The sequence below is a fragment of the Sporocytophaga sp. genome (genome assembly GCF_017745095.1).
Classification (GTDB): Bacteria; Bacteroidota; Bacteroidia; order Cytophagales; family Cytophagaceae; genus Sporocytophaga.
Window position 1 is genome coordinate 1 of record NZ_JAGHZZ010000024.1, and the last position, 57,671, is coordinate 57,671.

The 57,671-nt window shown below is 36.7% G+C and carries 40 protein-coding genes, 1 tRNA gene and 1 pseudogene; 22 read left to right on the top strand and 20 right to left on the bottom strand.

Annotated elements, in window-relative coordinates:
- A partial coding sequence (locus J7604_RS22790; RefSeq protein ID WP_293901417.1) for a hypothetical protein occupies window positions 1-2,067 on the bottom strand: 2,067 nt, incomplete at its 3' end.
- Between the two features lie 206 nt (window positions 2,068-2,273).
- Between J7604_RS22790 and J7604_RS22795 the strand changes: the two genes are divergently transcribed.
- Entirely contained in the window at window positions 2,274-2,603 is a 330-nt protein-coding gene (locus J7604_RS22795; RefSeq protein ID WP_293901592.1) for an ADP-ribosylglycohydrolase family protein, read from the top strand.
- A gap of 56 nt (window positions 2,604-2,659) precedes the next feature.
- Window positions 2,660-2,809 (top strand): annotated as a pseudogene (locus J7604_RS27095) (ADP-ribosylglycohydrolase family protein); the annotation flags it as partial.
- Window positions 2,810-2,930: 121 nt separating this feature from the next.
- Here the strand turns inward: J7604_RS27095 and J7604_RS22800 are convergent.
- Window positions 2,931-3,857, bottom strand: coding sequence for a TerC family protein (locus J7604_RS22800; RefSeq protein WP_293901420.1), 927 nt, complete (start codon window positions 3,855-3,857; stop codon window positions 2,931-2,933).
- Between the two features lie 327 nt (window positions 3,858-4,184).
- On the opposite strand from J7604_RS22800, the gene J7604_RS22805 reads away from it, so the two are divergent.
- The 5 genes from J7604_RS22805 (at window position 4,185) to J7604_RS22825 (ending at window position 13,265) form a co-directional block, all read left to right on the top strand.
- Window positions 4,185-6,308 (top strand): M43 family zinc metalloprotease, encoded by a 2,124-nt coding sequence (locus tag J7604_RS22805; RefSeq protein ID WP_293901423.1) that lies wholly within the window; start codon window positions 4,185-4,187, stop codon window positions 6,306-6,308.
- 279 nt (window positions 6,309-6,587) lie between these two features.
- Window positions 6,588-8,483, top strand: coding sequence for a hypothetical protein (locus J7604_RS22810; RefSeq protein WP_293901425.1), 1,896 nt, complete (start codon window positions 6,588-6,590; stop codon window positions 8,481-8,483).
- 28 nt (window positions 8,484-8,511) lie between these two features.
- Complete coding sequence (locus J7604_RS22815; protein ID WP_293901427.1) at window positions 8,512-10,368, top strand: PAS domain S-box protein; 1,857 nt, start codon at window positions 8,512-8,514, stop codon at window positions 10,366-10,368.
- A gap of 276 nt (window positions 10,369-10,644) precedes the next feature.
- On the top strand, window positions 10,645-13,053 hold the full coding sequence (gene ppsA, locus J7604_RS22820) for a phosphoenolpyruvate synthase (protein WP_293901430.1): 2,409 nt from the start codon (window positions 10,645-10,647) through the stop codon (window positions 13,051-13,053).
- 128 nt (window positions 13,054-13,181) lie between these two features.
- Window positions 13,182-13,265, top strand: a tRNA-Leu gene (locus J7604_RS22825).
- A 196-nt stretch (window positions 13,266-13,461) separates the two neighbouring features.
- On the opposite strand, the gene J7604_RS22830 is transcribed toward J7604_RS22825, so the two are convergent.
- The gene (locus J7604_RS22830; RefSeq protein ID WP_293901433.1) at window positions 13,462-14,616 is read right to left on the bottom strand and encodes an acyl-CoA desaturase; all 1,155 of its coding nucleotides are present in this window, start codon (window positions 14,614-14,616) and stop codon (window positions 13,462-13,464) included.
- A gap of 1,051 nt (window positions 14,617-15,667) precedes the next feature.
- On the opposite strand from J7604_RS22830, the gene J7604_RS22835 reads away from it, so the two are divergent.
- On the top strand, window positions 15,668-17,269 hold the full coding sequence (locus J7604_RS22835) for a T9SS type A sorting domain-containing protein (RefSeq protein WP_293901436.1): 1,602 nt from the start codon (window positions 15,668-15,670) through the stop codon (window positions 17,267-17,269).
- Window positions 17,270-17,437: 168 nt separating this feature from the next.
- Here the strand turns inward: J7604_RS22835 and J7604_RS22840 are convergent, their stop codons facing one another.
- The 3 genes from J7604_RS22840 to J7604_RS22850 all read right to left on the bottom strand — a co-directional run bounded on the left by J7604_RS22840 (window position 17,438) and on the right by J7604_RS22850 (window position 22,829).
- Window positions 17,438-17,752, bottom strand: a complete 315-nt coding sequence (locus J7604_RS22840) for a hypothetical protein (protein ID WP_293901439.1) — start codon at window positions 17,750-17,752, stop codon at window positions 17,438-17,440.
- A 130-nt stretch (window positions 17,753-17,882) separates the two neighbouring features.
- Window positions 17,883-21,566 (bottom strand): phosphoribosylformylglycinamidine synthase, encoded by a 3,684-nt coding sequence (gene purL / locus J7604_RS22845; RefSeq protein ID WP_293901442.1) that lies wholly within the window; start codon window positions 21,564-21,566, stop codon window positions 17,883-17,885.
- A gap of 486 nt (window positions 21,567-22,052) precedes the next feature.
- Window positions 22,053-22,829, bottom strand: coding sequence for an SAM-dependent chlorinase/fluorinase (locus tag J7604_RS22850; protein ID WP_293901445.1), 777 nt, complete (start codon window positions 22,827-22,829; stop codon window positions 22,053-22,055).
- A 158-nt stretch (window positions 22,830-22,987) separates the two neighbouring features.
- Between J7604_RS22850 and J7604_RS22855 the strand changes: the two genes are divergently transcribed.
- From J7604_RS22855 to J7604_RS22870, 4 genes are all read left to right on the top strand, one after another.
- Window positions 22,988-23,926, top strand: a complete 939-nt coding sequence (locus tag J7604_RS22855; RefSeq protein ID WP_293901448.1) for a PhoH family protein — start codon at window positions 22,988-22,990, stop codon at window positions 23,924-23,926.
- A 14-nt stretch (window positions 23,927-23,940) separates the two neighbouring features.
- Entirely contained in the window at window positions 23,941-25,728 is a 1,788-nt protein-coding gene (locus J7604_RS22860; RefSeq protein WP_293901451.1) for a M43 family zinc metalloprotease, read from the top strand.
- Between the two features lie 65 nt (window positions 25,729-25,793).
- Window positions 25,794-27,863: a ComEC/Rec2 family competence protein gene (locus J7604_RS22865; protein ID WP_293901454.1), complete on the top strand. Its 2,070-nt coding sequence runs from the start codon at window positions 25,794-25,796 to the stop codon at window positions 27,861-27,863.
- Window positions 27,864-27,866: 3 nt separating this feature from the next.
- Window positions 27,867-28,640 carry an enoyl-CoA hydratase-related protein gene (locus J7604_RS22870; RefSeq protein WP_293901457.1) on the top strand — a complete coding sequence of 258 codons (774 nt, stop codon included), beginning with the start codon at window positions 27,867-27,869 and terminating at the stop codon, window positions 28,638-28,640.
- Window positions 28,641-28,697: 57 nt separating this feature from the next.
- On the opposite strand, the gene J7604_RS22875 is transcribed toward J7604_RS22870, so the two are convergent.
- The 7 genes from J7604_RS22875 to sppA form a co-directional block, all read right to left on the bottom strand.
- Window positions 28,698-30,263, bottom strand: coding sequence for a hypothetical protein (locus tag J7604_RS22875; RefSeq protein ID WP_293901460.1), 1,566 nt, complete (start codon window positions 30,261-30,263; stop codon window positions 28,698-28,700).
- Window positions 30,264-30,352: 89 nt separating this feature from the next.
- Entirely contained in the window at window positions 30,353-31,627 is a 1,275-nt protein-coding gene (gene bioA, locus J7604_RS22880; RefSeq protein ID WP_293901463.1) for an adenosylmethionine--8-amino-7-oxononanoate transaminase, read from the bottom strand.
- Between the two features lie 2 nt (window positions 31,628-31,629).
- Complete coding sequence (gene bioD, locus J7604_RS22885; protein WP_293901466.1) at window positions 31,630-32,244, bottom strand: dethiobiotin synthase; 615 nt, start codon at window positions 32,242-32,244, stop codon at window positions 31,630-31,632.
- Entirely contained in the window at window positions 32,241-33,365 is a 1,125-nt protein-coding gene (locus J7604_RS22890; protein WP_293901469.1) for a pyridoxal phosphate-dependent aminotransferase family protein, read from the bottom strand. The genes bioD and J7604_RS22890 overlap by 4 nt, the downstream gene beginning before the upstream one ends.
- 80 nt (window positions 33,366-33,445) lie before the next feature.
- Window positions 33,446-33,874 carry a PRC-barrel domain-containing protein gene (locus J7604_RS22895; protein ID WP_293901472.1) on the bottom strand — a complete coding sequence of 143 codons (429 nt, stop codon included), beginning with the start codon at window positions 33,872-33,874 and terminating at the stop codon, window positions 33,446-33,448.
- 140 nt (window positions 33,875-34,014) lie between these two features.
- Entirely contained in the window at window positions 34,015-35,022 is a 1,008-nt protein-coding gene (gene bioB, locus J7604_RS22900) for a biotin synthase BioB (RefSeq protein WP_028981645.1), read from the bottom strand.
- A gap of 21 nt (window positions 35,023-35,043) precedes the next feature.
- Window positions 35,044-36,795, bottom strand: a complete 1,752-nt coding sequence (gene sppA / locus J7604_RS22905; RefSeq protein ID WP_293901478.1) for a signal peptide peptidase SppA — start codon at window positions 36,793-36,795, stop codon at window positions 35,044-35,046.
- An 85-nt stretch (window positions 36,796-36,880) separates the two neighbouring features.
- Between sppA and folK the strand changes: the two genes are divergently transcribed.
- Complete coding sequence (gene folK / locus J7604_RS22910) at window positions 36,881-37,366, top strand: 2-amino-4-hydroxy-6-hydroxymethyldihydropteridine diphosphokinase (RefSeq protein ID WP_293901481.1); 486 nt, start codon at window positions 36,881-36,883, stop codon at window positions 37,364-37,366.
- Between the two features lie 146 nt (window positions 37,367-37,512).
- Here folK and fabD read toward each other — a convergent pair whose 3' ends face one another.
- Both fabD and J7604_RS22920 read right to left on the bottom strand, forming a co-directional pair.
- Window positions 37,513-38,388, bottom strand: coding sequence for an ACP S-malonyltransferase (fabD, locus tag J7604_RS22915; RefSeq protein ID WP_293901484.1), 876 nt, complete (start codon window positions 38,386-38,388; stop codon window positions 37,513-37,515).
- Window positions 38,389-38,513: 125 nt separating this feature from the next.
- Window positions 38,514-41,090, bottom strand: a complete 2,577-nt coding sequence (locus tag J7604_RS22920; protein ID WP_293901488.1) for a gliding motility-associated C-terminal domain-containing protein — start codon at window positions 41,088-41,090, stop codon at window positions 38,514-38,516.
- 170 nt (window positions 41,091-41,260) lie between these two features.
- Between J7604_RS22920 and J7604_RS22925 the strand changes: the two genes are divergently transcribed.
- The 3 genes from J7604_RS22925 to J7604_RS22935 are packed head-to-tail and all read left to right on the top strand — an operon-like array spanning window position 41,261 to window position 44,609.
- Entirely contained in the window at window positions 41,261-41,914 is a 654-nt protein-coding gene (locus J7604_RS22925; RefSeq protein ID WP_293901491.1) for a succinate dehydrogenase cytochrome b subunit, read from the top strand.
- Between the two features lie 14 nt (window positions 41,915-41,928).
- Window positions 41,929-43,845 (top strand): fumarate reductase/succinate dehydrogenase flavoprotein subunit, encoded by a 1,917-nt coding sequence (locus tag J7604_RS22930; protein ID WP_293901494.1) that lies wholly within the window; start codon window positions 41,929-41,931, stop codon window positions 43,843-43,845.
- A gap of 11 nt (window positions 43,846-43,856) precedes the next feature.
- Complete coding sequence (locus J7604_RS22935) at window positions 43,857-44,609, top strand: succinate dehydrogenase/fumarate reductase iron-sulfur subunit (RefSeq protein ID WP_293901497.1); 753 nt, start codon at window positions 43,857-43,859, stop codon at window positions 44,607-44,609.
- Between the two features lie 85 nt (window positions 44,610-44,694).
- Here the strand turns inward: J7604_RS22935 and J7604_RS22940 are convergent, their stop codons facing one another.
- A complete protein-coding gene (locus J7604_RS22940) occupies window positions 44,695-45,003 on the bottom strand; it encodes a hypothetical protein (RefSeq protein ID WP_293901500.1) in 309 nt (102 codons plus the stop codon).
- Window positions 45,004-45,066: 63 nt separating this feature from the next.
- Window positions 45,067-45,513, bottom strand: coding sequence for a helix-turn-helix domain-containing protein (locus J7604_RS22945; protein WP_293901503.1), 447 nt, complete (start codon window positions 45,511-45,513; stop codon window positions 45,067-45,069).
- Between the two features lie 205 nt (window positions 45,514-45,718).
- Here J7604_RS22945 and J7604_RS22950 point away from each other — a divergent pair, with 205 nt between their 5' ends.
- Entirely contained in the window at window positions 45,719-46,276 is a 558-nt protein-coding gene (locus J7604_RS22950) for a sigma-70 family RNA polymerase sigma factor (RefSeq protein ID WP_293901506.1), read from the top strand.
- Between the two features lie 5 nt (window positions 46,277-46,281).
- On the opposite strand, the gene J7604_RS22955 is transcribed toward J7604_RS22950, so the two are convergent.
- Entirely contained in the window at window positions 46,282-47,466 is a 1,185-nt protein-coding gene (locus J7604_RS22955; protein WP_293901509.1) for a proline dehydrogenase family protein, read from the bottom strand.
- 63 nt (window positions 47,467-47,529) lie between these two features.
- On the opposite strand from J7604_RS22955, the gene J7604_RS22960 reads away from it, so the two are divergent.
- From J7604_RS22960 to aroA, 3 genes are all read left to right on the top strand, one after another.
- Window positions 47,530-48,636 (top strand): chorismate mutase, encoded by a 1,107-nt coding sequence (locus J7604_RS22960; RefSeq protein ID WP_028981634.1) that lies wholly within the window; start codon window positions 47,530-47,532, stop codon window positions 48,634-48,636.
- 258 nt (window positions 48,637-48,894) lie between these two features.
- A complete protein-coding gene (gene aroB, locus J7604_RS22965; protein WP_293901513.1) occupies window positions 48,895-49,932 on the top strand; it encodes a 3-dehydroquinate synthase in 1,038 nt (345 codons plus the stop codon).
- A 2-nt stretch (window positions 49,933-49,934) separates the two neighbouring features.
- The gene (aroA, locus tag J7604_RS27100; protein ID WP_367113601.1) at window positions 49,935-51,809 is read left to right on the top strand and encodes a 3-phosphoshikimate 1-carboxyvinyltransferase; all 1,875 of its coding nucleotides are present in this window, start codon (window positions 49,935-49,937) and stop codon (window positions 51,807-51,809) included.
- Window positions 51,810-51,825: 16 nt separating this feature from the next.
- Here aroA and J7604_RS22980 read toward each other — a convergent pair whose 3' ends face one another.
- Window positions 51,826-53,052: a tetratricopeptide repeat protein gene (locus J7604_RS22980; protein WP_293901516.1), complete on the bottom strand. Its 1,227-nt coding sequence runs from the start codon at window positions 53,050-53,052 to the stop codon at window positions 51,826-51,828.
- Window positions 53,053-53,060: 8 nt separating this feature from the next.
- Window positions 53,061-53,831, bottom strand: a complete 771-nt coding sequence (locus tag J7604_RS22985; RefSeq protein ID WP_293901519.1) for a helical backbone metal receptor — start codon at window positions 53,829-53,831, stop codon at window positions 53,061-53,063.
- Window positions 53,832-53,912: 81 nt separating this feature from the next.
- Here J7604_RS22985 and J7604_RS22990 point away from each other — a divergent pair, with 81 nt between their 5' ends.
- On the top strand, window positions 53,913-55,016 hold the full coding sequence (locus J7604_RS22990; RefSeq protein WP_293901522.1) for an AraC family transcriptional regulator: 1,104 nt from the start codon (window positions 53,913-53,915) through the stop codon (window positions 55,014-55,016).
- 99 nt (window positions 55,017-55,115) lie between these two features.
- Window positions 55,116-57,617 carry a glycoside hydrolase family 9 protein gene (locus tag J7604_RS22995; RefSeq protein ID WP_293901525.1) on the top strand — a complete coding sequence of 834 codons (2,502 nt, stop codon included), beginning with the start codon at window positions 55,116-55,118 and terminating at the stop codon, window positions 57,615-57,617.
- Window positions 57,618-57,671 lie beyond the last annotated feature (54 nt).

Below are 57,671 nucleotides of genomic sequence, written 5' to 3' on the forward strand. Positions count from 1 at the left end.
TGATACAAGACCAGAGGTAGAGAAAGAGTAGTTACCCATTTCATGAACAAATGCAAAATTGCTTTCGATAAAACCCTTCCAACGAAAGTCACTATTTTGGTTTGAGCTAATTGCAGCATTAAGATAAGTTCCTTGGGTTCCGTATACACGGTCCATTTTATATCTTGCTTTGTTAATTGTAAACTTTTTCTCAATTGGAAAGCCGCAATTATCACTTACCTTAACTTGATATTCTCCGTAAGCGAAGTCTTTATCCGGAGTGAAGTAAATAACTATTAAGCCTGATAAAACTCTTATGGAATCCGGAATAAACTCTGAATTGTTTTGAACATTTATAACTTTAAAAGTCTTGCCCCAATTATATTGGCAACTGGTAGGATCAAAGAAACTACTATTATTTATATGTAATGATACTTGTGCGGGGGATGATAAAGTTATAAAAACGGAATCTCTGTCTATCCTGGGGTTCGCTATATATATTGAGGAATTAGTAGATATCCAACCATTACAGGTTTTCGCTGCCATATCTATATTTAGATTATAGCTTCCACTTTTAATATTTGACGGTACCTTATAAAATATATCATAAACAGAAGTACCAGTAACGGATAGTTTTATAGAATCTATATTGATCTTATCTGTTCCATTGGAAAAATAAAAATTTTCCTTTTTTAAATTCAGACAGGTATCAGATATTGAATTTCCTACTAATCTGCCTGCTACTTTTTGATCGTTATAATATGAAGTTGTAGCAGGAGTTTTTCCCTCATAACCTAGATCATAAGAATTCATTTTTATTTTTGCTGCGATTTCTGAGTCGTAACAACCTAAGCTGTCTTTAATCATAAGATAAACCGAATCAGCTGCATACCTAGTAGGGATAAAAAAATATGCCCGAAAAACGTCCGAATCTATCTTTAATGAATCAGCTATAATTTTTCCTCCATTTTTCAATAACATTGAAAAATTTTCGCGTTTATTACTGATACAATTTTTTGAGATTTTAGAATCTCTGCTATCCCCTATATAAATAGTATTCGTGCGTGCAGGAAGTAAAGTTGCGTTAGAAGAAATTTGCGATTTACTTAAGTTCATGCCTTTAATAGGAGACAGACATGAGTTCTTGAAAACTATTTCATACTCTCCATATTCAGCATTATAGGGAATATCTAATTTTACATTTACTGACTTTGATGACGGATAATCGGTTGCTTGAGCAGGAATTTCTTTACCTGACTTTTTATGTTTCAAGACGCATTTATTTAAATCAATATTTTCACAAAACAAAGGAAATGATTGTGGACCGTAATAGTAAAAGTTAATCGATCTACCAGTACCTTTTATAAAATCATATTGATATGTATTTATCCAATTATCTCTGACAGTAAATTGTCTGACTTTTGCAACGCATGAAGTTCCAGACCAGAATATTAAATCATATTTTCCAATCGCTGCATCCTTTGGAATTTTATAATATAATACAACCTGCCCATTTGCAAAAGTCATTGAGTCTAAGCTGATAATTCGTCCACCTGTTGTTTGAGACAAGACTATATCGGATTTTGTAAGACTTTGGCAAAAACGTGAGTTAATCTTTTGACTAAAATTTATAGTGGTTCTGTATGAATTATTTCTGTAAAAATTGTCGATATCACCAATTGAATTATTGTAGGCGTAGGTATCTATATATGAAAAAGTTATAGGCTTCACCTGAAAAAAGTCCTCTACCAGAACTTTACAACCTGTTTCTTTCTGAAAACTTATTTCATATAAACCATCAACTCTTGGTACATCCCTGATAATCAGGTTTAATCTTTTTGTTGAAGAATTATAATAAATACTATCCGGTGCAAAAGAAAAACTCGTAGTTGTACTTTCGAACCGGACATGCTCCTTCTTGACAGGAGTATAACATTTGGTCGCATCAAAATTCAGGTTTATATCGACTATTGCCGAATCGCCCATAGAGGCTACTGTGCCAGAGTATATTCTGATCTGAGCATATAACCCGTTCACTGTGGATAGGATAAAAAATGCCAGCATTGGCAGGAATCTAAAATTTTTCATCAGTGGAAATTTATAGAACAAAAATACGCAAATTATTATACAAAGTTAAAGGTAGGAACTTTCAGGAAGTTCTTTAAAAATATTGGTTCTAACCTAAGGAGAGATGCGCAGATAAAACTTTACAAATAAACAATCTATATAACTAATAAAAATTCTCTCTCTCTCTAAAAATTTCTATTTGTGCGTGTGAGTTCTTTCATAAGGGCATCAAACGGGGAAAAGTAAAGGAAGTTTCTTTTTTAACGCATGCGCATATCAGATCCATAGGCGCTTGTTTTATTTATCTCGAATTTGCATTGGAACTACTTGTGGAAACAGATAAACTTAAAGCATTTCACAAATCACGCGAAAGGGTAAGAATTTATCTTGAACAAAACGCTATTCTCTCCGACTACGAAATATTCAGGTTTAACAGGACTTTATCCCAACCTGACAATTTCTATAATATCAGACCTATATATGAATATAAAGAGGAAGAGCTGAGTGCATCAGGCTATGTGCTTCATACTTTGGAATCTGCTCTTTGGTGTTTTTGAATACAGATTGTTATAGAGATGTAGTATTGAAAGCCGTTAACTGAGGCTTAGACACAGACACTACTGGATCAGTTACTGGTGGTTTAGCAGGATTATATTATGGGGACAATGCCATTCCTGATAAATGGATAAATGTTTTAGCGAGGAAAGAAGATATTGAAAAGTTAGCGATTAAGTTAGAAGTGAAGTATTTTTCCGGAGAGTAACATTTGCATAGTATACACTCCTTTATATTCTTGTTGCAATCGAATCAAACCCCGATCTTCAACAACTCTGCTGGTGCGTTTTTGTAAAGCATGACCCTATACTTAATCTAACTCACAATTGTCAGAATCTTTTCTGATCCTTATTCCGTTCAACTAATACAGACCCCACAATACTTACTATTAATATTCCAATCACCACAATCAGTGCGATCAATGTTGGTATTTTAAAGATATCTGTCAATATCATTTTTACACCTACAAAAACTAATATAGAAGCTAAGCCATAATGCAGATAACGGAACTTCTGCATAAGCCCCGCAAATGCAAAATAAAGGGATCTCAATCCCAGTATGGCAAACACATTGGAGGTATAAACAATAAACTTGTCTGTAGTAATGGCAAGAATAGCAGGAATAGAATCAACTGCGAAAATCAGATCAGTTGTTTCAATCATAATCAAACTAAAAAATAAAGGAGTCATGTGTCTTTTATGATCTATTCTAATAAAAAATTTATCGCTGTCATATTTTGGAGTTGCAGGGATAAATCTTTTAACCAGATTAATCATGATATTTTTTTTAGGTTCGACCTTCTTTTCCTTACGCACTGCCATTCTGATTCCTATAATAATCAGGAATGCTCCGAATATATAAACAAGCCAATGAAAACGTTCCAATAATTCTATTCCAAGAAATATAAAAATTGCTCTCATTACCAGAGCCCCAAGAATTCCCCAAAAGAGTACCCTGTGCTGGTATTGATCAGGGACCTGTACATATTTAAAAATTAACAGAATGACAAAAATATTATCAATGCTCAGCGATTTTTCAATAAGGTATCCCGTAAGAAAATCAAGTGCCTGATCAGGACCTTGCCATAGATAAATAATTAAATTAAAACTCAAGGCAAGAGATATCCAGAATACTGTCCATAGGATTGATTCTTTGAATGAAACTACATGGGCTTTTCTATGAAATACCCCTAAATCAAATGCCAGAATGATTAAGACAAAAACATTGAAAAATATCCAATAAAAAACATTAGGCATATAGTTTAATAAGAAACATACCGATAAATCCTCTAGGCTCTGAGTGCATATGCTGGTACGTCCATTTCCAGAATTTAAGCATATTAAGGATAACTAACGCACTTAATGATCAGAGAATTAGAACAACCTATTTCTTATTTTAAAGTTTATTCTAAGGCCAATTCTGCTATTGCTCCCTACTCTTGCTGCTCCGGCAATTGCAATAATACTGTAATTTATTGCATTATCGAATCTTTCTATCTGATCCAGAGTAAAATATTGAACTAAAAGGCTAACTTCCGCTAAAGTTTAAAATTTAACGCTACTAACAGAATACACACTAAGTACATGAAATACCTTCTACTTTTACTAAGCTTATTTACATCTTCGCTAACATATGGTCAAGATCGTTGCGGCACTATGCAGGTCCGACAAAATAACGTGACCAAAAATCCGGCACTGCTTGAAAACGTTTCCAGACAAGAGCTACAGACACAAAAATTTACTCGCCAAAATCAGGGATTAAGGAGAACAGCTGCAGCACCAGTAATTCCAGTTGTAGTACATGTGCTCTACAATACGGCTGCTCAAAATATCACAGATGCCATGATTCAGTCTCAAATTGACGTTCTCAATCATGACTATTCAGCCACCAATAGTGATATATCCAATGTATCTGCAGAATTTCAACCTGTGATTGGAAATCCGAATATGCAATTCGCACTCGCCATAAGAGACCCAAATGGCAAAACCACAAATGGAATTATTAGAAAACAAACAAATAAAACCTCTTTTTCTCAAACTCAGGAGGAAGCAAAATATAGTAGTAAAGGCGGAGATGACGCATGGCCATCAGGAAGTTACTTAAACATTTGGGTGGTACCGGAAATTGGAGCATCAGCAGGTACTGTTCTTGGTTATGCAACTTTTCCTGGCACCGCGCCCGAAGCGGAAGATGGAGTTGTAATAGCATACAAATACTTCGGCCTTAATATAATTTCTGCTGAAAACAACCTTGGCAGGACGGCAACGCACGAAGTAGCTCATTGGTTTAATTTATACCATACTTTTCAGGATGGTTGTGTCGGGACAAACAGCACAACCTGCGAGACCAGAGGTGATCTGGTTTGTGACACACCTCCATCAGTGGATGGTAGCTATGATTGCGCAACAAGGAACTCTTGTACAGAAAGTCCAGATCATAATGATATGGCTATGAATTATATGAATTATGCCGATGATGCTTGTCTTGTTATGTTTTCCGCTGGCCAGGCAACAAGAATGCAGGCAGCATTAAATGGCCCAAGAGCATCTCTGCTTACATCAAAAGGATTAACCCCTCCGATAGTAGCAGCTTTAAATGCTTCATTAGAAAACATATCTGGTGTTAGCGGTAACTTTTGTACAAACGCTGTTTATCCATCTCTAACTATCCGTAATGGAGGTACCACCAACACAATTACCAGCATTAATTATACTTATAAAGTTGATAATGGAACAGCGCAATCGCTTTCGTGGACAGGTAGCTTAGCAACAGGTTCTGCTACAACGATTAACCTACCCACTGTATCAGGCTTATCAAAAGGGAACCATACCTATGCAGTAAATATAACTCAGGTAAATGGAAAGACAGATGGAAATCCAGAAGATGACCTTTTGACGAAGAGCTTTACTGTTTTACCTGTTCAGGAGCTTCCATATTCTGAAAGCTTTGAAAATTCAGGTCAGCTTCCCAATGGCTGGAGCATTAATAATCCTGACAATAGCAAGACATGGGAACTAACTAGTGCAGCTGCAATTAATGGTACTTACTCCATAGTAGCCAATAATTTCGAATATGAGAATGGCCGGATTGATGACCTCCTCTCGCCACTTATTGCTATTGGTTCCAACGCTGAATTAAAATTTGATATTGCATACAAACTTTTTACAGAAGAAACTCAGGATGAAAACTATTCAGATACCTTAACAGTGCTGGCAAGTGCGGATTGCGGAATTACCTATGATGTTCTTTCTAAAGAATTCGGAACAAAACTGACTACTGGTGAGCCATATTTTACAAGTGATCAGTTTGTCCCAGCCGCAAATGAATGGAAAACCAAAACCATTGATTTAAGGAACTACGAAGGGAAAACTACCAGGATAATATTTAGAAATACTTCTGACAACGAGAACATGCTCTACCTGGACAATGTCCGATTTGAAGGCACACCTCTAGGAATAGATGATCCAGCTGCAAGTGCGGACCAAATAAAGTTATATCCGAATCCGACACAAGGTTCTTTTGTTATAAATGCTATCAGCAATATAGACTTTATTGCCATCTATGATCTTCTTGGCGGAGAAATTCAAAGTATAAATCCGGATGGAACAAACCAAACTGTGGATTTGAGTGCAAAACCAGCAGGCGTTTATATAGTAAAAATAAGCGCCGGAGGACGAACTAAAGTCACAAAAGTTATCCTAGACTAAAAAGCAAAAAGGCCGCTCCTATAAGCGGCCTTTTTGCTTTTAAAGCGCTCTGACGATAGCTGTCTTGAGTGCAATTTTAGCTTTATTGATTGTTGTCAAAAATGATCCAATAAAGTTATCTTCTTTCATCTTTTACTTTCCCTTATTTCACAGGTTGCTCTCCCTAACACATTTCATTTTATCAGGACAGTTTGTTCAATAAACGTATTTCCAACATTAGATTTTTTCTCTATTCAAACTATTCAAATTCCAGTCTGTTTATACCCCAAAGCACTTTAAATGACCCAGGTAGCTAACAAAAACGAAGTCACCGAAAGGATTCTTATGCTCTTTGGTATTTGTTTTTGTTTTCTGGGTACGATTATTCCTTTGCTGGTGCTTAGTTTAAGATTCGTTGACTATCCGCTGCTGTATACTATTACACCGGGTCATTTCATTATGAATCCCCTAACTTCCATCTGTTTTATAATTATCGGTATTGCTACATGGTTTTCAAGAAAGGAGGAAATAAAACAACAGCATTATTACCTTGTAACTTCCCTAAGTCTGCTTGTATTGGCCTATTGCAGCAGCATGTTATTATTTCTATCCCTTGGCTTAAGTTATCAGCCTGACAAAGTTATACTTGGTTTACTGGTTGGCGACCAGAAACAGCTGTCGACGACTTTGAGCTATAAGGGTATGGCAATAAATAATGCAATCGGTATAAGCTTGCTGGCGATATCCATACTCTTCATAGATAAAAAAAAGATATTGTTCTCTAATCCACAAAACATCAATTACTTTGTCATATTCTTATCGTTCCTAACTATTTATGGTTATGTATATTCTGTTGAGGAGTTATACACGCTTGGAGGAATACCAATGTCTTTTTTCAGCTCATTATCCATGTTGTTTCTTTCATCATCAGCACTTTTACTCAGACCATATAAAGGATCAATGAAATATTTGGTAGGACAAAATCCGGCAGAGGTTTTTATGATGCGTTTTCTTGCGTTCTTTGTCCCCTTGGTACTGGGCTATCTGAAAATAAGCGGAGAAGAAGCTCATCTCTATAGCAAAAACGTAGGTACTGCATTTATGGCAATTGCCACTTATTTCATTTCAATTATGCTGCTGGGATGGAAATCAACTATCCAATATAAACTTCAAGTGGCAAAACAGCAACAGTTAGAACTTATTAAAAAAGATAATAAAAGGATAGAAAGGATTCTAAACAACTCACAGACTTTCGTTCAGATTATTGATATCCAGAGAGACTTAATAGTATTTTCCAACGAATCAGGACAAGGCAAATTGCGCACAGGTAAGGAGATAGAAGGTAAGACAATGTCAGAAATTATAAAAGAAAGGATACATCCCGATGACTTCCTTGTTATTGAAGAGCGTAATATGATACTACCCGGACTCAATGATGGTGAATTTAATGATATTTCCTTCAGACTCTTAAACGAGTGGGGAGACAATACATGGCTGTTCTCCAGGGCAATTGTCTTTTCCCGAGATAAGAACGGGGCTGTAAAAGAGATTCTTTTCAACACCATCGATATTACAAACGAAAAGAAAAAAGAAGCAAAACTAAAAGAGCAAAAATTAAGTCTGGAACAGAAGCAACTGGAGTTGGAAAAAGCAAATCGCAAACTAGAAGAGGCTAACAATAACCTGGAAGAAGAAGCACGCAAAAGAGCCTCTGAGCTATATAAGAGTGAGAAAAGATACAAAGATTATATACATAACAGTTTTAGCGGAATCATAGAATTTATACATACATCCGATATAGACACCAAACTGACTGTAGAGGAACAGGTAGAAAAAATCAGAGAGGTCACTAGAATTAAACAAGTAAACCAAGTAGCTGCTGAACTACATGGATATAAAAATCCGGATACTTTGAAAGGTATGAAGCTATTGGAATTCGTGAATTTGCCTGAAGAGATCACCATGGCTTATATAGATGAGTTTGTCCGGTCAAATTATCGACTTGTAGGGAAAGAGCCGACTCAAATCACGAAAGAAGGCAAGTCAATAAAAGTATATTCGAACATGGTTGGTATAATAAGAAATCACTTTCTTGTAAAAGTCTGGGAGATACAAAGACCTATTAGAATGAAAGATAATTATAATAAAGAGGAAACAGAAGTAAATACGGAAGATAGTGAAATAAGAAGTATTTGATAGATTATACCTAACCAGAACAAAAACCATGTCAGTATCTATTGAAAATAAACAGACCGTAAACACCCTTATTACAATAGGAAAAACCTTTATATTAATAGCTTTTCTTATACCGATAATTGGATTGATATTACGTGCTATAAATTATGAGTGGTTTGAGTTATTTAGTTTTAAGCAGACAGTCTCTCAAAATCCACTTTCGGCCATTTGCTATGCCATGATTGCTATTGCAATTTGGATAATACGCAATGAAAATGCGAGCTTCAGAAGTAAGTTAATTTGCAATATTATTTGCTTCTTTGTTATGATTATTGCTGCAGGGAAGCTAATAACCTACTTCATGAATCGCCCTTTTTTATTAGAGGTGCTTTTATTCAAAGATCAAATCTATCATGTCAAAAGCAAGATAGGCAAAGAACTTAATGCTAATCTTCTATCTTTAATTTCATCGTTTTTTTTCATTACGCTTTGCTTATCCTTGTTACTTAATAATTATGGGAACAAGCAGATTTATAAAATCTCTCAGATCCTTAACTATATTACTGCCCTCTGTGCCATATTAGCCATATATTGTTACGTATATAAAATTGACGAGCTGATCGCTACTTCTTTTATCATACCTATCTCTCTTAATTCCGCCATTTGTGCACTTCTATTATCCTTAGGTATTTTGTTCTTAAGACCACATAAAGGATCTATGCAAACCCTTATTGGTCAAAACTCTACTCAAATAGTCTTATTGCGGTTTCTTGCCTTTTTCGTACCTCTACTTCTAGGCTGGCTGAAAATAAAAGGAGAAGATAATGGGGTATACAGTAAAAATATGGGCACTGCCCTTTATGCTTCTGCGACCTTTTGTATTTCCATGTTTTTGCTTGGCTGGAAATCAAAGATACAATCAAAGCTCAGAGAAGTAAGACAAAAAAATGAGGAGCAAATTGAAAAGGACAGAGATAAGCTAAAAAATATTCTGGAGTTATCACCCACTACAATAACCATTATCGATCTGAATACCCAAAAATACATATACACCAACAGGGCCTCCAGACAGCTTTTCCGATATAAAGGTAGTGACTTACGTAATAAAAAATATCAGGATGTCGTAAAAACGTTGGTAGCTGGAATAGATGAAGATAAAATTAGGAATAGATTAGATCTAATTAAAAAATTAAATGAAGATGAGTCAAATGAAATGACCTATGGTATTTATAATACAAAGGGGCTTGTAAGCTGGATAATTACCAAAGGTATTGGATTTGACTATAAAAATGGTAAAGCCCAGAAAGCGCTTATCAATGGCCTTGACATCTCTAAAGAAATGAAGCTTCAATTGGCTTTGGAAAGACAAACTGCAGAAATAGAACAAACCAACAAAAAGTTAAGGGAATCAAATGACAAACTCAGAGATATTCAACTTAATCTTGAGGAGAAGATAAAAGAACGTATATACGAAATAGAAGAAAGCAACCGCGCTTGTAAAGATTTCTTTGAAGAAAGTTTTGAAGGCATCTTGCGCTATGGACTGAAAGATATTGAAGGTGTAGATATAAACCTTCCAATAAAGCAACAGATAACCTTAATTCAGAAGCACGCTTATATTGCCGAAGCAAACAAAAAATTTATTCACGATCATGGCTACAAATCTAAAGATGAACTCGTTGGTACTCCGTTGATAGATTTTCTCGCAATGTCTGATAATGAAAAAATTAAACTAACCGTAGGCTTTATAAAGAATGGTTACAAAATGGAAAATGTCACCTCTGCACATCTCAACAAAGCTGGTGAAAAGGTAAAGTTTCTGGTCAATATGACAGGTGTAATAGACAATGGCCTTCTAATAAGTGCCTGGAGTACGGAAATGAAATTAGTAAATATAAATCAATGAATTTCCCAAGACATCTATTAGGCTTGCAGTAAGCTTAAAGATGTTTCAAAAATCTGCCTTTCACTTATCCTTGGAATATCCTACTTATGCTTCCCCTCTCCCTTATCTGTCTCTCTAGCCTTCTTATCAATTAAAATGCACTTCAAGAACCCTGCTTTATTCTCAACAAGTTTTTCAACACAAATGCCTTTCATCAGTTTATAAAATTGTTAGGGATAATTTCTTTCAAGACATTAATACCAGTAAGATTCAATTCTAAAATTCAACCTATAAATCATGCAAAAATATATACTAGCCTTTAATGAAATTCATTTAAATGATATTGCACAAGTAGGTGGAAAAAATTCTTCTCTGGGGGAAATGTTCAATATTCTATCCTCTAAAGGAATCAATATTCCTGACGGTTTTGCGACTACATCTTATGCCTATCAAGAATTTATTAAAAGCAATAAACTGAGCAATGACCTTAAGAATGCCTTAGATAAGTTAGATACTAAAACTTTTTCTAACCTTACAGAAGTTGGATCAATCTGCAGAAATCTGATATTAAAATCCACTATCCCCTTAGAGATAGAGACAGCTATTAAGAATGGCTACATAGAATTATGTAAAAAATACGGATTTCAAATACACGTTGCGGTGAGAAGCAGCGCAACCGCAGAAGATCTGCCTGATGCTAGTTTTGCTGGACAGCATGAATCATATCTGAATATCTGTTGCGGAGAAGAAAACCTGTTAAAAGCCTGCCTGAATTGTTTGGCATCATTGTTTACAGATAGAGCAATCAAGTACAGACATGATAATGGTTTCGATCATATGAAAGTTGCCCTGTCTATCGGAATTCAAAAAATGATTAGGTCTGACCTAGCATCTTCAGGAGTTTGTTTCACATTGGATCCTGATTCAGGATTTGAAGATATTATCCTGATTACAGGAAGCTGGGGATTGGGTGAAAATGTTGTTCAGGGTGCTGTTAACCCGGATGAGTTTTATGTCTTTAAGAAATCTTTGCAAAAGAATAAACAAGCCATATTAAATAAGAAAATCGGAAGCAAAGAGAAAACCATGATATATAATAATGATGCTTTCTCTGACAACACCATTAAAAATATTGAAACGCCTAAGGAAAAAAGAAATCTATTCATTCTAAATGATGAAGAAATACATTTACTGGCCAAATGGTCATTAATCATTGAAGAGCATTACCAAAAACCAATGGATATCGAATGGGCAAAAGATGGTGAAGAGAATAAAATTTACATAGTACAGGCAAGACCGGAAACTGTATACAGCAGAAAAAGAAAACAGGTTAAAATAACAGAGTATCGTCTTAAGGAAAAAGGTAATATTATTACCAGCGGCAAAGCTATTGGCAATCAAATTGCAACAGGAACCGTCCGCATCATTAACTCTCCAGAAGATTCCTACTTATTAAAGGAAGGGGAAATATTAGTAACAGATATTACAAATCCCGATTGGGATCCCATTCTGAAAAAAGCATCAGCCATTATTACCAATAAAGGAGGAAGAACCAGCCATGCGGCCATTATAGCCAGAGAGTTGGGAGCAGTGGCAATTGTAGGAACAGGCAATGCAACTTCAGTTATCAAAGACGGCGATACAGTGACGGTCTCTTGTGCAGAAGGAGAAACGGGAACAATATATGAGGGAAAGCTTTTATGGGAAGTCATAGAGACTAATTTGGAAGCTATTGAGAAGCCCAAGACAAAAGTCATGTTCATTCTTGGGAATCCCGAGAAAGCATTTCATTTGTCACGCATCCCTAACGATGGAGTAGGTTTGATGAGATTGGAATTTATTATTAACAATTCGATTAAAGTTCACCCAATGGCTTTGATAAAATTCGATTCTCTTAAAGACCAAGCTGCCAAATCTGAAATAGAAAATCTGACATCCAACTATTCCAATAAAGAATCTTACTTTATTGAAAATCTTTCGAGATCAGTAGCGACAATAGCTGCAGCATTTTATCCAAATGATGTAATTGTCAGAATGACTGATTTCAAAACCAATGAATATGCAAATCTGGTGGGCGGAAAAGAATTTGAACCTCTAGAAGCAAACCCAATGCTGGGTTTCCGTGGTGCTTCAAGGTATTATAACGATGCGTATAAAGAGGGCTTCGGACTTGAATGTAAAGCAATGAAAGTAGTTCGGGACGAAATGGGCCTAACAAATGTCAAATTAATGATTCCGTTTTGTAGAACTGTTGAAGAAGGAAAAAAAGTCATAGAAATTATGAATACATACGGACTGAGACAAGGAGAAAATGAACTGGAAATATATGTAATGGCTGAAATCCCTAGTAATGTAATCCTGGCTGATGAATTTGCCAGTATCTTTGATGGTTTCTCTATCGGGTCTAATGACCTTACCCAATTGACTTTGGGAATAGACAGGGACTCTTCTACTGTAAGCGAACTGTTCGATGAAAATAATGAAGCTCCCAAAAAAATGATTCGTTTGATGATTAATTCTGCCAAACAAGCAGGTAGGAAAATAGGCCTTTGTGGTCAAGCGCCAAGCGACTTTCCTGAATTTGCGCAATTCCTTGTTGAAAATAAAATTGATAGTATTTCTTTCAATCCTGATGCCATGATCAAGGGGATACAGAATATTAAAGAAGCAGAAGTCAAATTCCGGCATCAGAAAATAGAGCATTAATTGGATGCTTTTAAATCTGAGATTTACCCTGAAGGTCTCTTCTTTTGAAAGTTTTAGATTACAGTTAAGTAAAAAATTACAAAATCTTTTGGATTTAAATTAAGTTTCCCTACTTTTGGGACCCGTTTGCCCAGGTGGCGGAATTGGTAGACGCGCTGGTCTCAAACACCTGTGTCTTCACTGACATGCCGGTTCGACTCCGGCCCTGGGTACTAATAGAAAAACAAAGCTCTGTAATTGAAATAATTGCAGAGCTTTTGTATTTTTAGTCGAGTGATAAGTCGAGTTTTACTTACTTGAATACCACTCTTCGACTTAAAGACCTTTAAATTTTATAATAATTTGAATGACAAGCTTTAGCCTATTTTTGGAAATAGACTAAAGAACTTTGTATAAATTTTTAATTCTCTAAGCGATTTCAGCCACTAGTTTGCTTTCCTCAACTTCTTCTATACTTTCCGGAGCTAGGTCTAGGTCTGGTTCAGGGATTAAATTATTACCCAGCTTTTTAAGTAATGATAGGTGAGATTTAAGCGCATCAAAGAAGGTAGGGTAATCATTGTAAGGCACTCTATATTCCAAGGCTGTTTCTTTCACAATTTCGGAAATAGCAGGGTAATGGACATGGCAAATCTTAGGAAACAAATGGTGTTCAACCTGAAAGTTTAAGCCGCCTGTGAGAAAGCTGGTAATAAAACTTTTTCTTCCAAAATCAACAGTGGTACACAACTGATGTATAGCCCAATTATTCTCCATAATACCCTGCTCATCAGGCATTGAAAAATCTGCCTTTTCAACTACATGGGCTAACATAAAAATAATAGCTATCGCAAATCCTTCAAATAAATGCCCCAGAATAAATCCTCCGAACACAACATACCATGGCATGTCTATCATCATAATTGGCAAGGCAATGAAAAGAAAATAATAAAGAGCCTTAAAAAAGAATAAATTAAAATACTCAATTGACGGATGGTTTTTATTTTCATAATTACCAATAGTCTTTTGAAAGAATTTCTTATAATCTTTCCTAAAAACCCAAGAAAGTGTACCTAATGGATATAAAAAGAAAATCCAGATATGTTGATACCTTTGAATTGGCCTCCATTTTTGTGTAGGCGCTATTCTGGCAAAAGGTACCGATTCAATATCTTCATCTATACCATCAATATTAGTATAGGTATGGTGTACAATGTTGTGGGTAATACCCCATAAATATGAATTTGCACCTAATAGATTATAGGAATTGCTCATAAGGGTATTTATCCATCTTTTAGAGGAATAAGCGCCGTGAATGGCATCATGTCCGCAATTTACAGCAAGAAAAACTGAAGACAAGCCTAACACAACCCATAGCAAATTATTAATCCATAAACTGAAACCACCAAATAGTAGACTAAAATAAGAGGAAAGAATTAAGCTTAGAAAAAATAAAGTCTTGAAGTACATAAAAGCATTTGCTTTTTCACTAATTCCCTCTGACTTAAAATAATTTTCTACTCTCCTGACAAGTGTCTTATGAAATCCTTCACTATCCTTTTGAAATCTAATTTTTACGTTCATATTACAATAATTATCAATAAACTTGTTAATACCTAAAATTTATAATCCTTTTACTGTAGATCGTATCAATATACTTATTCTTTTGCTTTCAGAATGATAATCAACCAAATATATAAATCTTTTTTTGTCTCTACTAATTAATTCTAGGTACTAGTTTTAACAACTAATCATCAAGAATAAACTAATAACAAAGACCTATTCTTTCATTGAGAGTTCATGAATTATCTACAAAATTAATAATGTGTTAAGGTTCTTTACAAATCTATATTTTACTTTTTTTCTATCTTTTTAAATCCATTCATCCCGTTATAGATTGAAACACATCTCCTCTCCTTCTTGCTCATTCACATATACTAGTATATCTTTTTAAAGCCGTAGACAAAAAAATCAAAAGCCTATCAGATCAAAGTCATGCAAATGAAGAAAGGCTGCAAAACGCGAAGATTTTTTGTACTAGACTGAGTACATTTTTCATTGAATTTGGTCCTTATTTCACAAGATCCATTTTATAAATGGACAAAAATCTATTGATCCGCTTTTTTATTTCTCTATAATTATCATGTTGAATCATTAACCTAAATGAAATTCCGAATGAATCTCTCCAGGATAGAGTAGTACAAAGCAAGAATTATAAATTGAACAACCCACAGAAGTACATTGATAAAATATTTTTTATATCCGAAGATATTGATTTTTCGGGTCTCAAGCTGTTCCTGACTTTAGTTGCTATTAGCTTCAACTCAATTATTCTGCCCTAAGCTCCTTCACTAAACTATTTTTAAGAAAAACAGGACAAACACCCATAGAATACAGGCAAAGCTCATATTAATAAAACTATTGAAAATATCTTTCTGATATATAAAATTAGTTAGCAGACATCTCTAAATCCTTCATTGAAACTAATCCCTTAGGCAACAGAATTTCCTGTAACAATTTTAAACTGATGCGTCCTTTTTATGAACGATTACAGCAAAGGCCAACACATTGGTTGTTTAAGCCTCTGTCATCATTAAAAACCTTTGTTTATTCTTTTAACCTTTAGCTCAGAACTATGTATACACGTTATTTTTTATTTGCGCTCTTTTTGCTCAGTTCGCTTTCTACCCATGCCAAGAAAGTCCTGGTAGGAGGAAGTGGTGGGTATTTAAATTATTCAAATGCAACTAATACGCTTAGTCTGGCCCCGGGCGACACCATAGCAATTCAACCGGGAAAATACTCTGGTTTTACCTTTGGCAATATACGAGGAACAGCCTCAAAGAAGATCGTAATTATAAATAACAAAGGCTTGGTGGAGATTACCGGGTCAAATACTTCTAATCTAAACACCTGTAGCAATGTCGTGTTCACGGGCATGGGCGCAAATGGAATCAAGTACGGTTTTTATTTCCATGATATCAACGCAAGGGCTATACAGTTGGACAATACCGCCGATAGCATTACGATCAGTTATGCCATGTTTGAAAGGATTAGCGATTATACCATTCGCATAAATGCCGACAAGAAATATGATGGCTCGGAAACTACTCTGATCGAAAACATCCGCTTTCTGCATTTGTCATTTAAGAAAACAGGAACACCTATAGATTGGGGAAATTTTGCATACGGCTCAGACTTGATCGGTTGCGGCAGAAATGTGGAAGTTGCATATTGTACCATAGACAGCCTGAATGGTGGTGATGGAGTACGACTCAACAAAGTGTTTGATGTAAACATTCACCACAACAGTTTTACCAATACAGGTTTATCCACATTTACACACCCGGGTACTTTCTACTTGCGTGGAGATGGAACGATTCATCATAATTTTTTTCAGAACGTCTGGGGAAATGGGGTGCGAAGCGAGGGCATTGGCCTCAACGAATTGGGTGAATTGTTGATTTCAAACAATATCTTTCTTGGCTCTCGTAAATACTCTGCTATAGAAGTACAAACGCATCCCAGTGATGTGACCACGAGTGGAAGTCCTTCTACTAAATCCTGTCATTATAAAATATTCAACAACACCATGGGGAACCAAAGTGCCAGGGATTATTCAGCAGCAATGGTGGATGTGTATAGTTTGATTGACGGAAAATGTGAGATCCGCAACAATCTGGGATTCAATATTGAAAAGGATAAGGCACATGTACCCACCAGAAATTATATCTACAATAGACAATCGCCCATTGCAACGGATGTACCTGATACATCCAACAATATATATAGAAGATCTTTTGTACAACTTGGCCTTGTAGATACTTTAAATGTGTATCTTAAACCGAACTCTATCGCGATTGATAAGGGAATGACGTTGAACACGATTACGGATGATTTTGAAGGAATTGTAAGACCAAAGGGAATAAGATACGATATAGGAGCTAGAGAATTTGTACCACCGATGCAAGTCGTAACCTCATTGGAAGAAATCTACAATAGTTCAGAGCAAATTCTGATGTATCCAAATCCTTGTACGTCGCATGTTATTCTACGCTCTCCATCACCTTTACGCAGGGTCAGTCTCACCAATGTACATGGTCAGCTTATTTTTGAACAGCTTCTTTTGGGGGACCTTGAAACGCAATTGAATTTAGAAAGCGTTGAAAATGGAATTTACTTCATAAGGATGGAGACTGAGAATGGCAGCTTTACCAAATCACTTTTGAAACATTGAAAAGTGTATATAAGGATTGACACAAATCCTCTTTACTACAGTTTTCTGATAGAAAAATTAAGCCCTCTAGTTTTAAAAAATCAGAGGGCTTTTATATGAGATTGAGTTATATATTGCGCTAAATTTATCTTTTACTAAGATTTAATGATTTAAAATTAATTCTATTAATCACCCCATTAACAAGCTCTTATCAGAAAGGGTATCATTTTCAAACTTCCTTTTCCACTCATTTAACTGCATTGATGTTTCTTCCTTACCTTCATCAAATACTATCCAACTATTGCAAAGCGTAGAATAATGCCTCAATTCATGTATATCCTCCTCCCTAATAAAATCATAACCGTATTTCCGGGGGCCTGACATAACCGCGTTCCATAGGACATACTCCAGATTATTCATCCAGCCCGCTGTATAACAACGTTCGGAAATTCCACTCATAATATTCATAAGTTGTTGCTGAATAGGAGTCAAATCAGATAACATAATTAATTTATTCAAATAAGTTCCTTAGTCTTACATAGCTGATTTATATATTTAAAAGATATAGTCGATAATAAAAAAAACACTCCCTTCAAATCAGAGAGTGTTTCTATTTTAGAATTTAATCTTTTTATTACTTTCCATTCTCCTCCAACCATTTCCTCGCATTCACAAACGCTTCCATCCATGGAGAAACTTCATCGTGACGGCCTTTTGGATAGTTCGCCCACTGCCATTGTAATAACGAACGCTCAATATGCGGCATCATTACAAGGTGGCGGCCTGTGTCATCACACAACATCGCTGTATTGAAGTCAGAACCATTAGGACAATGCGGGTAAGTTTCATAAGCATACTTCGCAACTATCTGATATTTATCTTCTGTATGCGGACAGCTAAAACGACCTTCACCATGTGATACCCAAACACCAAGTGTGCTGCCTGCAAGGGAAGAAAGCATCACCGACTTGTTTTTATTTATGGTTAGAGAGGTAAAGATACTCTCGTGTTTTCCGCTTACGTTATGAAGCATTTTCGGCTTTACATCATGATCCAAATTAATAAGCCCTAACTCAACGAAAAGCTGACAACCATTGCAGATACCTACAGATAAAGTGTCTTCGCGCTTAAAGAAGTTTTCAAGAGCTGTCTTTGCTTTTTCATTGTACATAAATGCTCCAGCCCATCCTTTTGCAGAACCTAGTACGTCTGAATTAGAGAAACCTCCTACAGCACCTATGAAACGTATATCCTCCAGTGTTTCTCTTCCTGAGATTAAGTCAGTCATGTGAACGTCTTTCACATCAAAACCTGCAAGGTACATAGCATTGGCCATTTCACGCTCGGAATTACTTCCTTTCTCACGAATGATTGCAGCTTTTATTCTCGGCTTAGAATTATCAATAACCGGCTTCTTGCCGTCAAATCCTTCAGGAAACTTGTATTTCAGTTCATGAAATTTGTAATTATTATAACGCTCTTTTGCACTCACCGCACCACTTTGTTTTATGTCCAGCAGATAGGATGTTTTGTACCAGGTATCTCTTAGTTTTGCAACGTCAAAATTATATGAATCCGAGCCATTCTTTAACTCAAGGGTTGCAGAAGAAGTACTGGTTCCGATTTTAAAGAACGAGACATTATTCGCTTTTAAAGTAGCTTCCACCTCTGCTGAAGCTTGGAACACAACTCCTATGTTTTCAGCAAACAGCACTTTAATACTATCAGCTTCACCAAGAGATGTTAAATCAATGTTTGCACCAAGTCTGTTATCAGCAAAGCACATTTCAAGAAGAGTTGTTATAAGTCCGCCACTACCTATGTCGTGACCTGCTTCTATTTTACCTTCTTTAATTAATTGCTGCAAAGTATTAAATGCATTTCTAAACAAAGCAGCATCAGTAATATCAGGAGTTTCGTTTCCTATTTTATTTACAACCTGAGCAAAGGAAGATCCACCTAATTTAAATTGATCGTTTGAAAGATTAATGTAATAGATATTACCACCTTCTCTCTGTAGCACTGGTTCCACCACCTTTCTCACATCACTGCAGTTTCCTGCAGCAGATATGATCACGGTTCCCGGAGCTATTACTTCCTCATCTTTATACTTCTGTTTCATTGACAGGGAGTCTTTTCCTGTAGGTATATTAATACCAAGGGCAATAGCGAAATCAGAACAAGCTTCAACAGCTTTATATAAACGAGCATCTTCTCCTTCGTTCTTACAAGCCCACATCCAGTTTGCAGAAAGAGAAACGCTTTTTAAATTATCCTTTAAAGGAGCCCAGACTATGTTTGACAAAGCTTCAGCAATGGCATTACGACTACCTGCTGCAGGATCAATCAGAGCAGAAACCGGTGCATGACCAATCGAAATTGCAATACCTTCCTTACCCTGAAAATCCAGAGCCATTACCCCAACATTGTTCAGAGGTAATTGAAGAGGACCAGCACATTGCTGTTTCGCTACACGTCCACCAACGCAACGGTCAACTTTATTGGTAAGCCAGTCTTTGCAGGCAACAGCTTCCAGCTGTAACAGCTGCTCAAGGTAAGAATGAAGCTGTTTTTTATCATATGTTACAGGTTGATAAACTCTGTCCACCGCTTTATCTGTCATGACCATCTTCGGAGAGCTTCCGAACATGTCCTTCAACTCAAGGTCCATCGGTTTCTCTTTTGTTGATGCTGACTCAAATGTAAAACGATTATTACCGGTAACATCTCCGACAGTATACATTGGAGATCGTTCACGGTCAGCAATTTTCTGAAGGGTAGCTATGTCCTTCTCTCCTATCACCAGCCCCATTCTTTCCTGTGATTCGTTTCCTATGATTTCTTTTGCAGAAAGCGTTGGATCTCCTACCGGAAGTTTATCCAGATTTATTTTACCTCCTGTTTCTTCTACTAGTTCTGAAAGGCAGTTTAAGTGACCTCCTGCTCCATGGTCATGTATTGAAACGATCAGATTATTGTCGCTCTCTACCATCGCACGAATAGCATTGGCTGCTCTTTTTTGCATCTCAGGATTAGAACGCTGGATAGCATTTAATTCAATGCCAGAACCATGCTGTCCGGTATCTGCAGAAGACACTGCGGCACCACCCATTCCGATACGGTAATTTTCACCACCAAGAATTACAATTTTATCTCCTGGTTTTGGATGTTTTTTCTGAGCCTGATTGGCTTTTCCATAACCAATACCGCCGGCAAGCATTATTACTTTATCAAAACCTAGTTTTCTTGGTGACTTGAGACTATCTGATTTCTCGTCGTGCTCAAATGTTAGAACAGAACCAGTAATCAGTGGTTGACCAAATTTATTTCCAAAATCAGTAGCACCGTTTGAAGCTTTGATCAGAATATCCATTGGTGTCTGATACAACCATTTTCTCTCTTGGGTGGCCTTTTCCCAAGGACGATCTTTTTCAAGACGAGAAAAAGCAGTCATGTAAACAGCAGTTCCTGCAAGAGGAAGTGCACCTTGTCCGCCCGCCAGCCTGTCTCTGATCTCTCCACCAGATCCGGTAGCAGCTCCGTTAAATGGCTCTACTGTTGTCGGAAAGTTGTGTGTTTCGGCTTTAAGAGAGATAACAGATTCAAATTCACTTACCTTATAAAAGTCTGGTTCATCTGCGCGCTTAGGAGCAAACTGCTGAACTACCGGACCTTTAATAAAAGCAACGTTATCTTTATAAGCAGAAACTATATCGTTCGGATTTGCTTCAGATGTCTTGCGGATTAATTTGAATAATGAGGTAGGTTTCTCTTCCCCATCTATCACAAACTTCCCGTTAAAAATTTTATGACGGCAGTGCTCTGAATTAACCTGTGAAAATCCAAATACTTCAGAATCTGTTAGTGGTCTGCCAATTCTTTCAGCCAGTTTATTTAAATAATCAACTTCCTCATCACTCAGAGAAAGACCTTCCTGTTTATTATAGGCGGCAATATCCGTAATTGGTTTAACAGGTTCCGGTTTTATTCTGATAGTATATATATCCTGATTAAGACCATTATACTTATGAGAAAGCATTGGGTCAAAATCATTATAATCTTCTTTTACTTCTTTAAACTCTTCAATCCGGATAATTCCCTGAATGCCCATATTCAGAGTGATTTCTACGGCATTGGTACTCCATGGAGTAATCATGGCAGCACGTGGACCAACAAAGTATCCACTTAAAGTACTTTCCTGGTTTAATTTGGCAGCTCCAAAAAGCCATTCAAGTTTGGAAATATCTGTTATGCTCAGTTCGCGCTCAGTTTGTAAGGCGAAAACTTTGTCAGATTGACTGGAAAAGAAACGAATCATGATAATTTGAACAAGCTTCAAAGGTACGGTAATAATTTCAAAAACTGAAAAGATCTGGGGCTGGTTCCGGAGATTTAAGAAGTTATAGTGATGATAAATTTTCCATCTTTTTTTGACATGAAAACCATATCCCCTTTTTAAAACAATACCGTTTTCACAATCAACACATTATCTTAATAAAACATTCTTAGTGTATCGTTTCCGACCCTAATATTATTGAAGAAAATGGTGGAGGTTCGTCATTAATATTCTGAATACTTCTGTGAGGAGATTATTAATAACACAGAGTCTTGCCATTATTTAAGATTCCCCTCTAATATTCAAGCTTTTACCTGTATTTATGCCTATGAAGGGCTTCTTATTATCTTTATTACTTCAAAAAGTTAAAAAGATTCTAATTCAAAAGTTTAGAACACTACTAATCATAAATTTACGATCTATTTTTTGTGAGAAACATACGGCGAGTGATTTCAAGATTCTCAAACTCTAAACCTCTGAAAAATTGATCATTACAGGACTGTCAAATCCCATCCCCAACAATTCACTAGCGTTTCCCTGACTGATTGCTATTTCCATAAATCCATTGCTATTGAAAAGTACCAGACAATCGCCATGATCCATAGAATCATAAGAGTCTGCAACGAAATCAACGGTTTCACGAGCAAAATGCACTGTAAACGGACGATTGTTCTTTTGTCTGTAAAATAACTCCTCTGAAATATTGGTAACTAAATTTCCATATTGATCCACATGCACCACATGACCACCGATCTGGGACTTGGAAATTCTGACCTGTCGATTAAGCATGCTTCTAAGGGAACTAATTTGGGTACCAATATTGTAAATATTAGTGCCGCTGGCCAGAGAAACTGCAGCAGCGGCCAGAGCTGTTTTCTCAGGGAAGATCCGGTTATAAGAGGAATCTTTGATTAACTCTACAATGGCAGTCGGTGCTTTGTCACTTAGTAATGAGAACAAACCATTATCAATTCCGACAAAGTAGTGTTCCTCCAGTTTTACGGCAATAGCCCTTTCATCAGGGCCTGAAGGCGCGTTTACTGACACCAGGTGCACAGTCCCCTGCGGGAAATCCCTGAAGACAGATTTTAAAATGTAGGCACCGTGGGCGATATTGAAATTTTCAATGGAGTGGGTTATATCCACTACATTTATACTAGGATTGATAGAAAAAATCTTTGCTTTTACGGCAGCCACGTAATGGTCTCTATGTCCGAAATCTGACATAAATGTGATAATAGCCATAAATTGCGCAGAAAATGATTAATTTTGTTTGTCTCTACTCGTTCCGAAAATATCCGGTTTTCTAATGGAGATTTTTTAGAACAAGTGGCGCAAAATTAAATATTTTTTCAGCCAAATAACTGAAAGTTTAAAGTAAATAATTAAAAATAATAAAGCTGTTGGTAGAAAAGTCAATACACCTTGAAAATGTATCTCTTATAGATTTCCTCGGCGTGGAAAACAAGATAATAAAAGAATTGGGTTCTGCGTTTCCTAAAAGCCGTATTGTGTCCAGAGGAAATGAAATAAAGATCATTGGTAACAATCTGGAAATAATCCAGATTGAGCAGGTTATCAAAAGTCTGCTTGTTCATTACAATAAATATGGAAAAGTAGGTGAAAACGAAGTACAGTCATTGCTCCGTAAAGAAGAGATGGACGGCTGTGAAGAAGACGATGTAATTCTTTTTGGTGATAAAGGGGTGGTTATAAAACCCAAGACTGTAAATCAAAAGAAGCTCGTAGCCACCGCAAGAAAGAATGATCTTGTTTTCGCAATTGGACCTGCGGGAACAGGTAAAACCTATATTTCCGTAGCTTTGGCTGTCAGAGCACTGAAAAATAAAGAGGTTAAAAAGATCGTAATTACAAGACCTGCCGTAGAAGCAGGAGAAAACCTCGGCTTTCTTCCCGGAGATCTGAAAGAAAAAATCGATCCGTATCTAAGACCAATTTATGATGCACTAGATGATATGATTCCCGCTGAAAAGCTGAAATATTATTACGAAAATCATATTATAGAAGTGGCCCCTCTTGCATACATGAGAGGACGTACACTGAATAATGCATTCATACTTCTGGATGAAGCTCAGAATACCACCCCTATGCAGACCAAGATGTTTCTGACTCGTATGGGGCCAACTTCTAAAATGATCATCACAGGAGACAAATCACAAATAGACTTGCCGGGCAATCAGAAATCAGGTCTTGTAGAGGCATTGGCAATACTCAAAGACGTACAGGGAATTGGCTTTGTGGAACTGGACGGCAAAGATGTAATGAGACATAAACTCGTAGGCAAAATAATTGATGCCTATGCTAAAAAGGATAAATCATAAGATACTATACTAATATGAGATTTTTTTACGCATTGCTTTTTTTGGCATTTTGTATTTCAGAAACTATTGCACAAAGGCAATGTGCATCTACCTCATATCAGGAAAATAACAGGCCACTGCCTACTCAGGAGCAAATAGATCAGCAACTGAGAACCATCAAAAAAAGGAGAACAACACTGGACAACGATACCGCGGTATATGTGATTCCAGTAGTTGTTCACGTCATTCACAATACCAAAGGAAACCTAGTAGGCGGAGCCAATAATAGGAATATCACTGACGAGCAGATTCATTCACAGATTGCCGTTTTAAATGAAGACTACGGAAAGGTTCCTGGCACACGTGGCTATAACACCGATCCAGCTGGAGCTGACACCCGCATTCAGTTCTGTCTTGCCCAGTTTGATCCATATGGAAAATCTACTACCGGAATTATTAGAGTGTACAGCGATATAGCTTCTTTCGACTATAATGCTGATGATGATAAATTGAAAAAACTATCCTACTGGCCTAGTGATCAATACCTGAACATTTGGGTTACCAATATCACAGACCCTATCATAGGTTATGCACAATTTCCCGGAGGTTTCGGCCTTCCGGGTGCATCTGCCAGTGACGGGCCTGCCGCTACAGATGGTGTAGTAATAGACTATAAGACTTTTGGTACGCTTGGAACTGCTAGAAAGCCGTATCACCTAGGCAGAACAGCTACACATGAAATTGGCCACTGGCTGGGACTTATACACATTTGGGGTGATCAATACTGCGGAGATGATTATGTGAGTGACACTCCTACTCAAGAAGACAAAGACGAAGACACTCTTTGTAACGAAAGGTTCTCTTATTGCAACAATCAGAAAACACCAAGGATGTTTCAAAATTACCTTGACTATACAGGAGACAAGTGTATGAACATCTTTACTCAGGGACAAAAAGAACGGATGCGTTCCTTCATCAACGCTAATGATAAGGCTCGCAGAAAAAGTCTTCTTCTTAGTGGAGGTTGCTGCAACCTGCCTAGCTATCCATTTGCCCAGACTTTAGATTTCGAATCAGGAACATTACTTCCTGATGGATGGTCTATCTCCAATCCTGACCATTCTAATACTTGGACATTGAATTCACCTGGTGCTTATGAACAAAGCAGCGGATCTATATCAATCCAGAATAAATATGGGGCATCCGAGGTACAAACCTATGATGCCATCGTATCGCCCAGCCTTGACTTTACAGGGAATGACCATCCATATATTTTCTTCGATCTTGCGGGATCTGCAAATACATTGGATAAAACTGACAGCATTACTGTTGAAGTTTCTTTTGGTTGTCTGAATAAAAAATATCTGGTAAAAAAAATCTATGGAACAGAGTTGAATACCGCCAGAAAAAGTACTGCTATATTTGTGCCTGAACCTGACGACTGGACTTCATTTGATATCCCATTGGATGCTGCCGCTGGTCAAAAGAGAGTCACTGTGTATATTACAAGCTATGGAAAAGCAGGTACAACTATTTATCTTGACAATATAAAAATATACAAAGCTTCTCCTTCTCTTATTATCAATCCATATCCCAATCCTGCTACAGATGCATTTTCTGTTGATGTGATTATGGAAGGCGAAAGCAATGTAAAATTCGACCTATACAATACACTGGGACAAAAAATCTTCTCGGGAACAAAATATGAGAAGACCAGCTTTACCCATCAATTTGCTACTAGCTCACTGCAAAGCGGTATATACATCTTAACTGTGAGTACTGCCAATCAGATGGTATCGAAAAAGATTATTATTACGAGATAGTTTTAACGATAATAGTTGATCTTTAAAATCTTTATGCACACTTTTGGACTTTCAACCAAAAGCATATGGAACATTGGGTTAGCTATCCCTTTGTCCGGTTCCTGTTATTTTTCCTGAGTGGCATACTGGCTACCATTTTTATTGCAGGAGAATATCTGACTGGACTTTACATTGGATTAATTTCATGCACAGCAATATATTTGCTGCTTCTGATTTTTTACAATCCACAACTATTCTATTCAAAAAACATTCTATATTCTATACTTTGTTCTTTGACGCTTTTCTTTGCAGGAGCTATCATTACTAAACAGAAGGATAAAGAACCCGAAGCACATAAGCTGGAAACAGAACTCGAATCATGTCGCTACTTTAAGGCTAAAATTATAGGAGAAACTGAAAGAAAGGGAAATTTCTATAAAATTACAGCACGGGTAGAAAAGATTAAAACAGCTCAGTCATGGAAGACGGTAGACATTGATATTATATTATGGATTAAAAATGAGATTGTCAGCGATCCTTTTTATGGACAAACTTATTTGTTTAATGGAAACCTGACACGCATCTCAGGAGCCAATTATTACAAGTCTTTTGATCCACAAAAGTATTACAGATACAAAAACATATTTTATCAGTCTACTCCATTTAAGTTATTACCAATTGACACAAGCCCTGATTCCTATACCATTTATCATGCTCTAGTTTTAAAAGATTATTTTGCAAGACGATTTTCCCAGTTTATAAAAGATAAAGAAGCATTAGGCATTACAGAAGGTATCATTCTTGGTAAAAGAGATGGCATCAGCAGTGATGTTCGAGATATCTATTCAGGCACGGGTGCCATGCATCTATTGTCTGTTTCGGGACTTCATATCGGCCTGCTCTACCAACTACTGTTATTTTTACTTAATCCACTTGTGTACCTCCCAAGAGGAAAGTTCATTCGTTTTATTTCCATCTCATTACTGCTAATAGGATACGCCCTGCTTACCGGACTTGTACCTCCTGTGCTGCGTTCTACAATCATGTTTCTTATTTTTCTGATTGCAAAAACTATTTCCAAAAAACAAAACCCATACAATACACTTGCAATATCAGCATTGATCATATTAATATATGATCCTTTCACCATCGCCGACATAGGTTTTCAATTGACTTATCTTGCAATGGGTGGTTTGATTTTTCTCCAGCCTAAACTATCAGTATTTTATGAACCTAAACGCTGGTTGGACAAACAAGTATGGGGCATCACCACAGGAGGAATAGCTGCTACCATTATCACCTTTCCCATTTCATTGTATTATTTCCATTCGTTCCCTGTTTATTTCTCCTTAAGCAATTTAATAGTAGCCCCCCTGTCATATGTTATATTGTGGCTTGGTATTTTCGGACTTATTTTTTCCTGGACAGATGTTGTTTTAAAGCCGCTATGTTACTGCCTTGAAAAGAGCATCTGGTTTATGAATGAAGGTCTAAGATACATTCTTAAAATACCCAAATCTGTTATCAGAGATATTTATATAGATGCTCATCATATGCTGTTTCTGTACATTCTAATGATACTACTTATCCTTATTTTCTTCGGAAAGAAAATAAAACTGGTTATACCCTTGCTTATTCTCAGCCTCGTATTTTCAGGAATAGTTATTTATGAAAAGGTCAATATCCGCCAGCAGAGGGATGTCATTGCATTTTTTGTAAAAGGGAAAAAGGTATTTGCAGGAATAAATGGAAGAGTAGCGGAAATATATGCAGACAGCGCATTTAATGAGAATAAATTGAAATTTGAAATATATCCCGCTCTTTTAAACAGAGGAGTCAAAGCAATTAATTTTATCAAAACTACAAATTTTAGGGAGTTAAAATCCTTCAATATCATTCATTGCGGGAATAAAAATATTTTAACCGTTAAGGATAAAACAATCTTAGATTCAATTTCTTATTTATCCGGAATTGACTTGCTGATTTACGAACCTTCTTCTAGAGGAAATTTCGAAGAATCCGACCTTAAAGCAGAAAGTGTCGTAATAAACAAAAAATATAAAAAGGTGACTGTAGATAAGAATTTATCAAAAAATATAAATTTACACGTCACTGAACCTAATGAATATTTTTCTTTATCAATTGAAGGAGATTAATAAATGGAATTTGTAAGATACACTATTGAAAATAAAATCTGTTACATCACTATTAGCCGTCCGGAAAAAAGAAATGCATTGAACAGCCAGGTTGTAACTGAGCTGAAATCTGCCTTCAAAAATGCTGAAGCAGACGATCAGGTCAAAATAGTCATACTAACCGGAGAAGGTGATGTATTTTGTGCTGGCGCTGATCTGGAATACCTACAAACACTACAGAAAAATACCTATGAGGAAAATCTTGCTGACAGCAAAAACCTGATGGAACTATACTATCAGATTTATACACTTAAAAAAGTGGTAGTGGCACAGGTAAACGGACATGCTGTAGCAGGAGGCTGCGGACTGGTCTCCGTCTGTGATTTTGCCTATTCTGTGCGAGAAGCAAACTATGGATATACAGAAGTAAGAATAGGTTTTATTCCTGCCATTGTAAGTGTCTTTCTGGTAAAAAAAATAGGAGAAGCAAGATCAAGAGAGATGCTGCTTTCTGGAGAAATATATTCAAGCAAAACTGCACATCATTTTGGGCTTATCAATCATGTTGTGGAAGATGAAGATCTTTCTACAATAGTAAAAGAATTCTGCGAAAAGCTTATCGCAAACAACTCTACAAGTTCAATGGAACTTACTAAGAAAATTCTCGCTGATATTTTTGCAATGGATGTAAAAGAGGCATTGAACTATGCTGCCGAATCCAATGCCAAAGCCAGAAACACCGAAGACTGTAAAAAAGGTATAGCAGCCTTCCTGAAAAAAGAAAAGCCGATCTGGTAACAAATACCAGTCGGCTTTCAATTTCATTATTTTAAACTTTTAGCTTTTAACTTTCAGCTATATTTTATACATCACAATACTGCTTTTCTTTCCTAGCAAACCTTTCCTTCCTGCAATTGCGACCTTATCTTCAAACCACATCGTAAAATTTCTTAACATCGTTAGGCCTTCATCATTTGGCAATGCTAGCTCCTTTATTTTACTTCCTGTCAGTTCATCCCACTCTATGTAATTGATGCTGTTCAGAATTCCACTTGAATTAGAAGAAAATGCATAAGCCATTCTTATCTTTCCTTCATCTGAAATATGCATTGAATAAGATGAAGATAATAATCCTGCAGCCACATCTCCTACCTGCGATTTGATGTGCACATTTTCCCATAAGAGTTCATCCTCTTTATTAAAGCTAAAAATCATAAACCCTTCCGCATTGACTTTAGCGGGTTTAGTAGCTTTCCATTTTTCAATATCATTAATTTCGGACTGATTAAAATCATATGACATAGAAGTAATTTCTCTTTTTTCAAGAACTAGCACAACTTTTTCATATTCATTCAGGAAAAAATCAGTGATGTGATAACCTCTCCAGGTTTCTTCTCCCACAAGGCTTTTATTACTCTGACGCAGCAGTTTCATTGTCTGCTTCATATTATCAGAGATCTCATGATAGTTAATTTTTTCTACTAGTCTTGTAGAAAAATCAAATTTTGAATACATAACTCCCGTTACCCTTCCCCCATCTTTTGTGCAGGTATTGGCAACATAAATAACGTCGTCATTTAAAAATTCAAGTTTTAACCCTTCTCTTCTGGTAGATGTATATTGAATATCAAGCAGATCACTATTTTTGTTCTCCAGGTTATATTTCACCACAACCATTCTGCCCAGCCTATCAACATTCAGGATAAAGACATCCCCTTTATTATTCGGATAAATTCCATAATTAATAAAATTATTATCTACTGGAATTTTTGACTCCTGCAATTGATTTAGATTGTTATCCCAAAGTTTTGCAGAAGCAACAAGGGTTTGCTGACTATAATCAAAAATATAGGTAAGGATTTTTTTTCTGTCCTTTGAAAATCTTATATCATACTGATACTGAAGAGGAGTAACAAAATTTTTGGTGATGCTGGAACCAATGCAATTTTCAAAAGACTCTCGAACAGCTCCTTTGAACTTTAATGGTACCCAGTTATTTATTTTAAATTCCTGTAATGTTTTGTCCCACTTCTTACCTCCTGTCTTTGCATCAAACCCATAAGCTAGCAGCTTACTGGTTTGCTTCATATTTTCGTGGAGAATGGAGAATAGAATAATATCTGTTCCGTTGAAAAACAATTCTTTATAGTCTTCCTCTTCACCGGCTGTCAAGACTACTTTAAAAAGCGAATTCAGATCCTTGTCATATTTTTCAAGTGTAAATTCTGAGGCGCCAGCCTCCCCTCCTTTACTTTTTGACAATGTAACGAATTCACTTTCTGACAACTTCAAAGCTTCCCTGCGTCCATCAGGCTCAGGATAGGAGGAAGAAAATGAAAACGGTAAAGTTTTCACAACCACCTGAGCTACCAAACTACTGTGAATCAGGAAAATTAGAAAAAAGAAATTAAGATATTTCACTCTGATAACTGGTTTAAAATTTTCTTTAAAACGGGATTCAAAATACGTTTTTAGGAAATGATTGTAATCATATGGTACGCTATTTTTTTTCAAATGTTCCTCTCTGTTGATAAATACTCTAACAAGTCTTTAATAGCTCTGTACACCTCACCAAGCTGCTCATTTGTAATAACATAAGGTGGAATTATATATAATACATTCCCGAGAGGTCTTAGTAATATATTTTTCTCTAGAAAGAAATCATACAACTGGTTTCTTTTTGGATGCAAATATCCTTCTTCTTCTCCAAAATCAATGGCAAAGGATATTACAGTACCAACATGTGATATCCTAGATATAAAGGGAAAAGATCTCAATAGTGGTATAAACTCTTCATGTGCTTGTGTTATTCGAGCTATGCTACTTTGACATTCATCTGACAAGAATATATCAAGGCTTGCATTGGCTGCCGCACAGGCTAATGGATTGGCTGTAAAACTATGTCCATGATAGAATACATTATCTTTTATAGTATCAGCAATTTTAAGACTGCAAGTGGTTGCGCCCAGCGCCATAGTTCCTCCCGTTATTCCCTTGGAGAGACACATGATATCCGGGTAGGTTTTAAGATTTAAAGAAGCAAAATATCTCCCTGTCCTTCCAAAGCCTGTCATCACTTCATCAGCAATACAAATGACTTCATAATCACCGGCAATCTTAAGAAGCTGGTCCAGAACATATGGTGAATACGTCCGCATTCCTGCTGCCCCCTGCAAAAGCGGCTCATAGATAAAACAAGCCACATCTCCCTGTTTCACAATAGACTCAAATTGTTCAAGACAATCCATTTCCTTTTCTTCAGAAGGAAAATCTATGTACACCGTTTCAAACATCCATTCAGAGAACTCCTGATTAAAAATCCCGCGACCACTGACAGACATAGCACCAAAAGTATCACCATGAAAAGCACCTTTTATTGCTACTGCCTTTTTTTTTGCCTCACCCTTGCAGTGCCAGTATTGAAGAGACATTTTAATAGCAACTTCAACGGCAGTACTTCCATTGTCTGAGTAAAACATCTTCTTCTGATTGGAAGGAAGAATATCCAGAAGCCTTAGTGCCAGGCGAATAGCAGGATCATGAGTGAACCCGGAAAAGATCACATGTTCAAGCTTCAATGCTTGTTCATAAATCTTTTGAGCTATGTATTCATTGCTGTGCCCATGTAGATTGACCCACCAGGAAGATACAGCATCTAGAATTTTCCTACCTTCTGGAGCATGTAAATATACCCCCTTTGCTGAATCAACTTTGATATAATTACTTCCTGATGTAACCGCACTATATGGATACCAGATTGGTCCTGCATTGTCAACGTTTTTCATTACTATACTTCCCAGTTGTTAAACAATTCAATCGCATACTTATTTACAACAAACTGATCAACTTCTTTTTCCTGATCAATCTTTAGTAAGCACTTTAATCCGCTATGTTTTAAAATAAAATCTTCTGTAGACTCATTCCTGGGACCATTGAAGATAATGCCTTTTACATTTAGTCCCCTCCTCTTTATTTCATTAATGGTAAGCAAAGTGTGATTTATGCTTCCAAGATAATTATTGGAAACGAGAATGATCTCTGCATTGAATTTAGCAGCAAGATCAATTACAAAATGGTTATCATTCAATGGAACCAATACTCCTCCTGCTCCTTCTATCACAAGATTATTGTCTTTATTCCCTGGAATCAGAATCTTATCAATATCAATTGTTACATTTTCTACTTCCGCTGCAAAGTGTGGAGACGCAGGTGTTTGAAACCAGTAACTCTCGTTAAATATTAAAGAGTGATTATTATTGATCAAATCTTTGACTTTGTCTGCATCCCGTTCCAACCCACTTTGTATGGGTTTCCAGTAATCTGCCTGTAAGGCTTGCGTGAGTATTGCACTTACCAGAGTTTTTCCGCTATCTGTACTGATAGCTGTTACAAAGTAATTCATAAACTTTCAACCAATGTTTTTACCAGTCTTTCTATTTCTTCATCTGAATTAAAAATATGTAAGCATATTCTTAATCTTTCTTCTCCTTCTTTTACCGTCGGAGACAATATTGCTCTTACATCAAATCCTTTGCTTTGAAGTGTAAGGGCCGTTGATTTTGCTGTTTCATTACCAGATATTCTTAGCACCTGAATAGGGCTTGAACTCTTTTGTATCATCCCAGACAAACTTTCAGTTCCTTCAACCAATGTCCTGAATAGATGTATCTTCGATCTTATCTTTGATTGGAGCGATATTTCTCTTTCTAAATATTCAAAGGCTACTTTTAATGTAACCAGGCAATGCAATGGCAATGAAGTTGTATAAATAAAAGGCCTCGCAAAGTTTATAAGGAAATCAATAAGAAGCTCAGAGCCTGCAATGCATGCACCATGTGCTCCCATGCCTTTCCCAAAAGTATATATTCTTGCAAATATTTTTTCCTCTATTCCAAGATGACAACACATTCCATTACCTTTTTCACCCCAGACTCCTGTGCTATGTGCTTCATCCACTATTAAATGAGCATTATACCTAATGGTTAGTTCGAGGATTTCCATTAAAGGCGCAAAATCTCCATCCATAGAATAGACAGATTCCACAACAACATAAACTTCTCCTTTTGCTCTTTGAATTTTCGCTTCAAGATCTTTAAGGTCATTATGTTTAAAGGAAAATCTTTGAGCAAAACTTAGCCGTGCTCCATCTTTCAGGCTTGCGTGAATCAGTTCATCATATATGATAGTGTCCTCCTTTTGAGGTATTGCAGATAAGATGGAGAGATTGGCACTATAACCAGAATTAAAGAGCAAGGCTTTAGGACTTCTAAATAGCTTTGCAAAAAAAAGTTCCAAATCTTCTACGTAAGCCGAATTTCCTGATAACAGTCTTGATCCTGTTGCACCATTAATATTTCCAGGCTGAGTGCTTAACTCGCTTTCTATTAAGCTATAAAGTTCTCTGTTTCTTGCTAGTCCTAAATAATCGTTAGAGAAAAAATCCACCAGGTCTGGTCTAAGGATAAGTTTTCTCAAACTTCCCTCTTCCCGCCTATGTGCTAATTTGTCCGCGAGCTTTTTCATCGGAACAAATTTAAACCGTATTTTTCAATAGCCATAGCAATTGAATAATTTACACTCTAAGGAAAATAATAGTAATTGACCTAAAGGCAAAGCCCTGAAGGGATACGGAAATTATCATGGTCATATATTTCTGCAATTTCCTTATCGATCCCGAATACTCTGGCGAGTTCCATTTCAAATCCTGGCTGTATAGGCTCTCCCTTATAAATAGGACATTTGGAGATCCATTCAGGATCAATCCTTTTAACCTCCACTATCTCTTCTTCCTTTCTAAGTGTAACCAATCCTACTGGAAGAATAAAATGAGGCTGACGTTGTGAAACCGTGAGATCAGTGTTCGTTTTGCCGAGTATATAGCGGATTTTACCTGTTTTTAAATCCACTATTAAATCTTCTATCTTGCCTATCGTTTTTCCATTGGCATCCGTGACATCCCAATCCTTTATACTTTTATAATCAATAGAACTTAATTTATTCTTTGCAACCTCATATCGTTCAAGCACCTGCATAACTTCCCCCTCTCCGAATAAATCATTCTGCCATTGAATTTTCCCAATAACAGCAATTCCTTAATATTAAATATCTCTCTTTAAAAACAAAAAAATCCGGAAGTTACCTCCCGGATTTGTAATTCTTTTTAGAAGATTAATTATCCTCTCATTGGTATTTGCTCAAAATGCACATGAGGCTCCTGTCCGTCTTTATAAGCTTTTCTTGGCTTAAGGTTAAGTACCTGGAACAATTCTTTATCAGCATCTACTTCCGGATTCGGAGTTGTCAGTAACTTGTCTCCGGCGAATATTGAATTTGCCCCTGCCATAAAACAAAGGGCCTGCTCTTCCTGATTCATTCTCACTCTTCCCGCAGATAACCTTACCATTGCCTTTGGCATGATGATTCTTGCTGTTGCAATCATTCTGATCATTTCCCAAACAGAAACTCTCGGCTGATCTTCAAGAGGTGTACCTTCAACAGGTACAAGTGCATTAACAGGAACTGATTCTGGATGCTCTGGTAAAGTTGACAAAGTCAATAGCATTCCAATCCTGTCATTATGGGACTCTCCCATTCCAATGATACCACCGGAACAAACTGATATTTTGGACTTTCTCACATTTTCAAGAGTATCCAATCTGTCGTCATATGTTCTGGTAGAAATGATTTTATCATAATGCTCTTCACTGGTGTCAAGATTGTGATTATAAGCATAAAGACCAGCATCTTTGAGTTTCATAGCCTGCTCTTCAGTAAGCATTCCAAGCGTGCAGCAAACTTCAAGGCCCATTTGACTTACGCCTTTTACCATGTCCAGAACGCGATCAAAATCTTTATTATCTCTCACTTCTCTCCATGCAGCACCCATGCAAAATCTTGTACTTCCGGACTCTTTCGCATTTTTTGCGGCAAGAATAACTTCCTGTGTTTCCATTAATTTCTGCACCTTAACATCTGTATGATACCTTGCAGCCTGAGGACAGTAAGCACAATCTTCCGGGCATCCACCGGTTTTAACTGAAAGGAGGGTACAAACCTGAACTTCCTGTGCATCGTGGTTCGCTCTGTGGACTGTAGCTGCACGGTAAATTAGGTCAAGAATCGGACTGTTATAAATTTCAGTGATTTCTTCTCTCGTCCAGTTGTTTCTGATCTCGGTCATTTTAATGAATTGGATAGTAAATTATTTTATCTGAATCTCATAAGGCAATCTTGCCTGAATGCCTTCATAAGATTTTACTTCTTTTAACTTTTTCAAATAAGGATAAAGTGAACCAAATTCACTTTTCAATAAAGCAGATTCATCTTCATCTCCTCCCATTTGCAAAAGTACTTCTTTTAATAATGCTGTTTTAATTTCAGGTAAATAAACTACTTTATAATCTTTTCCCAACTTCGCTTTTTCAGATGCAATATTAACAGCATCGTCTAAGCCCCCGAACATATCAACCAATTTTATTTCTTTAGCCTGAGTACCAGACCATACCCTTCCTTTCGCTACTTCTTTTAGCTTATCTACAGAAATGTTTCTTCCTTTTGCAGCCTTCTGAGTAAATGACTCATAAATTCTATCTACCTCAGATTGAATAATTTGTCTTTCGGAACTGCTTACAGGTCTGGTGAAAGAGCCGATATCTGAATATTCTCCTGTTTTTACTCTGTCAGAAGTAATACCGATCTTTTCATTCAAGAATTTCTGCCCCTGAAAAAATAATCCGAATACGCCAATTGAACCGGTTATTGTGCTTGGCTCTGCAAGAATGGTATCACATGCCATAGAAATATAATATCCTCCCGAAGCTGCCATATCACCCATAGAAGCTATGATTGGCTTTTTACATAATTGAACTTCATTCCAGATAATATCAGAAGCAAGAGCACTTCCTCCCGGAGAATTTACTCTTAAAACTATTGCTTTAACATCATCATCTTCTCTGGCTTTACGAATCTCTTTCGCAAGACTTTCACCGCCTATTGTATTGTCAGTTCCCTGTCCATCTTCAATAGAACCATTTGCATAAATCACTGCTATCTTATTAGCACTGGTATTCTCACCTTCTTCCTCACTAAAGACAGACAGATAGTGGTTGTAACCTACATAGTTAATTTTTTCCTTAGATTGAATCAGTAGTTTCTTTCTGATAAAATCTTCTGCATCAGAAAAATAACCTATGTCTGTGATAAGCTTATATTGCAAGGCATCCTGAGCTTTTCTAACCTTCATCGAATCTGAAATCTCTTTAAGCTTAGCCTCTTCTATTTTTCTTGACTTAGCTACATTACTGATATATACTTTATAAAATGAATCAAGAAGTTCAGTAAGCTGTTTTCTATTTTCATCGCTCATATTCTCTCTTATAAAAGGCTCACTAGCGCTTTTATACTCTCCTACTTTAAATAACTCAGGCTGGATTTCAAGCTTGTCAAGGAGTTTCTTAAAGAACATGATTTCAACATCAAGACCATTTAGCTCTAAACCACCTTCTTCCGGAAGATAAATTTTGTCGGCAACAGAAGCAAGGAAATAGGCTCCTTCACTATATGAATCACCATAAGCAATGACAAACTTACCAGTTGATTTAAAATCTAAAAGGGCTTTACGAATTTCCTCAAGACTGGCATATCCAGCTTCAACACTACTCGTTTTTATAACAATGCCCTTTATGTTTGAATCGGATTTTGCATTTTTGATCGCCTTTTTAAGTTCCAGAAGTCCTATAGAACCTTCAGCATCACCGAAAGGCAGATTAAGCTGAGAAAAAAAATTATCTGTCTCTCGTTCAACAATTCTCTTGTTTAACTCCAGTTTTAAAACTGAATTTTCTTTAAGTTCTTCCTTTTTACCGGAAGCCAACAAAATAAGTCCAAAGCAAATAATAAGAAATAAAAAAATTCCTATTACTGTGCCAAAAACAATCTTAAAAAACTGCTTCATACCTGCTTATGATTTTTAAACAATTATACAAATTTAACTTAAAATGTAACAGCTTAATGATAATTTTGCCATTATTTTGAATAGCTTGGAATCCATCATTTTATTATTCGGAAGCAATATAGGAGACAAAACAGCCAATCTAACCAGAGCTGTAGAGTTATGTTCAGTACATATAGGCTCCATAAATAAAGCTTCGTCTCTGTACTCAACAGAACCATGGGGAAAGACAGATCAGGATATCTTTATTAATCAGGTCGTAAGCTTCAACACAAATTTGTCAGTTGAAGCCGCATTGACTGAAACTCAGAAAATAGAAATGCAATTAGGCAGGGTAAGAAAAGAAAAATGGGGAAGCAGGACTATAGATATTGATATCCTTTACTTCGGGAATCTGATCAAAAGAAGTAAAACGCTTTTTATTCCTCACCCTGAAATCGGAAACAGAAGGTTTACACTCGTTCCATTGGTTGAAATAGCTCCAGACTTTAAGCATCCTGTTTTGAATATTACAAATGAGGAAATGCTGAATCGATGCGAAGACAAGCTTGGAGTTGTAAAGCTGAAAGTTTAAAGTGAAAAGCTTAAAGTTTTGGGAATACCATAGATTATAGAGCCTCATTATAAGGCAATTTTAAAGAACTTCTTATATTCTAAAAATTAAGCTGAAAGTTTAAAATTATTTCAACTTTAAACTTTCAGCTTTTAGCTTACAACTTTTTAAATGCTCATTACTTCTGAAGCACTGTTAATCTTCTTTACAAGTCCCTGAAGTACTTTACCAGGACCACATTCTACAAATTCTGTTGCTCCATCGCTTACCATATTCTGTACGGACTGAGTCCATCTTACTGGCGCTGTTAACTGAGCAATTAGATTTTCTTTTATGATATTGATATCAGTTGCCGGCAGTGCATTTACATTCTGATATACAGGGCAAAGTGGGTTATTAAAATTAGTTGACTTTATTGCTTCTGCAAGTTCTTCTCTAGCAGGCTCCATCAAGGGAGAATGGAATGCTCCACCAACAGGAAGGGGTAAAGCTCTCTTTGCTCCTGCTTCTTTCATTTTCTGGCAGGCAATTTCAATACCTTTCATACTGCCGGAAATTACAAGTTGTCCAGGACAGTTATAATTAGCAGCAACCACAATTTCGTCTGAAATACTCTTGCAGATTTCTTCTACTTTGGCATCATCAAGACCAAGGATTGCCGCCATTGTGCTTGGGTTAATTTCACAAGCTCTTTGCATTGCCAAAGCTCTTTTAGAAACGAGCTTCAATCCATCTTCGAAAGAAAGTGTACCGTTAGCAACAAGTGCAGAAAACTCACCGAGTGAATGCCCTGCAACCATATCAGGATTAAAGTTTTCAGTGATTTTTGCTAATACTACTGAATGTATAAAAATTGCAGGCTGAGTTACCTTTGTTTGCTTAAGCTCTTCATCAGTACCTGTGAACATAACATTCGTGATGTCGAAACCAAGAATTTCGTTTGCTTTTTCAAATAATGACTTTGCCTTGTCTGAACGATCGTACAAATCTTTTCCCATTCCTGAGAATTGAGAACCCTGACCCGGAAATACGTAAGCTTTCATCTTTTTTTAGTTTTTTCGGCTCGCAATTTAAAGCTTAACAGAAACTTAACAAAAGTTTAAACCAACTCTCTTCCTTTACCTAAGGTAATTACCTGTGTTTCAACATTGACCAAAATAATTCTTGTTTACCTTAATATCTGTAGCCAGCTTTTAAAATTTTGTAATTCATCCTTCTTTCTCAATCGTCTAACATACTTTACTTCAGCCACATAATAGTATATTCCATCCTTATTTGTTCCTCCATTCCAATGGATAAAAATATCATCGTCCTGAGTATGAACTAGTGCTCCCCATCGATTGTAAACTGAAAACTTTACTTTTTCAACATACCTAGGTGTCCGTAACGGCACAACTTCTTCATTCCATTCGTCATTATTTGGAGTGATAAGATTTGGCAATTCATATTCAACGCAATTATCTACACAAACTCTGTTACTTTGCAGACCTTCAACGCCGAAAATATTGACAGCTGAAACTGTATAGCAACCTGATAATGAAATAGTATTGAAATCAATATAGGTTGTATCTGGTACTGATTTAAAGAATTCTAATTCATCATCCTCATACTGTGCAAAATAGATATTATAGTGATCAATATTATTGCAGAATGGATCCCCCACCCTTGTCCAGTTTAGAAGATTTCTGTTTAACAATACGGAATCTTGACAATTCTGGGTGGTAATTGTTAAAAATGGCGGTGGAGGAACCTGATCATCCATAGGAATCTCACATTTAGTTTCTGATGTACTAATCAGGGGTTTTGAATATAAGGCATTGCAATAGCTTCCATAAGATTCCAAGTAATAACAGAATGTATCACAATTAACAAGGTTTTCATCTGTGAAAGTCCCTGATATGCTTCCAGGCAATGTTTTATAAAAAGAAAACATTGCTTCATCATTCACTTTTCTATAAAGCTTCAGTGAATCAATATTCCAAGGAACATTCATTGTCCAGGTTACAGTAACTTTTCTGTCACCAGGAATAGTCTGCAAAAATAAGGTACTTGCAGGATCACTAGGTATTGTGTCCGAAAACAGCAGATCTACTCTATAATTATAAGAAGTGTCTGCAGTGTTAAGTGGCTGATCAACAAATACCGTATCAGAATCAAATGTTTGGCCTATCTCTATATAATCTGTTCCATTAATACCTGTTGCTCTGAAGATTTTAAATGAATATGGACCTACAGGAGCTTTCAAAGGCTTAAACCACTTAATGGTATTTACTCCAAGCAATGTATCAGTAACATCTACATTAACAGATGCTATGACTGCGGCATTGTCATCAAGGCTTCCACAGACTTCGTCCGAACCTTTACTTAAACCACCCTGAGGTAATTGAAAAGTTGCTACAATAACATAGCAATAAAAATTACCTCTTACTATTTTATCATTATCTAAATAAGTAGTCTGAGCTGCAGGCACCTCTGCCAAAAAAGTATATCCGGGAAAACCTTCTGCTCCAACCTGACAAGGATCCTGCTTATAATCAGTAAGATCACAACTTTTCCTATAAATACGAATTTTGCTAGCTGTAGAGCAATCATATTTATCCCATGTTAATCGCAATCCTTTTCCTTCCGGCACAACAGATTGTAATTTAGGAGGTTTGGCAATTACCTTTATTCGCAAAGTTTGATAATCTGCCAGTTGCAAAGTTGTATCAGAGGGATAATCAACCGCCTTAAATTCCACTTGATGAGGCTGATTTCTTGCATCCTCACAGCGAGTCAACCATCTGAAGGTACCTTTAGGATTTTTGCCATATGGAGGAGGATTAGTAAAAGTTGCACCCAATTGGTACACACCTGTAGGAGGATTATTTGTAGTAGTAATCTTTACATCATTATTATTTGGATCTGTAGCTTCAATTTCAAAAATCAAAGAATCTCCTGCTACTATACAAGTATCAAGGCCTCTGGAAAGTTCAGGAGGATCATTTTTAGAAGGTAGAACCTCAATTTGCATATCCCTTGTTATATACCCAATTCTAACTCCATTCCTCCATTCTTCTACATAAAATGCTACATTAAACAATCCTTCTTCCTGAGGCACATTCCAAACCAAATCTCCGGTAATACTGTTTAAAGTCATATTGTCAGGTGTAAAATATCCTGAGACATCTACCCCGGCAGCCTGTTTGGGAGTTACAAGTCTATATGAAATACTGTCACCTTCTATATCATAGGCGCCAGGGTTGTATACATAAAGCTTTCCCTTTTGTGCCTTATCCAAAGGGGGGATGGCCATTGTAGGAGAATAGTTTACAACCGACACACCGGAAACTACTGATACTAAAGATTCTATGTAAAATGGAGTATTTATAGAATTCCCAATATTCTTAATACTTCCATTTCTATTAGATTCTGTGTATCCAACCCTATAAGATCCCGTACCAGGATATGTATGTTCAAAATAATATATGTTTTCGTATGTGTCGTTCCGAATAAGTCTTTTAGAATCTCTTGGCTGCTCCAATGAAGTTCCGTCTCCAAAGTTTAATGTAGCAGTAGGATCATCCACCCCAGCATCAACTGCTGCTCGGTTGGTATAGACAATAAGTATAAATCTGTATCGAAGATCAGACAATCTTTGAGTAAGAATATTGCCCGCCCTGATGTGGGTAGCATGAGCTCGTTGTGCCAGGCAGAGCATAACGAATATTAAAAAATTTATATAACATGTTTTCAAAACCTTCATTGCAATCTCGCTGGGATTATGTTATACACGCGAATAATTATTACAACGGAAATCGAATAATGTTTGAAATATGACAAAAAATGCAAAAAATTGCATTGCATACTAAAATTCCCGAATGTAACTTTGGGCAAGTTAATATTAATTTAAAACTAAAAAAACACTATTAAATTATGGGCTGGTTAAGTAAGGCTTTGTCCGGAAACCTTGGTCAAAAACTGATAATGTCTTTAACAGGTCTTTTTCTGATCTCGTTCCTGTTAGAACATCTTCTCAGTAATCTGCTGCTCCTGAAAAGTGATGGAGCTGATTTTAACGCCTACGCGGAATTCATGAAAACTAATCCCGTGATACAGGCAGCAGAGTATGTCCTTTTCGGAGGCTTCATTGTACACATTATCTATGCAGCAATCATTACTGCAAAGAACAAAAAAGCCCGTCCTCACGGATATGCTTACAACAATCCTTCTGCAAACAGTAGCTGGTTTTCAAGAAATATGGGATTGTCAGGATCAATGGTTCTGATCTTTCTTATCGTACACCTGAAGTCATTTTTTGTGCCTCACAAAATTACCCATTCTGCAACTATGACCATCTATGATGATGCAATCATTACATTTGGTAATGTTCCATACACATTATTTTACGTGGCAGCAATGTGTCTTCTTGCATTCCACCTTAACCATGGTTTTCAAAGTGCATTCCAGACTTTGGGATTGAGACATCCTAAATATACTCCGTTCATCAAAAAATTGGGAACAGCATTCTCAATACTTGTTCCTGCGGGATTTGCAGCTATACCACTTTATATTTGTTTCATCAGATAGTCCACATAATTGATATGACGAAATTAGATTCTAAAATTCCTGAAGGACCTGTAGCAGAGAAATGGACCAAGCATAAATTCAATCTGAAGCTTGTAAACCCTGCTAATAAAAGAAAATATGATATTATAGTGGTCGGAACCGGTTTGGCCGGAGCTTCTGCCGCAGCTACTCTTGCGGAACTTGGTTATAATGTAAAAGCATTCTGTTTTCAGGATAGCCCTAGAAGAGCACACAGTATTGCAGCTCAGGGCGGTATCAATGCCGCAAAAAATTATCAAAATGATGGCGATAGTATTTTCAGATTATTCTATGATACTGTAAAAGGTGGAGACTATAGAGCTAGAGAAGGAAACGTTTACAGACTTGCAGAGGTCAGTGTAAATATAATTGATCAGTGCGTTGCTCAGGGAGTGCCTTTTGCAAGAGAATATGGAGGACTTCTGGATAACAGATCATTTGGAGGAGCTCAGGTTTCAAGAACCTTTTATGCAAGAGGACAAACTGGTCAGCAATTGCTTCTTGGAGCATACAGCGCATTATCAAGACAAATCGGTCTGGGTAAAGTTAAAATGTACTCCAGAACAGAAATGCTGGATCTGGTAATGATCGACGGAGCTGCAAAAGGTATAGTTACTAGAGACCTCGTAACGGGTGAGATCGCTTCACATGCAGGCCACGCAGTTCTTTTATGTACCGGTGGATATGGAAACGTATTCTACCTTTCAACAAATGCACAGGGCTCTAACGTTACTGCGGCATGGAGAGCTCACAAAAAAGGTGCATTCTTTGCCAACCCATGCTTTACTCAGATTCACCCTACATGTATTCCTGTTTCTGGAGATCATCAGTCAAAACTGACCTTGATGAGTGAAAGCTTAAGAAATGACGGAAGGGTTTGGGTTCCTAAAAAAGTAGGAGACAAAAGAAATCCTTCGGAAATACCTGAAGATGAAAGAGATTATTTCCTTGAAAGAAAATACCCATCTTTCGGAAACCTTGTTCCAAGAGACGTTGCTTCAAGAAATGCAAAAGAGCAGTGTGATGCCAACAAAGGCGTAGGTTCAAGCGGACTAGCTGTTTATCTTGATTTTGCCGACGCCATTAAGAGACTTGGTGAAAATTCAGTACGAGCAAAATATGGTAACTTGTTTGACATGTACGCTCAGATTACCGGTGAAAATCCTTACAAATCTCCAATGCGTATTTATCCTGCAGTTCACTATACAATGGGTGGGCTTTGGGTTGATTACAATCTAATGACAACAATCCCTGGACTTTATGCACTTGGAGAAGCTAACTTCTCTGACCACGGAGCTAACAGACTTGGAGCCAGCGCCCTGATGCAAGGACTTGCTGATGGATACTTTGTAATCCCTTATACTGTAGGAGATTATCTTGCAGGACTTGGTACTAAACCTGTTGATAAAAACCATCCGGCCTTTAAAGAAGCAGAAGACAAAGTTAAAGCACTAACGAAAAAATTCCTTTCTATAAAAGGAACTAAAAGCGTAACGCACTACCATAGAGAACTTGGTAGAATCATGTGGGACTATTGCGGAATGGCTAGAAATGCTGAAGGTCTTACAAAGGCAAAAGGATTAATAAAAGATTTAAAAGAAGATTTCTGGAAAAACGTTAAAGTTCTAGGGGAAGGCGAAGAACTCAATCAAAGTCTTGAAAAAGCTGGTAGAGTTGCTGACTTTATAGAACTAGGAGCTCTAATGGTGGAAGACGCCCTGAACAGAAACGAATCATGCGGAGGACACTTCAGAGAAGAATATCAGACTGAAGAAAACGAAGCAAAAAGAGATGATGAAAACTATGCCTATGTAGCAGCCTGGGAGTTTAAAGGAGAGGATAAGGCAGAAGAGCTTCACAAAGAAAACCTAAAGTTTGAAACTGTTAAATTAACCCAGAGAAGTTACAAATAATGAGCGGAACAATGAACTTAACTGTAAAAGTCTGGCGTCAGAAAAATTCCAAATCTGAAGGCAAGATGGTCTCTTACAATGTAAAAGATGTATCTCCAGACATGTCTTTCCTTGAAATGTTCGACGTTCTGAACGAGGACCTTATAAGCAAAGGAGATGAGCCTATCGCTTTTGACCATGACTGCCGCGAAGGTATCTGTGGTATGTGCAGTATGTATATTAATGGAAGAGCGCACGGACCCAAAACGGGTATCACTACCTGTCAGCTCCATATGCGCAGCTTCAAAGATGGGGACACAATCGTTGTTGAACCATGGAGAGCTTCTGCATTCCCGGTTGTAAAAGATCTTGTAGTTGACAGAGGTGCGTTTGACAGGATTATCAATGCTGGTGGATTTGTTTCTGTTAACACAGGAGGAGTTCCTGATGCCAATGCAATTCCAATTTCGAAAATAGATGCAGATGCTGCTTTTGATGCTGCTACTTGTATAGGTTGCGGAGCATGTGTAGCTTCCTGTAAAAATGCATCAGCTTCACTTTTCGTTGCCGCAAAAATTACTCAACTAGCTCTATTACCACAAGGACAGGTTGAAAGAGCTGCAAGGGTTGAGAAAATGGTAGCACAAATGGAAGCAGAAGGATTTGGTGCTTGCACTAATACCGGAGCTTGTTCTGTAGAGTGTCCAAAAGAAATCTCTCAAGACACAATTGCAACAATGAATAGAGAGTATTATGCCGCTAAAGCAAGCTCTAAAAACGTTTAATATCATTACATTTAAAATAATAAAAAGGCGACTCCTAAATAAGAGCCGCCTTTTTTATAATTTGTAATAAATACAAGCTTAGCTTCTAAAGGCGAATTTTTCTTTTCTCCACAACAACATTGCTATTGCTCCCACCATCATCCCTTTTAGAATTTGAGTTAGGAATTGGAGTTTCTTTAGGAATAATTTCCTCTTCCACTTCAACCCCGTCTTGATTTAAGGAATCTGTCGCCCCCCCTTCTCCCTCAGGTACTGCAAAGCAAACAATATTTTCATTATCTACCCAAGCACAGCTTATAGAGACATCTTCTTCCGACTCTTTCGCTGCTTCTCCCTGACCATATGAAAATACTGAAATACCCAAGAAAGCAATTAATCCAAACAACCATTTCATAATATCTTCCCTTTCCAAATTATCTAAAAGTTTAACCTGATTAAGGAAGGGAAGGTTTAAATCTTACTCAGCTCCACCCTTTATTATTTGATTTTCAATGGAATTAATTTTACTCTCCAAAAAATTATTATATTCCTTTACTGAATTCAGATAATTCTTCAGAATCTTGATTTCTTCCTCCTTTTGAGCTACTATTTCGGAAAGACGGAGTTGTTCTTCCATAAGCGCAGTATTATCTGCCATCAGTTCACGGATTGTTTCCTGGGAATAGATTTCTCCTTCCTCCCCTTTTTCAGCTCCAAATCTCTTTCCAAGAATAAGGTGATCTAAAGAAACATTGAAAAATTCTGCAATTTTTATTAGGGATTCTATCGAAGGAAGGCGCTTTCCTCTTTCGTAATTGGCGATATTACTTCTATCTATATGGAGTAGATTGGAAATATCTTCCTGAGTAAGGTTTTCTTCCAACCTCAACTCTTTTAGCACTTTATAAAAATTTACGCCATCCATACTCACTATTTAAACAATTTGTACCACAAAAACAACCAATTTGTTTCTTAAAGCAACATATTAAAAAAAAATTAATACCAATAAATCCTTTTGGCAAACAACGCGTACAATATTTAATAAATTCCCACTATTACTTGTTTCAAAAAGAAACAAGTGTTAGTTTAATGTTTGAATTCAAAAACCAAAGCAATACCTAATTTCAAGTATGCACCTGTCTATAGAGGAAATTATAAGAGGATGTAAGAAAAACGACTCTATTGCACAGGAAGCACTTTTTAAGCTATATTCAAAAAAACTTATGACTGTTTGCCTCAGGTATTCTTCCTGCAGAGAAGATGCGGAAGACCTGTTCCAGGAGTCTATGATTAAAATTTTTCAGAGTCTTCATTCATTTGAAGAGAAAGGTTCTGTAGAAGGTTGGATGCGTCGCATCATTACCAATAATGCCATCAAAGAATTCCGCAAAAGAAAATACTTATCTTCTTTATCAGAACCTGAATCATTTAATTTACCAGTGTTCACTGACGACGATGTTATTGAAAAAATGTCGGGGGAAGAATTAATGAGTGTAATACACAAATTGCCAGAGGGTTCCAGAATGGTATTCAACCTTTTTGTTATAGAAGGATATTCTCACAAAGAAATCAGTGAATTAATGCAAATTTCGGAAGGGACCTCCAAATCTCAGTTTTTTAATGCGAAAAAAATCCTTAAAACTCTATTAGGGAAAGGTGAAAAAGTAGATCAATTACAACAAATCTAATCTAATTAAAGCTTGAGTTTTCTTCTTTCTAATTCTTTCCTAATGAGCGAAAGCTCGCGCCCTGTCTGACCTTTAATAGATTTATTTTCTTCCGCTCTCCGAAGCAGATAAGGCATCACAGCCTCCAATGGTCCAAAGGGTAAGTACTTCCCTACATTGAACCTTTTCCTTGCCAAATTAAAGGAGATATGATCTCCCATGCCATAAAGCTGGGCAAAATAGACTCTGTTATCATTATTATTCAGTTTCATCGATGCCATAATTTTAGTCTGAAACAAGTTACTCTCCTCATTGTGACTTCCTGAAACAATTGCTAAATGACTAAGGTTATTAAGGCAAAACTCGAGAGCCTCATTAAAAGCCTGATCGGTTTCCTCCTTAGTGGGAAAAATGGGAGAAGGGTATCCCAAATCCAAAGCCCTTTTACGCTCCTTTTCCATATAAGCCCCTCGCACAAGTTTTATCCCTAGTTTATAACCGCTTTCCTTTGCTGATTTTAACGCATAGCTTAAAAGAAAAGGCATATCCACTCTATACATTTGAAAAGTCCTAAAAATCAGCACATTATTTTTATTATATTGACTCATTAATTTCAAAGTAACAGCGTCGATGGTATCCTGAATCCAGCTTTCCTCTGCATCAACCATCAGTCTGACTCCAGCACTAGAGGCATAAGCTGCAATTTTTTCTACCATTTGATTGAAATGAGAGAATTCTTCTTTTTCAGTAAAATTTAATTCAATACCACTTTGAGTTTTTTCTAAAATGGAAAAACGACATAATGCTGTCATTTTAAATACAACAAATGGAATATTCTGGTCTGAAGCCGCTAAATCTATGGATTTTCGAAGCACTTCCATAGTATGGTCATAAGCTGCCATGGAGCTTTCAGCTTCTACGGCATAGTCTAAAATTGTTTTAATTCCCGAAGAACTAAGCTTATCGATTGCATTTTTGCATTCATCCAAATTTTCTCCTCCACAGAAATGATTAAAAAGTGTATTTTTTATTACTTTTTTAACAGGAAGTTTCCATTTTAGTGCACTTTTTACAAAATAACTGCCTATCTTTGTTAACTTACCCATCCCCATAATTGTGAATAAGAAATTCATTTTTTTTAGCTCACGATCAGGACGGGAAGAAAAAGCTGCCGAAGTGTCGTCAAAAGATACAAGGTTGTGATTGTCCATACGTTAGATAAGAACGACAATGGACAATGAATTGTTGGTCTAATTTATTCTTTGAAAAAAATTATGGAAGTTAACTTACAAGTAAATCCCTTAGAGAAGTGGGCAAAAGTAAAGGGCAAACCACTTGTCATTGCAGGGCCTTGCAGTGCTGAAACGCCGGAACAGTTAATGGCAACTGCGAAACTGTTAAAAGACCTAGGAAAAGTAGATGTCCTTAGAGCAGGTATCTGGAAACCCAGAACTAGACCTAACAGCTTTGAAGGTGCAGGTGCAGAAGGTTTGAAATGGCTAGCCGATGTAAAAAAAGAACTTGGCATACCAGTAGGAACTGAAGTTGCAAATACACAACATGTTGAAGAAGCTCTGAAATATGGAATCGATGTACTTTGGATCGGTGCTAGAACAACTGTTAGCCCATTCTCTGTGCAGGAGATGGCAGATGCGCTTCAAGGTGTAAAGAACGTTGCGGTTTTGGTTAAAAACCCAACCCACCCAGAACTTCCATTGTGGATCGGAGCATTCGAAAGACTATATAGAGCTGGTATAAGAGACCTTGCAGCTATCCATAGAGGATTTGCAACATCTGATAAATCAAAATTCAGAAATATTCCAATGTGGCAAATTCCTATTGAGCTAAGAAGAATAGCTCCACAGATTCCTATCATCTGTGACCCTAGCCATATCGGAGGAAAAAGAGATCTTATATTTGAAATTTCTCAAAAAGCACTTGATCTTAACTTTGATGGTTTGATGATTGAAACACACATCACACCTGAGAAAGCATGGAGCGATGCAGATCAGCAAGTAACTCCAGCTAGACTTGAGGAAATTCTTTCTGAGCTAAAAGTTAGAAAAGACTCTTCTTCTGACAAAGACTTTAACGATCACCTTGACGATTTAAGAAAGAAAATAGACAATCTTGACAGAGAGCTTATCGAAGTTCTTGCAGCAAGAATGGCTATCGTTGAGAAGATCGGAGAATATAAGAGAGAAAATAATGTGACAACCTATCAGGTTAAGAGATGGGATGACATCATGAAGAACAGAGCTGATCTTGCAACAAAGATGAGTCTGAACCCTGAATACATTATAGAAATCTATAAAATCATTCACGAAGAAAGCATAAGAAAGCAGACAGAGATCATGAAAGCTGTCGCTTCTAAAGCTTAATTCTTGTCTTTTTACTTTGGGGCATTGATTTCAACTTCAATGCCTTTGTGAAAAAAAAAATCTTTAAACCCGCAAGGTTATTAACTTTGCGGGTTTATTTTTGTACTTGTGTTAAGGTACACTGGAATAAAAATCTGAATTTTTCTTTAGAACACATTTCTGCCTCCCCTTTAAAATCAAGCTAAGCAGAAGTTTTCTAAAGACTTTGGACCTAATCTTTTATTCAGAAAAACCTTAACAGCATAAGTTTAAAAATTCATGAGCAACCAATTAGTAGTCATCACAACAGGCATCAGAGAAGAACTGAACAAGTTTTTGAAGGAAAGAAAATTTTCTAAAATTGTATTGCTTGCAGATGAAAATACATACAAATATTGTTTTCCCGTTCTAGGCATGAACCTACCGGAAGAACAAATAATTGTAATAAAAAGTGGTGAAGAGCAAAAGAATTTGCGCACTTGTGAGTACATTTGGGACAAGCTCACAGACCTTAGACTTGACAGAAAGGCATTGCTTATCAATCTGGGCGGAGGCGTTATTGGGGATATGGGCGGTTTTTGTGCTGCTACATACAAAAGGGGAATATCATTTGTGCAAGTGCCTACCACCCTACTGGCACAAGTGGATGCAAGTGTGGGAGGCAAATTAGGTATTGATTTTCATCTGTTCAAAAACCATATAGGAGTCTTTCGTATTCCTGATGCAGTGCTTATCGATACTATTTTTCTAAAGACTTTACCAAACAATGAACTACGTTCCGGGTTTGCTGAAATAATAAAACATACACTCATAGCTGATAAGAGCAAGTGGGAAGAGATCAGACAAAAGAGTCTGGCTCAGCAAGAGTGGCAAAATCTGGTAGAACATTCAGTGCTGATCAAGAAAAAAGTTACAGAAGAAGATCCTGAGGAAAAAGGACTGAGAAAAATTCTGAACTTTGGCCATACGATTGGCCATGCGATAGAAAGCTACTTCCTGAATATACCTCATAAAAAATTGCTACATGGCGAGGCAATTGCAATAGGAATGATTTGCGAGGCATATATATCAATGAAAAAAGGCTTTATATCACAACAGGAACTGAATGAAATAAAAAATTATATCATTGCAATTTTTGGAAAAACAGAAATTTTTGAATACGATTCGGAAAAAATTCTACCTTTAACTTTGCAGGACAAAAAAAATGAGCAAGATGAAATACTAGGTTCCTTATTAAACCCGATAGGGCATTCAACCTATAACCATCCTCTTACATTTAAAGACATAATGGATTCAATTCGTTTTTATTCTTTATAAAAATGGCAAAAAAGAAACTGAAAGCTAAAACAACGGCCAAGAAAGCAGCCGTAAAAAAAGCAGCGGGCAAGAAAGCTACCGCGAAGAAAGCAGCTGCGAAAAAGGCTACAGCTAAGAAAGCTGCAAGCAAAAAAACAGCCGCTAAAAAAACAGTTGCTAAAAAAGCTACTGGCAAAAAAGCTGCTACCAAAAAGGTCGCATCCAAAAAGACTACTGCTAAAAAAGCAGTTGCTAAGAAAGCTGCTGGTAAAAAAGCTGCTGTTAAAAAGGCAGTAGCTAAAAAAGCTACAGCTAAAAAAGCAGTTAGCAAAAAGGTAGCCGGCAAAAAAGCTGTTGCTAAGAAAGCAGTTTCAAAAAAAGCCGTTAGCAAAAAAGCAGTAGCTAAAAAAACTACCGCTAAAAAAGCTGTAATAGCTAAAAAGGCTGTTGCTAAGAAAACTGTTGCTAAGAAAGCAGTAGTAGCTAAAAAGACTGTTGCCAAGAAGACTGTTGCTAAAAAAGCAGTAGTAGCTAAAAAGGCTGTTGCTAAGAAGACAGTCGCTAAAAAGACAGTCGCTAAAAAGCCTGCAACTAAAAAAGTAACTTCAGAACAAGTAATAACTCCGGTTCAACCCGAGATTACACTGGCAGAGCAAACAACTCCTTCTGTTCAGGAAAACGTTCTAAGCATCAACAAACTATCTCAAACTATTGAGGTTGCAATCAACCCTCCTGCTTCTAAGAGCGAAAGTAACCGTGTATTGGTTATAAATGCGCTCGCAGGTGGTTCTGCGAAACTTGAAAACCTTTCAAATGCCAGAGATACCCAGACACTTATCCGTCTTCTTAAATCTGATGAACAAGAACTGGATGTGCTTGATGCCGGCACTACAATGAGATTCCTTACTGCATATTGCGCAGTAACTGGAAAAGAAGTAGTTCTTACTGGTACAAAAAGAATGAAGGAAAGACCTATAGGACTTCTTGTAGATGCATTAAGACAACTTGGTGCTGAAATCGAATATGAAGGAAAAGAAGGCTTCCCTCCTATTAAACTTTCAGGTTTTGATAAAGAAAAAGCTGAGAATAACAGAATTCAAATTAGAGGCGATGTGAGCAGCCAGTACATTTCTGCTCTTCTGATGATCGCTCCTCTGCTTCCAAACGGTTTGGTTCTTGAACTTACAGGAAAAGTAAGCTCTAAACCATATATCGAAATGACTCTTGATCTTCTTTTCCATTTTGGAATTGAAAGCGAATGGGAAGGTAATTATATAACAATCAAAAATCAGGAATTTATACCTGCTGATTATACAGTGGAATCCGATTGGTCTGCTGCGAGCTACTGGTATGCTATAGCTGCTTTGTCACCTGATGCTAAAATTGAGCTAAGCGGTTACAAATATGGTTCAATCCAGGGCGACAGCAAAATCGCTGACTTCATGGATCTTTTAGGAGTAAAAACAACGTACCTTGAAGAAGGAATCGCTCTTGAAAACCAAGAAGTAAAAGGCGTGGAATCACTTGATTTCTCAGACAATCCTGATCTTGCTCAAACTATTGCTGTAGTTGCTGCAGCTAAAGGTATTGAACTTACTCTTACAGGTCTTGACAGTCTTAGAATAAAAGAGACCGACAGAATCACTGCTCTTCAAAACGAACTTAAGAAATTCGGAAGCGAGCTGGTTGAAGTTGAAGAAAACTCTGTATACAAAATAGTAAAAGGAGACTTCGAAGTAAACGGTCAGGAAGTTGATACTTATGAAGATCACCGTATGGCTATGGCCTTCGCTCCTCTGGCTGTATTAGGTCCAATTAAAATTGAAAACCCTGAAGTAGTAGAGAAATCTTATCCTCATTTCTGGGAAGATCTAGAAAAAGCAGGATTTAATTTCTAATCCAATAAATATCTGATCAATTGCAATTTGCTTTGATCAATTCTGAAGCCTGTGAAGATCCTAACTCAATTGCCTTCGTTAGATCTTTACAGGCTTCTTCTTTTTCATTCAGGTTAAGCTTAGCCACTCCTCTTAAATAATGTGCCTGTGCACTGGAAGATCTTATTTCTATCAAAGTATTAAGATCGTTTACTGCTTCTCTGAATTTGCTTCTTCCGATATTTGCCTCGGCACGTTTTTGATAAAGTGAGAAGTTTCCCGGATTGAGTTCTAGATATTTAGTGTAATCAGCTTCTGCCTTATCAAAATTATTCAGCTTCATATAAAGATTTCCTCTGTTTAAATAAACATCCATTTTATCTGGAATTAACTTAGAACTTTGGTCATAATCTTCTATCGCCGACTGCAAACTTCCAAGGTTCGTCCTTATTGAAGCTCTGAAAAAGTAAAAATCAAACTCATCCTTCTTGATCGTAATAGCTTTATCCAAGGCTGCAAGCGCATTTGTAAAATCTCTCAGATACTGATATGTCATTCCGAGAATAAAATATACCTCTCCATCTTCAGGGGCAAGCTTCATTGCAATCTTTACATCGGCCATAGCCTGATTATAATTTCCAAGCCTGTTATTTCCTTTTGCACGATAGATGAAATAGTTCTTATTTTGACTATCGAAAGTTATCGATTTGGTAAAATAATTAACAGCCTCCGAATCTCTTCCCAATCTATAACTCAATACTCCTAGTGTATATAAAATTTCGGCTGTAGGTTTTATTTCGCTACACTTTTTGAAATCCGTAAAAGACTCTTCATACATTCCGATAAGGTTATACAAAATTCCTCTTTCATATAATGCTTGAAAGTGCTTGGGGTCAACCATAATGAGCTGGGAATAATCCAACAGCGCTTCATCATCCAGACCAATCTTAGATTTTAGTTTTGCTTTCCGAAAAAAATAATCTGTGTTTTTGGGATTCAGCTTTGTAAGCTTGTCGAGATCTTCCATTGACTGGAAGTTGTTGCCCAATTTGTCATTGGCTTCTGTTCTTCCAAGTAAAGCTTCCTGATAATCCGGTTGAATAGCTATTGCCGCAGTAAAATCATTAACCGATTCCTGAAATTTCCCTTCTTTTAGTTTCTGGATTCCGCTTTCATACAAGGTCTTAGCCTTTTGATCTGTTACCTGACTAAAACTGAGTCTGGAGAGCATTAACAGTAAAAAAATAAATGTAATTCTTTTCATTGTTTGGACTAAAACAAAGATTTAAAATAATCTGATGCTAATCTCATTCTGCTTCCATACCAGGAAAAAATTTCCCCGTTAACGAGTTTAACGGTCTGTCCGGAACAGAGTTGTTCTATCTCCGCCTTGTCTTTTTCCTTAAAGAAATAAGGCTCTGAAGATAACAGAATTATATCCGGTGCAAGCGCAGAAATTTCATCTAAATCTGTTATTGGATATCTATTTCTATCTTTAAATACATTTTCAAAACCGGCCTTTTCCATCATTGCATTAATAAATGTATCTCCTCCCACTGTCATAAATGGTTTTTTCCAGATGAGATAACAAGCCCGAAGATTTGTTGAGGATTTGAAGCCGGAAATAGAGCCTTTAATTTCCTTTACCAAATTTGCAACTTCCTCATGCTTTCCTGTCATTAAGCCTAAACAATTCATCATTGTAAATGCGTCATCGATGGTCTTTACTTCGCCAACCCAAACCGGATATTTTTTCTGCAATTCATCTATTGTTGATTTTTCGTTTTCTTCTTTATGAGCAATAATCAGATCCGGGCTAAGTGAATCTATCTTATCTATGTCAACATTTTTTGTTCCACCGACTTTCATTTTATCCGAAACTGTATCAGGGTATTTACAGAATTTAGTCACTCCTACCACTTCCTTTTCAAGCCCTATATCGAACAAAAATTCTGTAACTGAAGGGACAAGACTCACGATCTTCTTTACCGGTTTATTTAGAACCAGCTTTCTTCCAAGCATGTCTGTGTGAATAGAATCCATAAATCCATCTTAGTTAATTTGAATATATTCTTCAGTTTTATCACTTCAAAATTATGTAAATTTGTTACTTTATTCCTGACAATGAAAAAGATAAATATTCCTTTTAAGGGAAAGCTTGCTAAGGTGCTATTCTTTCTGCCTCTTATCACTGCAATAATATTTATGTATATTTCATACAAGTCAGACCGGATGATTTATCCGGGAATGAAAACTGCCTCTTATAGTGACAAACCAAATGATCACGGAAACTCGCAACTTCACCTTCTCGATACTACTAATCATAAACTTCTTTTTGAATACACTTTAAATAATGGGGCTCCCTACCCCTACCTTGGAGTTTCTATCTTTCCTGAATCAGGATTTGTAGATTTGTCTGGTTTTGACTACCTGGAAATCGATCTGGAAGCGGATAAATCCAAAAGGATTCCTATTCATATTCTTGTAAATGTGCCAGGATTTTCCTCTCCAGAAGATGCCATAAGCTATCGCCAAATGGAACAGGAGATTGATTATTTGCCAAAACAAAAAGTTTATAGACTTTATATAAACAAATTTAAAACACCAAGCTGGTGGTTTACCAAGTGGCAGGTTAATGAAGGCAAAGTCGGTGCACCGGATTATTCTCAAGTACCTTCTTTTTCCATACAAAATTGCCAATTACTAAAAACCGGAGTGAAGGAAAGAATTAAAGTATCTTATATAAAAGCAGGAAAGAACAATTGGATTCCTATAACAATTATAGGATCCTTTACTTTTCTATTTTATGGAATACTATTCCTTTATGGAAAATTGAAGCGAAAATCCTCTGAAGTCAATCAGTTTCCTTATCAGAAACTCAATGTCAATAATATCGCTGATGAGGAGGCTCAAAAATTAATTCAATACATGGCAGAGAACTACCATCGGGAAGAACTTAATTCTGAAGTGATTCAAAAAGAACTGGGAATGACGGAAAATAAAATAGCTTCAATTTTTAAAACATCTCTAAATACGACTTCTAAAAAATACCTTAATGCAATAAGACTTCAGGAAGCTCGCAGGTTACTCGAAGAAACTGACAGACAAATAAGCGACATTGCATATATAGTTGGATACACCAACATTCCCCATTTCAACAGAGTGTTTAAAGAAAATCTCGGATGCTCTCCGAATGAATATCGGAAAAACCTGTTAAAAACCTCCTGATTCATTCATAAATACCTTTTTGCGAAGTATTCTGTGGCAAAATGCAAAACCATTTCAGGTCTCTTTTCAGAATTTGGTGTAAAAAAAGAAATACCAAAAATGATACGAAGAAACCTGCTTACCTTAATTCTGTTCATCTGTTTCCTTTACAATAAATCAGCCGCACAATCTAAGGGATACAGATTAGATTTTAACAGCAATGATTGGGCACCTTCCTATAGTCATCCGGACTTTACTGTCAAAAATAAGGATGGTATACTAAACATCAATGCTCAATCTGTTGGATCTGACTATGAGAATTTTGTGGGTTATTTTCCTCAAACAGATTTAAGTTCTAGTCCTTTTGTGTATGTGAAAATCAAAACTCAATATCCTGTAAACTTTGAACTGAGGTTACTTGATAAGGCGAATAAAGAAACGAACGACAATAATCCCAAAATTTCCGTCTCCCCTGAAGCCGAATATAAATGGATCACTTTGGATTATACCAATAAATTTAAACAAAGCTGGCCGGCAAATGATACCGTTGACAGTAAGGAGATTGTCAAGTTAGCCATTATCTTTAATGGAGGTGGCCCTGATTATACAGGATGGGTTAATATAGATGAAATCATTTTCGGAGATTCTAATTCAGTGAAGCTTCCCTATGATCCTATTATTTATCAGCCCAAAGTAAATCAACTAGGCTATCTTATCAAATCAGCGAAAATTGCTATCATTCCTTCCAATAAAACACTTAATTTTCAAATCATAGAAAAGGCAACAGGAACTCCTATTTTCAAGAGCATTACATCTGCACCTTTAAAATGGCAATATTCAGAAGAATCAGTTGTAAAAGCTGACTTTTCCGACCTGAAGCAGGAAGGGCATTTTTATCTTTTAGCCGAAGGATTAAAAGCTTCCTATGACTTTACGATAAGTGATACTGTTTTGAATGGTCTGCAAACTGCTGCTATAAAAGCTTTTTATTTTAACAGAGCTTCTATTGACATAACTGAACCATATGGAGGAAAATGGAGCCGGGCAAAAGGCCATCCTGATGAGAATGTTCTCATTCATTCCTCTGCTGCATCTTCTGAAAGACCGGAAGGCACGGTTATCTCTTCCCCTAAAGGATGGTATGATGCCGGAGACTATAATAAGTATGTTGTGCCTGCGGGAATATCAGTATGGCAGCTGCTTTCATCATGGGAATACTTCAAGACTGAAACCAATACTTTAAATTTAGCGATTCCGGAAAGTAATAATAATCTTCCAGACATTCTTGATGAAGCTCTCTGGGAAATAGAATGGATTCAGTCTATGCAGGACCCCACTGATGGTGGCGTGTACCATAAGCTTACCAATGCAGAATTTGACCCAATGGTAATGCCTGCGGAAGCAACTACTCCAAGATATGTAGTCAAAAAAACCACTGCTGCTGCATTGATCTTTGCCTCTATGTTGACAAAAGCCAGCAGGATATACGGTCAATTTCCAGAATATAAAGCAGACAAAGCAAAATCCTGGCTTACCCAAGCTGAAAGTGCATGGGATTGGGCTGTTGCTCATCCTAATGAGCAATATGATCAGGATTTAATCAACCAGACCTATGATCCTGATGTACATACAGGTGACTATGGCTTACAAAGTTATAATATAGATTGGGCGGATGAATGGTTCTGGGCTGCGGTGGAATTATACATTGCGACCGGGAAGCAGAAATATTTAAATAAAATAAATATTTCTGACAGGCCTGTTGAAGTGCCTAAATGGTCGAACACAGAGTTTATGGGAATTATTTCATTATTAAAAAACAAAGACAAGTTTTCAACTTATGAAGTCGAGCATGCAGAAAACCGCTTGATATCATTTGCAAATGTGCTAAAAGATCATGCCCAAAAATCTTCATATGCCATTTCAATGGGAGCTATGGCCTGGGACTTTGGTTGGAACAGTAATGCCAATGCTGCCAACCATTCTATGATTTTGCTTCATGCATATGAGCTTACGGAGAATAAGGAGTATTTTAACGCAGCATTATCTAATATCGATTATCTCCTTGGAAGAAATCCATTGAGTTATTGCTTTGTCACAGGCTTTGGAACTCAATCACCTAAACATCCTCATCATCGCATTTCCTTTGCGGATGCAGTGAGTGAGCCCGTACCAGGTTTAATTGTTAATGGTCCTCATAATGACGATCTCAGCTTTTGTAATTATCCCACTACGATACCAGCATTCACCTACCTCGATGATGAATGCAGCGCCCCTACCAATGAGGTCGCGATTAATATCAACTCTGCATTGGTGTACTCATTGAATGCCTTAAAAAGTATATATACTGAGAAAGTGCTTAGTCCTGTAAAAAAAAAGATTTCAGAAGAAAAAATAGACTTGTATCCCAATCCAAATGACGGGACTTTTGAAATTGCCGTTCCTCAGGTATTTAAAAATGGTCAATGGAAACTGATGAATACAAATGGAAATCAGATTGCGGAAGGAGTCCTTTCTTCAGAGGTAAAGCAGGAGTTTGCATTTCAGGAAATACCAGGAGGATTATACCTTTTAATATTTGATAAGGAAGAAAACCAGATAAGGATGAAGGTGAATATTTATTAATGATTTTAAAAAAAAGGAAGGAGGCAAAAAGCTTCCTTCTGATTTTCTAATCCC

Excerpts from the sequence above, each read along its gene's own strand:
- bioD (WP_293901466.1), bottom strand. The coding sequence starts at position 32,244 with ATGAATTACTTTGTAACAGCTATCAGTACAGATAGCGGAAAAACTCTG.
- J7604_RS22830 (WP_293901433.1), bottom strand. The coding sequence starts at position 14,616 with ATGAACGTAAAAATTAGATTTCAAAAGGATAGTGAAGGATTTCATAAG.
- J7604_RS22995 (WP_293901525.1), top strand. The coding sequence starts at position 55,116 with ATGATACGAAGAAACCTGCTTACCTTAATTCTGTTCATCTGTTTCCTT.
- J7604_RS22840 (WP_293901439.1), bottom strand. The coding sequence starts at position 17,752 with ATGTTATCTGATTTGACTCCTATTCAGCAACAACTTATGAATATTATG.
- J7604_RS22930 (WP_293901494.1), top strand. The coding sequence starts at position 41,929 with ATGACGAAATTAGATTCTAAAATTCCTGAAGGACCTGTAGCAGAGAAA.
- J7604_RS22950 (WP_293901506.1), top strand. The coding sequence starts at position 45,719 with ATGCACCTGTCTATAGAGGAAATTATAAGAGGATGTAAGAAAAACGAC.
- sppA (WP_293901478.1), bottom strand. The coding sequence starts at position 36,795 with ATGAAGCAGTTTTTTAAGATTGTTTTTGGCACAGTAATAGGAATTTTT.
- J7604_RS22895 (WP_293901472.1), bottom strand. The coding sequence starts at position 33,874 with ATGCAGGTGCTTGAACGATATGAGGTTGCAAAGAATAAATTAAGTTCT.
- J7604_RS22815 (WP_293901427.1), top strand. The coding sequence starts at position 8,512 with ATGTCAGTATCTATTGAAAATAAACAGACCGTAAACACCCTTATTACA.
- purL (WP_293901442.1), bottom strand. The coding sequence starts at position 21,566 with ATGATTCGTTTCTTTTCCAGTCAATCTGACAAAGTTTTCGCCTTACAA.
- J7604_RS22850 (WP_293901445.1), bottom strand. The coding sequence starts at position 22,829 with ATGGCTATTATCACATTTATGTCAGATTTCGGACATAGAGACCATTAC.
- J7604_RS22835 (WP_293901436.1), top strand. The coding sequence starts at position 15,668 with ATGTATACACGTTATTTTTTATTTGCGCTCTTTTTGCTCAGTTCGCTT.
- J7604_RS22860 (WP_293901451.1), top strand. The coding sequence starts at position 23,941 with ATGAGATTTTTTTACGCATTGCTTTTTTTGGCATTTTGTATTTCAGAA.
- bioA (WP_293901463.1), bottom strand. The coding sequence starts at position 31,627 with ATGAAAAACGTTGACAATGCAGGACCAATCTGGTATCCATATAGTGCG.
- J7604_RS22920 (WP_293901488.1), bottom strand. The coding sequence starts at position 41,090 with ATGAAGGTTTTGAAAACATGTTATATAAATTTTTTAATATTCGTTATG.
- J7604_RS22870 (WP_293901457.1), top strand. The coding sequence starts at position 27,867 with ATGGAATTTGTAAGATACACTATTGAAAATAAAATCTGTTACATCACT.
- J7604_RS22800 (WP_293901420.1), bottom strand. The coding sequence starts at position 3,857 with ATGCCTAATGTTTTTTATTGGATATTTTTCAATGTTTTTGTCTTAATC.
- J7604_RS22955 (WP_293901509.1), bottom strand. The coding sequence starts at position 47,466 with ATGGACAATCACAACCTTGTATCTTTTGACGACACTTCGGCAGCTTTT.
- J7604_RS22810 (WP_293901425.1), top strand. The coding sequence starts at position 6,588 with ATGACCCAGGTAGCTAACAAAAACGAAGTCACCGAAAGGATTCTTATG.
- J7604_RS22960 (WP_028981634.1), top strand. The coding sequence starts at position 47,530 with ATGGAAGTTAACTTACAAGTAAATCCCTTAGAGAAGTGGGCAAAAGTA.
- ppsA (WP_293901430.1), top strand. The coding sequence starts at position 10,645 with ATGCAAAAATATATACTAGCCTTTAATGAAATTCATTTAAATGATATT.
- J7604_RS22990 (WP_293901522.1), top strand. The coding sequence starts at position 53,913 with ATGAAAAAGATAAATATTCCTTTTAAGGGAAAGCTTGCTAAGGTGCTA.
- aroA (WP_367113601.1), top strand. The coding sequence starts at position 49,935 with ATGGCAAAAAAGAAACTGAAAGCTAAAACAACGGCCAAGAAAGCAGCC.
- J7604_RS22980 (WP_293901516.1), bottom strand. The coding sequence starts at position 53,052 with ATGAAAAGAATTACATTTATTTTTTTACTGTTAATGCTCTCCAGACTC.
- fabD (WP_293901484.1), bottom strand. The coding sequence starts at position 38,388 with ATGAAAGCTTACGTATTTCCGGGTCAGGGTTCTCAATTCTCAGGAATG.
- J7604_RS22985 (WP_293901519.1), bottom strand. The coding sequence starts at position 53,831 with ATGGATTCTATTCACACAGACATGCTTGGAAGAAAGCTGGTTCTAAAT.
- bioB (WP_028981645.1), bottom strand. The coding sequence starts at position 35,022 with ATGACCGAGATCAGAAACAACTGGACGAGAGAAGAAATCACTGAAATT.
- J7604_RS22925 (WP_293901491.1), top strand. The coding sequence starts at position 41,261 with ATGGGCTGGTTAAGTAAGGCTTTGTCCGGAAACCTTGGTCAAAAACTG.
- J7604_RS22865 (WP_293901454.1), top strand. The coding sequence starts at position 25,794 with ATGGAACATTGGGTTAGCTATCCCTTTGTCCGGTTCCTGTTATTTTTC.
- J7604_RS22935 (WP_293901497.1), top strand. The coding sequence starts at position 43,857 with ATGAACTTAACTGTAAAAGTCTGGCGTCAGAAAAATTCCAAATCTGAA.
- J7604_RS22945 (WP_293901503.1), bottom strand. The coding sequence starts at position 45,513 with ATGGATGGCGTAAATTTTTATAAAGTGCTAAAAGAGTTGAGGTTGGAA.
- J7604_RS22805 (WP_293901423.1), top strand. The coding sequence starts at position 4,185 with ATGAAATACCTTCTACTTTTACTAAGCTTATTTACATCTTCGCTAACA.
- J7604_RS22940 (WP_293901500.1), bottom strand. The coding sequence starts at position 45,003 with ATGAAATGGTTGTTTGGATTAATTGCTTTCTTGGGTATTTCAGTATTT.
- J7604_RS22890 (WP_293901469.1), bottom strand. The coding sequence starts at position 33,365 with ATGAAAAAGCTCGCGGACAAATTAGCACATAGGCGGGAAGAGGGAAGT.
- aroB (WP_293901513.1), top strand. The coding sequence starts at position 48,895 with ATGAGCAACCAATTAGTAGTCATCACAACAGGCATCAGAGAAGAACTG.